Source organism: Variovorax endophyticus, assembly GCF_025376855.1.
Lineage (GTDB): Bacteria > Pseudomonadota > Gammaproteobacteria > Burkholderiales > Burkholderiaceae_C > Variovorax.
In genome coordinates, this window is sequence record NZ_JAHUTH010000004.1 from 224612 (window position 1) to 280945 (window position 56334).

A 56334-nucleotide genomic window follows, 5' to 3' on the forward strand; every position below is an offset into this window, starting at 1 on the left:
TTCACAGAACAGCGTGAAATTAACATTCACACTGATTAACAATTGTCTCCGGATAGTCTCTTGGCTGCGAAAACATAGAATCTCGATGCCAGCCAAGAACCAATGCCAGTCACGCCGCAAGCCCATGTTTCGTAAGGACTTTTTCTCAATCTCATGGAATTAATTCACATCGCCATCACAGCGCGTGGCTTGATGAATTGAGCGGAATCGCTCTCGATGCCAGTCCAATGTGGAACTTGTTCACACAACAACTTATTCACCTGTGATTTATTTCTCACCGCAAAGCACAGGCGGCATCAATTAACAATTGGGCAACAAAAGTGAATTCAACCAACCGCCTCCGCATCGGCATCACCATCGGCCTCCACCACGAAGCCGAAACCCTCTGGAACAACGGCATCAAGCAGAACGCCGTGTTTCTGGCCGAGGCGCTCAAGCACTGCCCGGGCGTGGCCTCGGTGGTGCTGGTTAACACCACGGCCACGCCGATCACGCCGGCCCTGCCCTGGGACCAGGCGCGCTGGCCCACGACGAACTTCGAGGGAGCGAAGGACAGCGTCGACGTGCTGATCGAGCTGGGCGGCCAGATCGACCACCTGCAGACCGACTACCTCAAGCAGCGCGGCGCCCGGCTGGTGTCGTACTGCTGCGGCTTCGAGTACGTGCACGCGATGGAGTCGATGCTGTTCAACAAGCCGCTGTGGGGCCGGAACCTGTTCGTCAACCAGCGCTACGACGACATCTGGATGGTTCCGCAGGTGGCGCACATCAGCCAGCCCTACTTCGAGGTGCTGCGCCGGATCGAGGCGCGCGCCGTGCCCTTCGTCTGGAGCCCGGTGTTCCTCGAGGAGCGCACGCGCGGGTTGCCCGAGGGCGGCGTCTACCAGCCGCGCGTCGGCCCGCGGCGCCTCAGCGTGATGGAGCCGAACATCAACGTGGTGAAGTTCTGCCTCTACCCGATCCTGGTCGCCGAACTGGCCTACCGCGCGCGGCGCGAGGCGATCGCGCTGCTGCAGGTGGCCAACGCCGAGAAGATGGCGCGCGAGAACATGGAATTCATCACCCTGATGAACCAGCTCGATCTGGTGCGCGAGCACAAGGCCGTGTTCCTGGGCCGGCACGACACGCCGACCTTCCTGGCGCAGAACACCGACATCGTGATCTCGCACCAGTGGGAGAACCCGCTCAACTACTTCTACCTTGAGACCTGCTGGCAGGGCTATCCGCTGGTGCACAACGCCCACCTGTGCGCGGACCTCGGCTACTACTACGAAGCCAACGACGTGGCCGCGGGCAGCGCGCGCGTGCTCGAGGCGATCGACACGCACGATGCGCAGTCGCTCGCCTACCGCGAGCGCCAGCGCGGCCTGATCGACCGCTACCTGCCCGGCAACGCGGCCGCCACCGAGGTGTACAACACGCTGCTGCTCGGCCTGATGCAGCGCCCCGCCCGATAACCGGAGCCGCCATGCTCGAACCCTCCGCCCTCCAGCGCTTCTTTCCCGTGATCGTCACGCCGAGCCACGACGGCAAGTTCTTCCAGAACTACGTGATGTCGATGATGAACTTCGCCATCGAGGCCGAGCGCACCGGCATGCGCATGCAGGTGCTGTTCCACCAGGGCGAAAGCCTCGTGACCCGGGCGCGCAACAACTGCGTGGCCCAGTTCCTCGCCAACCCGGAATGGACCCACCTGTTCTGGATCGACGCGGACATCGGCTTCTCGGCGCAGGCGGCGTTCCGGCTGCTGCTCTCGGACTACGACATCGCGGCCGGCGTCTATCCGCTCAAGCGCGAGGACTGGCCGCACGAAGGCGTCGCGGCCGGCACCACGCGCGCGCAGTTCGAAGCGACGTTCACGCGCTACACCGTCAACGCCAACGCCTCCGAGATCAGCGGCAAGGTCGAGCTCGAGGTGCAGCCCGACGGCTTCATGAAGATGACCGAGGCGCCCACGGGCTTCATGGCGATCAAACGCGGCGTGTTCGAGCGGCTGATGGCGAGCTATCCCGAGCTCAGCTACGTGCCCGACAGCATCGGCGAGGCCGACCTCGGCCTGCACTACCGCTTCTTCGACGTGATGGTCGACCCCGTGACGCGCCGCTACCTCTCGGAGGACTACGGCTTCTGCCGCCTCTGGTCGGGCCTGGGCGAGGCGATCCACATCGACGCCAACTCCAACCTCACGCACCAGGGCGCCAAGCTCTACCGCGGCGACTTCGCGACCTCGCTCACGACCTCGCTGCCGCACGCGGTGGGCGGACCCGCGGGCGCGGCGATGGAACTCAAGGGCACGCAGTACCTGAGCCCAAACCGCCCCCCGGCGCTCTGAATGCCAGCGCGCGCGCCATGAAAAAAGCCCCGCGGATGCGGGGCTTCGTCGACGCGGGCAGGGCCGGCCCGGGGACCGTCCGGCCTGTCTTCAGGCTCAGGCCGTGACCGAATCCGCCACGCCCTTGTAGTCCTCGATCTTGTCGAAGTTCAGGTACTGGTAGATCTGTGCGCTGGATGCATCGAGCACGCCGGCGCTGGCCATGTACTCTTCCTTGGTCGGAATGCGGCCGAGGCGCGAGCAGATGGCGGCCAGTTCGGCCGAACCCAGGTACACGTTGGTGTTCTTGCCCAGGCGGTTCGGGAAGTTGCGGGTGCTGGTCGACATGACCGTGGCGCCTTCGCGCACCTGGGCCTGGTTGCCCATGCACAGCGAGCAGCCCGGCATCTCGGTGCGGGCACCGGCATTGCCGAACACGCCGTAGTGGCCTTCCTCGGTCAGCTGCTGCGCGTCCATCTTGGTCGGCGGCGCGATCCACAGCTTGACCGGGATGTCGCGCTTGCCTTCGAGCAGCTTCGACGCGGCGCGGAAGTGGCCGATGTTGGTCATGCACGAGCCGATGAACACTTCGTCGATCGCGGCACCGGCCACGTCGCTCAGCGTCTTCACGTCGTCCGGGTCGTTCGGGCAGGCCACGATCGGTTCGTGGATCTCCGCCAGGTCGATCTCGATGACGGCGGCATAGTCGGCGTCGGCATCGCCCTTGAGCAATTGCGGGTCCTTGAGCCAGGCTTCCTGCGCGGCGATGCGGCGTGCCAGCGTGCGGGCATCCGCGTAGCCTTCGGCAATCATCCACTTCATCAGCGTGATGTTGCTGTTGATGTATTCGATGATCGGTTCCTTGTTCAGGTGCACCGTGCAGCCGGCGGCCGAGCGTTCGGCCGAGGCGTCGCTGAGCTCGAAGGCTTGTTCGACCTTGAGGTCGGGCAGGCCTTCGATCTCGAGGATGCGGCCCGAGAAGATGTTCTTCTTGCCTTGCTTGGCCACCGTCAGCAGACCCGACTTGATGGCGTACAGGGGAATCGCGTTGACCAGGTCGCGCAGCGTGACGCCGGGCTGCATCTTGCCCTTGAAGCGCACCAGCACCGACTCGGGCATGTCCAGCGGCATCACGCCGGTGGCGGCCGCGAAGGCCACGAGGCCCGAGCCCGCCGGGAAGCTGATGCCGATCGGGAAGCGGGTGTGGCTGTCGCCGCCGGTGCCCACGGTATCGGGGGTCAGCAGGCGGTTGAGCCAGCTGTGGATCACGCCGTCGCCCGGGCGCAGCGAAACGCCGCCGCGGTTGGCCATGAACTCGGGGAGTTCATGGTGCATCTTGACGTCGACCTTCTTCGGGTACGCCGCCGTGTGGCAGAACGACTGCATCACGAGGTCGGCCGAGAAGCCCAGGCAGGCCAGGTCCTTCAGCTCGTCGCGTGTCATCGGGCCGGTGGTGTCCTGCGAGCCGACCGAGGTCATCTTGGGTTCGCAGTACGTGCCCGGGCGCACGCCCTGGCCTTCGGGCAGGCCGCAGGCGCGGCCGACCATCTTCTGTGCCAGCGAGAAGCCCTTCTTGGTGTCGACCGGGCTTTGCGGCAGGCGGAACAGCGTGGAGACCGGCAGGCCCAGCGCTTCGCGCGCCTTGGCCGTGAGGCCGCGGCCGATGATCAGCGGAATGCGGCCGCCGGCGCGCACTTCGTCGAACAGCACATCGCTCTTCACGGTGAATTCGGCGATGACCTGGCCGTCCTTCAGGGCCTTGCCTTCGTAGGGACGCAGCTCGACCACGTCGCCCATGTTCATCTGCGTCACGTCGAGCTCGATCGGCAGCGCGCCCGAGTCTTCCATCGTGTTGTAGAAGATCGGCGCGATCTTGCCGCCGAGGCAGACGCCGCCGAAGCGCTTGTTGGGCACGAACGGGATGTCCTCGCCGGTGAACCACAGCACCGAGTTGGTCGCGCTCTTGCGCGACGAACCCGTGCCGACCACGTCGCCGGCGTAGGCCACGAGGTGGCCGCGCGCGCGCAGGTCCTCGATGAACTTCACCGGGCCGCGCTTGCCGTCTTCCTCGGGAACGATGCCGGGGCGCGCGTTCTTGTGCATCGCCAGGGCGTGCATCGGGATGTCGGGACGCGTGGTCGCGTCGGGCGCGGGCGACAGGTCGTCGGTGTTGATCTCGCCGGCCACCTTGAAGATGCTGACGGTGATGCTCTGCGGCACTTCGGGGCGGCTGGTGAACCACTCGGCATCGGCCCAGCTCTGCAGCACGCCCTTGGCGTTGGCATTGCCCTTGTCGGCCTTTTCCTTGACGTCGTGGAACTGGTCGAACATCAGCAGCGTCTTCTTGAGGCCCTCGGCCGCGACGGCGCCGACTTCGGCGTCGTCCAGCAGGTCGATCATGGGGCTGATGTTGTAGCCGCCGAGCATCGTGCCGAGCAGTTCGGTGGCACGGGCGCGCGTGATGAACGCGCTCTTCTCGGCGCCATGCGCCACGGCCGCGAGATAGCTGGCCTTGACCTTGGCAGCGTCGTCCACGCCCGCGGGCACGCGGTGGGTCAGCAGGTCGAGCAGGAAGGCACCGTCCTTTTCGTTCGCGCTCTTGAGGAGCTCGATCGCTTCAGAGGTCTGCTTCGCGCTCAGGGGCAGCGGCGGGATACCGAGCGCGGCGCGCTCGGCGACATGGTCAACGTAGGCTTGCAACATCTTCTTTTCTCCGGAAACTTGGGGCTGGAGGGCATGCGGCGCGGTGTTCGACCCGCCGTCCGGCTTTCGCCGGTCGGCAAGCAAGAGCCGCGCCGTCCCTCGTGGGGTCGACTTACTTCTTGTCGCCGTCAGCGCCTTCGAAAAGGCTCTTCGGCGGGTTCTTCTTCATTTCTTCGGCAAAGGCGATCTGGGCCGGCGTCTGGCATTCGTCGGCGATGCGTAGGCCTGCCTTCTGGTTCATCAGCATCGACTTGTTGCCCAGCTGCAGCCACATGGCGCCGGCACGGGGGTCTTCGAGGCGGATGGCGCCGGTGCGGCTTTCGACCGGGTGCATGCGGTAGCGCAGGCCCTTGGTGGTCACGGTGAAGAAGCCGGGCTTCTTCTCGTCCTCGGTCACGGTCACGTCGGCGCCGAGTTCGCACTGGGCCTTGCCGGTCGACACGCGCTTGGCGACCTCGAGGTCGGACTCGGTGAGCACGATGTTGGTGTCGTCGCTGATCGGCGTGACTTCCTCGACGGCCTTGGCGGCCTTGCGGGTGACCTGGCGCTTGGGCGGTGCCTTCTTGGCTTCGGCGGACTTGGCGGCGGGCTTGGCAGCGGCCGGCTTGGCGGGCGTGCTGCTGCTCTGGGCCAGCGCACCGAACGGCAGAGCCAGGGCCACTGCGGCGATCAGGGCGATTTTCTTCATGTGAGGGTTTCCTTGAGGCTGGTTCGGAGGTTTCAGGAGACCGCGGGCGTCAGCCAGGCCTGGGCCTCTGGCGGCAACGCGCGCCCTGTTGCGTGGGCACGCGTCAGTACCTGCCAGAAATGACGGTAGCTCGCGCGGTCGTGCAATGTGCCATCAATTTGTGTCGGCGCCCAATCCGCGGCCGCCGCCTTGACCAGGATATTTGTGGCAATTTGAATCTGCGCCTCGTCGGGCGCGAAGGCCTCGAGGATCGGCCGGATCTGGTTCGGATGGATGCTCCACATGCGCGTGTAGCCGAATTCGCGGGCCGCCTTGCGGGCCGCGGTGCGCATGGCGTCCATGTCGTTGAACTCGGTCACCACGCAGTGCGAGGGCACCTTGCCGTGCGCATGCGCGGCCGAGGCGATCGCCAGCTTGGCGCGCACCACCAGCGGATGCGTGAACTGGCCCGCGGCCCCCATGCCCTCGGCGGGGATGGCGCCGGCGTGGGCCGAGACGAAGTCCATCAGGCCGAAGCTCAGCGACTGCACGCGCGGATGGGCGGCGATGTCGAAGGCGTTGTGCACGGCCAGGGGCGATTCGATCAGCACGTGCAGCGGCAGCGTTTCCGCATCGGCGGCATCGAGCGCGGCCACGGCCTGCTCGACATCGGCCACCGACTCGACCTTCGGCACCATCAGGTGGCTCAGCCGCTGGCCGGCACGGCCCGCGATGGTGACCACGTCGCCCGCGAAGGCCGGGTGGTCGACCGGGTGCACGCGCACGCCGACGCGCATGCCGGGCCTGGCGGCCAGCGCCAGCTCGGTGACCAGCGCGGCATGCTCGGCCTCGCCGCCCACCGGGGCGCCGTCCTCGCAGTCGAGGGTGACGTCGAACACGCAGGCGCCGAACTCCTCGGCCATCTCGGCCTGGAGCGCGAGGCTCTTCTTCATGCGCGCCTCGACGCCGCTGTAGTGGTCGCACACCGGCAGGCTGACGGCGCCGGCCTGCGCGCCGAGCAGCACCTGGGCGGGATGGGCGGGGGCGCGTTCGCTCACGGTGGTCACGCCTTCTTCTGCGCCACGATGAACATGCGCGGGAAGGCCAGCAGCCGCTTGCCGTCGGTGCGTGCCGGGTAGGCCTCGTTCACGCGGCGCTCGTATTCGGCCAGGTAGCTGGCCTGCAGGTCGGGCGGCAGCCGGTCGACGAAGGGCTTCAGGCCCGTGCCGCGCACCCATTCGACGATGGAGGCGGCATCGGCCATGCGGTGCTGGTAGATCGTGTGCCAGACATCGACGTTGGCCGCGCGCGGCGCGAGCAGGTCGTAGTAGCCGCCCAGCGGCAGCAGCCTGGTGCGCAGCCGGTCGGCATCGCCGATGGGCTCGGCCCAGGGTGCTTCGGCCGCGAGCGCGCGCATCAGGCGGTGCGTGGGTTCCTGGCGGTTGTCGGGCATCTGGATGGCCAGCACGCCGCCGGGGGCGAGCGCGTCGAACAGGCGCGGGATCAGCGTTTCGTGATCGGGCACCCATTGCAGCGACGCGTTCGCATAGATGAGGTCGGGCGCCGCTTCCGCGGAAGGCGCCCAGGTCGCGATGTCGCTCAGCTCGAAGCGCGCGCCGGGCAGGCGCTCGCGCGCGCTGACCAGCATGGCTTCGGAGTTGTCGGTCCCGAGGGCCTGGGCCTTCGGGAACCGGTGGACCAGCAGCTCGGTGGAGTTGCCCGGACCGCAGCCGAGGTCGACCACGCGGGCCGCCTCCGCCAGAGGCACCCGCGCCAGGAGTTCCTGTGCGGGGCGGGTGCGCTCGTCCTCGTAGCGACGATAGAGCGCGGGGTTCCAGTCGAGCATGCCGGTGCCTGGCTTACAGCAGGTGGGCGACGCCGGCCTGCTCGTCCTGCAGTTCCTTGAGCGTCTTGTTGATGCGTTCCTGGCTGAATTCGTCGATGGCCAGGCCTTCGACCAGCTTGTATTCGCCGTTTTCGGTGGTGACCGGGAAGCCGAAGATCACGTCCTTCGGAATGCCGTACTGGCCGTCCGACGGGATGCCCATCGTGACCCACTTGCCGTTCGAGCCCAGGGCCCAGTCGCGCATGTGGTCGATGGCGGCGTTGGCGGCCGAGGCGGCCGACGACAGGCCGCGCGCTTCGATGATCGCGGCGCCGCGCTTGCCGACGGTGGGCAGGAAGGTGTCGGCATTCCAGACCTGGTCGTTGATCAGGTCCTTGACGCTCTTGCCGCCGACGGTGGCGAAGCGGTAGTCGGCGTACATCGTGGGCGAGTGGTTGCCCCAGACGGTGAGCTTCTCGATGTCGCCCACGGCGGTGCCGGTCTTGGCGGCGATCTGGCTGGCGGCACGGTTGTGGTCCAGGCGCAGCATGGCGGTGAAGTTCTTGCGCGGCAGGTCCGGCGCGCTCTTCATGGCGATGTAGGCGTTGGTGTTGGCCGGGTTGCCGACCACCAGCACCTTGACGTCGCGGCTGGCGACGGCGTTGAGCGCCTTGCCCTGGGCCGTGAAGATCTGCGCGTTGGCGGCCAGCAGGTCGGCGCGCTCCATGCCGGGGCCGCGCGGACGGGCACCCACGAGCAGCGCGTAGTCGGCGTCCTTGAAGGCCACCAGCGGGTCGCCGCTGGGGATCACGCCGGCCAGCAGCGGGAAGGCGCAGTCCTCGAGCTCCATGATCACGCCCTTGAGCGCCTTCTGGGCCTTCTCGTCGGGGATTTCGAGCAATTGCAGGATGACCGGCTGGTCCTTGCCGAGCATTTCGCCGGACGCGATACGGAACAACAGGGCATAACCGATTTGACCGGCGGCACCGGTGACGGCAACGCGGACGGGCTTTTTGCTCATGGGAAGACTCCAGAAGTGATGTGACGGTGTCGACGCACGCGCGAGACGCGGCGGCGGAAGTCTCGCGGGGCGGCCGGAAGGTCCGAAACGGGCCGGACGGCCGCGGCGCGGGAACGGCGGGCATTTTAAGCCGATTCGATGAGCCCCGTCTTATGTCTTATATAAGATATCCTCCGGGTTCCGCTACGGCGCTTACCCACGCCCTGCCATGAACAGCCCCACCACCACCCTCGACGAGCCCACCACGCCCTCGTTCAGCCCGCTCTACCAGCAGATCAAGACCCTGATCCTGCAGAGCCTGCAGGCGGGCGAGTGGAAGCCGGGCGAGCCGATCCCGAGCGAGATGGACCTGGCCGTGCGCTTTCGCGTCAGCCAGGGCACGGTGCGCAAGGCGATCGACGAACTCGCGGCCGAGAACCTCGTGGTGCGGCGCCAGGGCAAGGGCACCTTCGTCGCCACGCATGCCGAGCAGCATGTGCAGTACCGCTTCCTGAAGCTGGTGCCCGACACCGGCCATCCGAACGCGGAAGGTCCGGCCGAACGCACCATCGTCGACTGCAAGCGCCTGCGCGCCTCGGCCGACGTGGCGCGCGCACTGGGCCTGCGCACCGGCGACGCCGTGCTGCAGGTGCGGCGCGTGCTCGCCTACGGCGGCGTGCCGACCATCCTCGAGGACCTCTGGCTGCCGGGCACGCCGTTCAAGGGCCTCACGGCCGAGCGGCTGCGCGCCTGGCCCGGTCCGATGTACGCGCTGTTCGAAACCGAATTCGGCGTGCGCATGGTGCGCGCCGAAGAGAAGATCCGCGCGGTGCTGCCCGATGCCGAACAGGCGCAGCTGCTCGACGTCACGCCGCAGATGCCGCTGCTGAGCGTCGAACGCGTGGCCCACACGTACCACGACATGCCGATGGAACTGCGCCGCGGTCTCTATCGCACCGACACGCACCACTATCGCAACCAGCTCGGCTGAATGCGCCTCACGATGGACCATGCAACGAATACGCTTCGAGCCGCCGTGCAGCGCGCGCAACACGCTATGAAGTCAAGAGCATCCGACTGCGGCGGTGCGTCGACGCGAGCGCGACCGATGCGCGATGGTGCATTGCAATAGAATTTTGCGTTGTTTGCATTTCCCGAAGAGAAAACAAAAGCGTTCGCTCTCAGAACAAGTCAATCAACAAGCCACGAAAGCCCCTCCATGACAGAGCTTGCATCCTCCTCCACACCACGGCGTCGCGAATTCCGCAACATCAACGCCTTCACCGATCTCACGACCTACCGTCTGCCTCCGGCCGGCATCGTGTCGATCCTGCACCGCGTCAGCGGCGCGCTGATGTTCCTGCTGCTGCCGTTCATCATCTGGATGTTCGACACCTCGCTCTCGTCCGACTATTCGTTCGCCAAGTTCAAGGCCGCCTTCAACAGCGGCCTTGGTTTCGTTCCGGGCTGGTTTTTCAAGCTCGTGGTGCTCGCGCTGATCTGGGCCTACCTGCACCACTTCATCGCCGGCGTGCGCCACCTCTGGATGGACGTGAGCCACAAGGCCGTGACCAAGGAGTTCGGCAAGAGCTCGGCCATCTTCACGCTGGCTGCGAGCGTCCTGCTGACCGTCGTGCTCGGCGCCAAGCTGTTCGGCCTGTACTGAGAAGGAGCCTGAAATGTCTGTGAACTACGGCTCCAAGCGCATCGTCGTCGGCGCGCACTACGGTCTGCGCGACTGGCTCAGCCAGCGCGTCACGGGCGCCCTGATGGCGCTCTTCACGATCATCCTGCTGGCGCAGCTGATCTTCACGCGCGGCCCGATCGGCTACGACCTGTGGGCCGGCATCTTCGCCGCCCAGTGGATGAAGGTCCTGACCTTCTGCGTCATCGTGTCGCTGCTCTATCACGTGTGGGTCGGCATGCGCGACATCTGGATGGACTACATCCAGCCCGTCGCGATCCGCCTCGTGCTCCAGATCTTCACCATCGTCTGGCTGGTCGGTTGTGCGGGTTGGGCCATTCAAGTGCTTTGGAAAATCTGACGACCCCATCCCCACCATGACCTACACAAAAGAACAAATCACCAAGCGCAAGTTCGACGTCGTGATCGTCGGTGCCGGCGGTTCCGGCATGCGCGCCTCGCTGCAACTTGCGCGCGCGGGCCTCAACGTGGCCGTGCTCTCCAAGGTGTTCCCCACCCGTTCGCACACCGTCGCTGCGCAAGGCGGCGTGGGCGCCTCGCTCGGCAACATGAGCGAGGACAACTGGCACTACCACTTCTACGACACGATCAAGGGTTCCGACTGGCTCGGCGACCAGGACGCGATCGAGTTCATGTGCCGCGAGGCACCGAAGGTCGTGTACGAGCTCGAGCACTTCGGCATGCCCTTCGACCGCAACCCCGACGGCACGATCTACCAGCGTCCGTTCGGCGGCCACACGGCCAACTACGGCGAGAAGCCCGTGCAGCGCGCCTGCGCCGCGGCCGACCGCACCGGCCACGCGATGCTGCACACGCTCTACCAGAAGAACGTGGAAGCGCGCACCCAGTTCTTCGTCGAATGGATGGCACTCGACCTGATCCGCGACGACGAAGGCGACGTGGTCGGCGTGACCGCGCTCGAGATGGAAACCGGCGACCTGCACATCCTGCAGGCCAAGACCGTGCTGCTGGCCACCGGCGGCGCGGGCCGCATCTTCCAGGCCTCGACCAACGCCTTCATCAACACCGGCGACGGCCTCGGCATGGCCGCGCGCTCGGGCATCCCGCTGCAGGACATGGAGTTCTGGCAGTTCCACCCGACCGGCGTGGCCGGCGCGGGCGTGCTGCTGACCGAAGGCTGCCGCGGCGAAGGCGCGATCCTGCTCAACAGCAACGGCGAACGCTTCATGGAGCGCTACGCGCCCACGCTGAAGGACCTGGCACCGCGCGACTTCGTCTCGCGCTCGATGGACCAGGAGATCAAGGAAGGCCGCGGCTGCGGTCCCAACAAGGACTACGTGCTGCTGAAGCTCGACCACCTCGGTGCCGAGACCATCCACAAGCGCCTGCCTTCGGTGTACGAGATCGGCGTCAACTTCGCCAACGTCGACATCACCAAGGAGCCGATCCCCGTGGTGCCCACCATCCACTACCAGATGGGCGGCATCCCGACCAACATCAACGGTCAGGTCGTGATCCAGAAGGGCGAGGACAACAGCGCCGTCGTCAACGGTCTCTACGCCGTGGGCGAATGCTCGTGCGTGAGCGTGCACGGCGCCAACCGCCTGGGCACCAACTCGCTGCTCGACCTCTTGGTGTTCGGCCGCGCGGCCGGCAACCACATCGTCGAGTTCAACGACAAGCTGAAGGAACACAAGCCGTTGCCGGCCAATGCCGCCGACCGCACGCTCGAGCGCCTCAACGAACTGCAGAACTCCACCGGCGGCGAGTACGCGCAGGACGTGGCCAACCAGATCCGCTCGACCATGCAGCAGCACGCGGCGGTGTTCCGCAAGCAGGCCTCGATGGACGAAGGCGTGGTCAAGATCGCCGAAGTGCGCGAGCGCGTGAAGGCCATCGGCCTGAAGGACAAGTCCAAGGTGTTCAACACCGCGCGCATCGAGGCACTGGAAGTCGACAACCTGATCGAAGTGGCGCAGGCCACCATGGTCTCGGCCGCGGCCCGCAAGGAATGCCGCGGTGCCCACACCGTCGAGGACTACGAGCGCCCGGCCGACGATCCGGTCGCGCCGCTGGGCCGCGACGATGCCAACTGGATGAAGCACACGCTCTGGTACAGCGCCGACAACCGCCTCTCCTACAAGCCCGTCAAGCTGCAGCCGCTCACGGTCGCCTCGGTTCCGCCGAAGGTTCGCACCTTCTAAGCGCCAGCTCAGATCAGCCACGTAAAAGCATTCACAAGGTCACAACGATGAAGCGCACATTCCAGATCTACCGCTACGACCCGGACAAGGACGCGAAGCCCTACATGCAGACCATCGAGATCGAACTCGACGGCCACGAACGCATGCTGCTCGACGCCCTGATGAAGCTCAAGGCGCAGGATCCGACGCTGTCGTTCCGCCGCTCGTGCCGCGAAGGCGTCTGCGGTTCCGACGCGATGAACATCAACGGCAAGAACGGTCTGGCCTGCCTGACCAACATGAACACGCTCAAGGGCACCGTGGTGCTCAAGCCGCTGCCCGGCCTGCCGGTGATCCGCGACCTGATCGTCGACATGACCCAGTTCTTCAAGCAGTACAACTCGATCAAGCCGTACCTGCAGAACGACACCGTGCCGCCCGAGAAGGAGCGCCTGCAGTCGCCCGAAGAGCGCGAGGAGCTCAACGGCCTGTACGAGTGCATCCTGTGCGCGAGCTGCTCGACGAGCTGCCCGAGCTTCTGGTGGAACCCCGACAAGTTCGTGGGCCCGGCCGGCCTGCTGCAGGCCTACCGCTTCATCGCCGACAGCCGCGACGAAGCCACCGCCGAGCGCCTCGACAACCTCGAGGACCCGTACCGCCTGTTCCGCTGCCACACGATCATGAACTGCGTCGACGTGTGCCCGAAGAGCCTGAACCCGACCATGGCCATCGGCAAGATCAAGGAACTGATGGTGCGTCGCGCCATCTGACCCGACATGGCTGCTTTGCCCGGCACTCCATCGCCCTCGGCGCTTTCCTCGGGAAGCGCGGCGGCCGAGCCGCTCGACGAACGGGCGCTCAGCAAGCTCAAGTGGCGCTGCCGGCGCGGCCTGCTCGAAAACGATCTGTTCATCGCCCGCTTCTTCGAGCGGCACGAATCTCGCATCACCGTCGGCCAGGCCGGCGCGATGGAGGTTCTGATGGACCTCTCGGACAACGATTTGCTCGATCTTCTCCTTCGCAGAAAGGAGCCCGAGCCCGCATGGGCCGGGGCCGAGGTGGTCGAGCTTCTGCAGCTGATGCGCGCCGACGGTGCGCAGCGGCCCGCAGCCTCCACGACCTCTTCCTCCTCGCCCTCCCGAACAATCCTCTGAAAGAAACCCGAAATGAAAGCCTCCGATACCAAGGCCACGCTATCGTTCAGCAACGGTGCCGACAAGGTCGAACTGCCGATCTACAAGGGCACCGTCGGTCCCGACGTGATCGACATCCGCAAGCTGTATGCGCAGACCGGCATGTTCACCTACGACCCGGGTTTCATGTCCACCGCGGCCTGCCAGTCGGCCATCACCTACATCGACGGCGACAAGGGCGAGCTGCTGTATCGCGGCTATCCCATCGAGCAGCTCGCGACCAACTGCGACTTCCTCGAGACCTGCCACCTGCTGCTGTACGGTGAACTGCCGGACGCGGCCAAGAAGGCCAACTTCACCAAGCTCGTGACCAACCACACGATGGTCAACGAGCAGATGCAGTTCTTCCTGCGCGGCTTCCGCCGCGACGCACACCCGATGGCCATCATGACCGGCCTGGTGGGCGCGCTGTCGGCCTTCTATCACGACAGCACGGACATCAACAATCCCGAGCACCGCGAGATCGCCGCGATCCGCCTGATCGCGAAGATGCCCACGCTCGTGGCCATGGCCTACAAGTACACGATCGGTCAGCCGTACATGTACCCGAAGAACGAACTCAGCTATGCGGGCAACTTCCTGCACATGATGTTCGCCACGCCCTGCGAGGAGTACAAGGTGAACCCGGTGCTCGAGCGCGCGCTCGACCGCATCTTCATCCTGCACGCCGACCACGAGCAGAACGCCTCGACCTCGACCGTGCGCCTGTGCGGCTCGTCGGGCACCAACCCCTTCGCGGCCATCGCGGCCGGCGTGGCCTGCCTCTGGGGCCCGGCCCACGGCGGCGCCAACGAAGCGGCGCTCAACATGCTCTACGACATCCAGAAGGAAGGTGGCGTGGAGAAGATCGGCGAGTTCATCAAGAAGGTCAAGGACAAGAACTCGAACGTCAAGCTGATGGGCTTCGGCCACCGCGTGTACAAGAACTACGACCCGCGCGCCAAGCTGATGCAGGAAACCTGCAACGAAGTGCTGACCGAGCTGGGCCTGGAAAACGACCCGCTGTTCAAGCTCGCCAAGGAACTGGAAAAGATCGCCCTGGAAGACGAGTACTTCGTGTCGCGCAAGCTCTACCCGAACGTCGACTTCTACTCGGGCATCGTGCAGCGCGCCATCGGCATCCCGGTGCCGCTGTTCACCGCGATCTTCGCGCTGGCCCGCACCGTCGGCTGGATCGCCCAGCTCAACGAAATGATCGGCGACCCCGAGTACAAGATCGGCCGTCCGCGCCAGCTGTTCGAAGGCTCGCCCAAGCGCGACGTGAAGCCGATCTCGGCCCGCTGATCGGTTCTTCCGACCGCTCCCTGCAAAAGCTGCCTTCGGGCAGCTTTTTTATTGCCCGTTCGGCATGGCCCTCCTCGCGCTCGGGCAGCAATGCCATCTCATATCACGATGGCAACTGCATGAAAACAGGAAGAAAATAGCCGACTCATCGCCAGATGCGATGCCCAAGCCCCCATGAGCACGTCCGAACGCAACTTTGCCCGCCGCATCGACCTCACGTCGCTGCAGCTGTTCGTGGCCGTGTGCGAGCTGGGCAGCATCGGGCGCGCCGCGGAGCGCGAATTCATCGCCGCCTCGGCCATCAGCAAGCGGCTGTCGGACCTCGAGGCCACGCTCGGCACCACCCTGCTCTACCGCCATGCGCGCGGCGTCGACCTGACGCCGGCCGGCGAAAGCCTGCTGCACCACGCGCGATCGGTGCTCTACAGCCTCGAGAAGATGCAGGGCGAACTCAGCGAGTACGCCGACGGCGTGCGCGGCCACGTGCGGGTGCATGCCAACATCTCGGCCATCGTGCAGTTCCTGCCGGAAGACCTGGGCGTGTTCACGCGCGCCCACGAGGCGATCAAGATCGACCTCGAGGAGCACCTGAGCACCGAGGTGATCCGCGCGGTGCAGGAAGGCGCGGCCGACCTCGGCGTGTGTCACGTGGCCGGCGGCGCGGGCGAGCTGCAGAGCCTGCCCTACCGGCACGACCGCCTGGCGCTGATCGTGCCTGCGGGCCATGCGCTGGCCGAGCAGGGCGCGATCGAGTTCATCGCCGCGCTCGATTACGACCACGTGGGCCTGCACACCAACAGCTCGATCTACGTGGCGATGCACGAGGCCGCGCTGCTCGCGGGCCGCAGCGTCAAGCTGCGCATCCACGTCACCGGCCTCGATGCGATGTGCCGGATGATCCAGAACGGCCTGGGCATCGGCGTGATGCCGCAGCGCGCCTTCGAGTTGATGCAGGACGGCATCGGCCGCGGGCTGGTCAGCGTGGCGCTGTCCGACGCCTGGGCCGCGCGCGAGATCCGGCTGGTGGCGCGCGATTTCTCCACGCTGCCGGTGGCGGCCCGCACGCTGGTGAACCACCTGCACGCGGCCTCCTCCACCGAGGCCGAAGCCGGCGCCGACCGGCTCGCGGCCTGAAACCCAAGACAATCCATTTCCCCACGAAAGAGAAGAGACCGACATGGCACGCACGCTCTACGACAAGATCTGGGACGAACACGTCGTCCACACCGAGGAAGACGGCACCGCGATCCTCTACATCGACCGCCACCTGGTGCACGAGGTCACCAGCCCGCAGGCCTTCGAAGGGCTGCGCGAAGCCGGCCGCAAGCTGTGGCGCATCAGCTCGGTGGTGGCCACGGCCGACCACAACACGCCGACCACCGGCTGGGAGCGCGGCTACGAAGGCATTGCCGACCCGACCAGCAAGGAGCAGGTCACCACGCTCGACCACAACATCGCCGAGTTCGGCGCCGCCGCGTTCTTCCCGTTCCTGAGCAAGCGCCAGGGCATCGTGCACGTGATCGGCCCCGAGACCGGCGCCACGCTGCCGGGCATGACGGTGGTCTGCGGCGACTCGCACACCTCCACGCACGGCGCCTTCGGCGCGCTCGCGCACGGCATCGGCACCAGCGAGGTCGAGCACGTGATGGCCACGCAGACGCTGCTGGGCAAGAAGGCCAAGAACATGCTCGTGAAGGTCGAGGGCAAGCTGCCCCTGGGCTGCACGGCCAAGGACATCGTGCTGGCCATCATCGGCAAGATCGGCACCGCCGGCGGCACCGGCTACACGATCGAGTTCGCCGGCTCGGCGATCCGCGACCTCAGCATGGAAGGCCGCATGACGGTGTGCAACATGGCGATCGAGGCCGGCGCGCGCGCGGGCCTGGTGGCGGTCGACGAGAAGACCATCGGCTACATCAAGGGCCGCCCGATGGCGCCCAGCGGCGTCGAATGGGACCAGGCCGCGGCCTACTGGCGCACGCTGCAGTCCGACCCCGGCGCGAAGTTCGACACCGTGGTCGAGCTCGACGCGACGCAGATCAAGCCGCAGGTCACCTGGGGCACCTCGCCCGAGATGGTGGTGGCGATCGACGGCCGCGTGCCCGATCCCGACAAGGAAAAGGACGGCAGCAAGCGCGGCGCCATCGAGCGCGCGCTGGTCTACATGGGCCTGGAGCCGAACAAGGCGATGAACGACATCTTCATCGACAAGGTGTTCATCGGCTCGTGCACCAACAGCCGCATCGAGGACATGCGCGAGGCCGCGGCCGTGGTGAAGAAGCTCGGCCAGAAGGTCGCCAAGAACGTGAAGCTGGCGCTCGTGGTGCCCGGCTCGGGCGTGGTGAAGGAACAGGCCGAGCGCGAAGGGCTCGACCAGATCTTCAAGGCCGCGGGCTTCGAGTGGCGCGAGCCCGGCTGCTCGATGTGCCTGGCGATGAACGCCGACCGCCTCGAGCCCGGCGAGCGCTGTGCCTCGACCAGCAACCGCAACTTCGAAGGCCGCCAGGGCGCGGGTGGCCGCACCCACCTCGTGAGCCCGGCCATGGCCGCCGCGGCCGCCGTGCACGGCCATTTCGTCGACGTGCGCACCTTCGCCTGACCAGGAGAACAAGACATGCAGAAATTCACCGTGCACAAGGGTCTCGTGGCCCCGATGGACCGCGAGAACGTCGACACCGACGCGATCATTCCGAAGCAGTTCCTCAAGTCGATCAAGCGCACCGGCTTCGGCGTGAACCTGTTCGACGAATGGCGCTACCTCGATCCGGGCGAGCCCGGCCAGGACCCGGCCAGCCGCAAGCCGAACCCCGACTTCGTGCTGAACCAGCCGCGCTACGCGGGCGCCTCGGTGCTGCTGGCGCGCAAGAACTTCGGCTGCGGCTCCTCGCGCGAACACGCGCCGTGGGCGCTCGACCAGTACGGCTTCCGCGCCATCATCGCGCCGAGCTACGCCGACATCTTCTTCAACAACAGCTTCAAGAACGGCCTGCTGCCGATCGTGCTGCCCGAGGCGCAGGTGGCCCAGCTGTTCGACGAGACCTTCGCCTTCCCGGGCTACTCGCTGACGATCGACCTCGAGCGCCAGGTGGTGGTGAAGCCCGACGGCCAGGAGTTCGCCTTCGACGTGCAGGCCTTCCGCAAGTACTGCCTGCTCAACGGCCTGGACGACATCGGCCTCACGCTGCGCCACAAGGACAAGATCAAGGCCTTCGAGGCCGAGCGGCTGGCGCAGAAGCCCTGGCTCGCGCACACGATGCTCGCCAACGCCTGAGGCGTTTTCCGTTTCACTTCCTTCGACAACCACCCAATGAAAATCGCAGTTCTCCCTGGTGACGGCATCGGCACCGAAATCGTGGCGGAAGCCGTCAAGGTGCTCCAGGCGCTCGACCTGAAGTTCGAGATGGAGACCGCCCTGGTCGGCGGCGCCGCCTACGAGGCCCATGGCCACCCGCTGCCCGATTCGACGCTCAAGCTCGCCAAGGAGTCCGACGCGGTGCTGTTCGGCGCGGTGGGCGACTGGAAGTACGACAAGCTCGACCGGCCGCTGCGCCCCGAGCAGGCCATCCTGGGCCTGCGCAAGAACCTCGGCCTGTTCGCCAACTTCCGCCCGGCCATCTGCTACGAGCAGCTGGTGGACGCCTCGAGCCTCAAGCCCGAGCTGATCGCTGGCCTGGACATCCTCATCATCCGCGAGCTGACCGGCGACATCTACTTCGGCCAGCCGCGCGGCCGCCGCACCGCGGCCGACGGCCACTTCCCGGGCGCCGAGGAAGCCTTCGACACGATGCGCTACTCGCGCCCCGAGATCGAGCGCATCGCGCGCGTGGCCTTCGAGGCCGCCCGCAAGCGCAGCAAGCGCGTGACCAGCGTCGACAAGGCCAACGTGCTCGAGACCTTCCAGTTCTGGAAGGACGTGGTGACCGAGGTCGGCAAGGACTATCCGGACGTCGAGCTCGACCACATGTACGTCGACAACGCCGCCATGCAGCTCGTGAAGGCGCCCAAGAAGTTCGACGTGGTGGTCACCGGCAACATGTTCGGCGACATCCTCTCGGACGAGGCCGCGATGCTCACGGGCTCGATCGGCATGCTGCCCTCGGCCTCGCTCAATGCCAGCAACCAGGGCCTGTACGAGCCCAGCCACGGCAGCGCGCCCGACATTGCCGGCAAAGGGGTTGCCAATCCCCTGGCTACAATACTGTCCGCTGCCATGATGCTCCGTTTCTCCCTCAATCAAGCCGAAGCTGCCGACCGGATCGAGTCGGCGGTCAAGCATGTGCTGGCCTCCGGCCTGCGCACGGGGGACATCTGGTCGGAGGGCACCCGCAAGGTCGGCACCATCGAGATGGGCGACGCCGTGGTGGCGGCACTCTCGGCCTCGATCACCAAAAAGACGATTACCGGCTAACCGCAGCCCGCTTCGTCACGCCCACCCGGCTCCTGACGAGTCGGGCGCAAAGAGAAACCAGCGACTTTCTTTTTTCTTAAAGGGCACACTCAAATGGCGAACGCATCTCAACCTCTGGTCGGCCTCGTAGGCTGGCGCGGCATGGTCGGCTCGGTCCTGATGGACCGCATGCAGGCCGAAAACGACTTCGGCCTCATCGAGCCGGTCTTCTTCTCGACCTCCAACGCCGGCGGCAAGGCCCCGGCGATGGCCAAGAACGAGACCGCCCTCAAGGACGCGCACGACATCGAGGCCCTGAAGAAGTGCGACATCGTCATCACCTGCCAGGGTGGCGACTACACGACCGAGGTGTTCCCCAAGCTGCGCGCCGCCGGCTGGAACGGCCACTGGATCGACGCCGCCTCCACGCTGCGCATGAAGGACGACGCGATCATCGTGCTCGACCCGGTCAACCTGCCCGTGATCCAGAACGCGCTGACCAACGGCGGCAAGAACTGGATCGGCGGCAACTGCACCGTGAGCTGCATGCTGATGGGCGTGGGCGCGCTCTACAAGGCCGGCCTGGTCGAGTGGATGACCAGCATGACCTACCAGGCCGCCTCGGGCGGCGGCGCGCAGCACATGCGCGAACTGCTGACGCAGTTCGGCACGCTCAACGCCGAGGTCCGCTCGCTGCTCGACGACCCCAAGTCCGCCATCCTCGAGATCGACCGCAAGGTGCTGCACAAGCAGCAGAACCTCAGCGCTGCCGAGACCGCCAACTTCGGCGCCCCGCTCGGCGGCTCGCTGATCCCCTGGATCGACAAGGACCTGGGCGACGGCATGTCGAAGGAAGAGTGGAAGGGCGGCGCCGAGACCAACAAGATCCTCGGCCAGGGCGCGGGCTTCGGCACTGCGGCCACGCCGGTCGACGGCTTCTGCGTGCGCATCGGCGCCATGCGCTGCCACAGCCAGGCATTGACCTTCAAGCTCAAGAAGGACGTGCCGGTGGCCGACATCGAAGCCATGATCGCCGCCGACAACGCCTGGGTGAAGGTGGTGCCGAACACCCGCGAAGCCACCCTGCAGGACCTGACGCCCGTGGCCGTGACCGGCACCATGGGCATCCCGGTCGGCCGCATCCGCAAGCTGGCGATGGGCCCGGAGTACGTCGGTGCCTTCACCATCGGCGACCAGCTCCTCTGGGGCGCCGCCGAACCGCTGCGCCGCATGCTGCGCATCCTGCTGGAAGCCTGATGGGGGCAGTTCGCGCCCGTTGCCTACCCCCTTGTTGTCGAAAGGCGACAGAAGATGTGTTCGTAAGTATGCGCGCACTGGGTAGAACGGGCGCATTGCCTTGTCAGTAGGGGGTGATGATGCTAACGTCCTCTTACAATTTCTGGGCCTGAGCCGCCCCCTATCAGCATGACAAGACATCTGTTGCCCGCGGCCCGCCCATCGGCCGCTCGCTCCCCCCTTCCCCTGAACGGCGTTCGTCTGTCGGTCCTGAGTGCGGCGGTGGCCGTGGCGATGGGTCTGGCCAGCACCGATGCCAGCGCGCTGGCGCTGGGTCCGCTGAAGGTGCAGTCGGCGCTGGGCGAACCGCTGCGGGCAGAGATCGACGTGACCGAGATCACGGCGGCCGAGGCCGACAGCCTCAAGATCAACGTGGCCACCGCCGACGCCTTCAAGACGGCCGGCGTTCCCTACAACCCGGCCCTGCGCGACGTGCGCGCGACGCTGCAGCGCCGCGCCGGCGGCCAGTACGTGGTGCGCCTCAACGGCAGTCGTCCGCTCAACGACCCCTTCATTGACCTGCTGCTGGAGGCCAACGGCAGCACCGGCCGCATCGTGCGCGACTACACCGTGCTGCTCGATCCGCCCACCGCGCGCACCGCGGCCGATGCCGGCACGCCGATCGCTCCGGTAGCGCCACAGGTCGCGGCGCCCGCCGAGCGTCCCGGCCCGGTGGTCGCGCGCACGCGCCGCGAGCCCGCCGCAGCGCCCGCGCCGGTCGCCGTGGCACCGGCGCCGTCGGCAGCCTCCTCCCCCGCACCCACGGCCCGCTCGCCCCGCCCCGCGGGCAGCGGCGAACAGGTCACGGTGCAGCGTGGCGACACCGCCGGCAAGATCGCCGCGGCCAACAAGCCGGCCGACATCTCGCTCGACCAGATGCTGGTCGCGCTGCTGATGGCCAACCCCGATGCCTTCATCGGCGGCAATGTCAACCGTATCCGGGCCGGTGCCGTGCTCGACCTGCCGAGCGCCACCGAGGCCGGCGCGGTGCCGGCCGCGGAAGCCCGCCGCACGGTCACGGCCCAGAGCCGCGACTTCAGCGCCTATCGCCAGCGGCTGGCCGAGAACGCCCCGACCTCGAACGTCGCCGCCGCCAGCCGCCGCGCCGGCGGCCGGGTGCAGGCCAATGTCGAGGACCGCAATGCCGCGGCCACGGCGCCCGACAAGCTCACCATCTCGCAAGGCAACGCCACCGCGCGCGCCGCCGAGGAAAAGGTCGCGCAGACCCGCCAGGCGCAAGACCGCAGCAACCGCGTCGCCGAGCTGTCGAAGAACATCGAGGAGCTCAACAAGCTCAAGGCCGCGGGTGGCTCGACCGCCGCGGCGCCTTCGGCAGCGCCTGCGCCCGCAGCGGCCGCGCCCGCCGCGACGCCTGGCATTCCGGTGCCCGTCGCCGGCCCGGCCGCCGCCGTGGCGCCCGCCGCTCCGAGCCCCGCACCAGCTCCCGCTGCCGCGCCCACGCCTGCTGCCGCGGCCGCGCCGGCCCCAGCCGCAGCGACGCCCGCCGCCGAGGCCGCGCCAGCAACAGCAGCCGCCGTCGCAGCCGCCACTCCCGCCGAGGGCGCCGCAGCCACCGGTGCGCCCGCCCCGAGTCCCGCGGCCAGCGCCGCGGCACCTGCTCCCAAGCCGGCGCCCAAGAAGGTCGTGGCACCGCCCCCACCGCCGCCCGAACGCAGCTTCCTCGACGAACTGCTCGACAACCCGCTGATGCTGGGCGGTATCGCGCTGATCGCGCTGCTGATCGGCTTCCTGCTCTACCGCGTGCTGGGTCGTCGGCGCGAGGAAATGAGCGAGAGCGTGTTCCTCGAGAGCCGCATCCCGAAGGACTCCTTCTTCGGCGCCAGCGGCGGCGAGTCGGTCGACACCAAGAACCGCGGCGATTCCACCGTCTCGTCGCTCTCGTACTCGCCGAGCCAGCTCGACGCCGGCGATGTCGACCCGGTGGCCGAGGCCGACGTCTACCTGGCGTATGGCCGCGACCTGCAGGCCGAGGAAATCCTGCGCGAAGCGCTGCGCGTGAATCCCGACCGCACCGCGATCCACCTGAAGCTGCTCGAGATCCACGCCAAGCGCCGCGACCTGCGCGCCTACGAGGGCCTCGCCACCGAAGTGCACAAGCTCACCGGCGGCAATGGCGCCGACTGGACCCGCGTGGTCGACATGGGCAAGGAACTCGACCCGGGCAATCCGCTGTACGAATCGGGCACGCCGCGCAGCGCCACGCCCGCCGAGAGCGCCGCGCTCGCGAGCGCGCTGGCGGCCGCATCGGCCCGCCCGCCGGCAGCCGCCAAGCCCGCGCCCGCCCCCGCGCCGGTGGCGGCCGCTCCTGCCTTCGTGCCCTCGGTGGCACCGCTCGATTTCGACCTGGACCTGAGCCAGCCGCCCGCGCCACCGCCGCTGGCACCGGTCGGCGCCAGCCTGCCGAAGTCGGCCTATGCGCCCGCCCCGGCCGCGCAGCCGACGACGCCCCCGTCCGCCAGCCTCGGCGTGCAGCCGACGGTCGATCTCGAGAACGATTTCGACACCGCCCCCGGCGCGCTGCAGCTCGACACCCTGCCCGGCTCGCTCAACGACGCCGACAACACCCGCCCCGCCGTGCTGCGCGGCGGTGCCGGCCTGCCGGCCGACTCGGGCTTCATCGAGTTCGACATGAGCGCCCTGGCCGGCCTGCCCGCCCGCGCGGGCAACGGTGCCGACCATGCCGCGCCGTCGGCCTCGGCCCACGAGGACGACGAGAGCCCGCATGCCGTCAAGCTGTCGCTGGCGCGCGAACTGCAGGCCATCGGCGACGTCGAGGGCGCGCGCTCGCTGGTCGAGGAAGTCGAAGCCGAAAGCGCCGGCGAACTCAAGTCGCAGGCGCGGCAGCTGCTCGCCGAGCTGCGCTGAGCGCGCGGCGCCGGCCTCTTCGTTTCTGGTTTCGTGAGGCTGGCGCTCGGCATCCGCTACAACGGCCAGGCCTATGACGGCTGGCAGAGCCAGTCCTCGGGCCGCACGGTGCAGGACAAGCTCGAGAAGGCGCTGTCCCAGTTCGCCGCCCAGCGCATCTCCACGCTCTGCGCCGGCCGCACCGACGCCGGCGTGCATGCGTTGATGCAGGTGATCCACTTCGACACCGAGGTGCAGCGCGAACCCTTCTCCTGGATGCGCGGCACCAACCGCTACCTGCCCGACGACATCGCCGTGCAGTGGGCACACCCGGTGCCGGCCGAATTCCACTGCCGCGCCAGCGCCCTCGCGCGGCGCTACGTCTACGTGCTCTCGCAATCACCGGTGCGCCCCAGCCTCGACGCGGGCCGGGTCGGCTGGTCGATGAACCTGCTCGACGGCGACGCGATGCGCGCCGCGGCCGCGCTGCTGATCGGCGAACACGATTTCAGCTCGTTCCGCGCCTCGGCCTGCCAGGCCCGCTCGCCGGTCAAGAACCTGCGGCGCATCGAGATCACGCGCCACGGCGAGGGCCAGCGCTGCCGCTGGCAGTTCGAGTTCGAGGCCGATGCCTTCCTGCACCACATGATCCGCAACCTGATGGGCTGCCTGGTGCGCGTGGGCCGGGGCGCCGAGTCGCCCGAGTGGATCGGCGAGGTGCTCGCCGCGCGCAGCCGCGACGCGGCGGCACCGACCTTCTCGCCCGACGGGCTGTACTTCCTCGGCCCGTTGTACGACGCCAAATGGGGTCTGCCGGCCGAGGCCACCTTCCAGGCCGCCCGCGCGGCCTATGATGGCCCGCCATGAGCCCTCTCCCGCCGCGCACCCGCATCAAGATCTGCGGCCTCACGCGCGAAGCCGACCTCGATGCCGCCGTGGAAGCCGGCGCTGATGCCGTCGGCTTCGTGCTCTACCCCAAGAGCCCGCGCGCCGTCGCGCCCGAACGCGCGGCCGTGCTGGCCGCGCGCCTGCCGCCCTTCGTCACGCCGGTGCTGCTGTTCGTCGATGCGCAACCCGCCGAGGCCATCGCCGCCCTGGCCCGGGTGCCGGGCGCCATCGCCCAGTTCCATGGCGATGAAACGCCCGCCGACTGCCTCGCGGCGAGCGGAAACGGGCGCTTCCGCTTCATGCGCGCGGCGCGCATTCCCCTCGGCGAGGCCGGTGCCGGCTTCGACCTCGTAAAATACGCGTCCGATTTCTCAAACGCCCAGGCCATCCTGCTCGACGCCTATGTCGACGGTTATGGCGGTGGCGGCAAGGCATTCGATTGGTCACTTCTTCCACCCGCCGTCGACGCTCACCTCGTCTTGAGTGGTGGACTCACACCTGCAAACGTGGGCGATGGCATTCGCACGCTGCGGACACGCTGCAAGACGCTGTCCGTTGATGTGAGCTCGGGCGTCGAGATCGACGGTCCCGGGAACAAGGGCCTGAAGGACGCCGGCAAGATCCGGCAATTCGTCGCCGCGGTGAGAGCGGCCGACGCCTCGTCCTTCTCCAGTTAGCCGCCGCACCCGGTTGTCGACCGGGCCGCGGCCCAACGATCGAGAACCATGCAAAGCACCTACCAGCAACCCGACGCCACCGGCCATTTCGGCAACTACGGCGGCACCTTCGCGAGCGAGACGCTCACCCACGCGATCAACGAGCTGCGCGACGCGTACGCGAAGTACAAGGAAGACCCGGCCTTCCTGGCCGAATTCCACTACGAGCTCAAGCACTTCGTCGGCCGGCCCTCGCCGATCTACCACGCCGCGCGCACCAGCCGCGAAATGGGCGGCGCGCAGATCTACCTCAAGCGCGAGGACCTCAACCACACCGGCGCCCACAAGATCAACAACGTGATCGGCCAGGCGATGCTCGCGCGCCGCATGGGCAAGCCGCGCGTGATCGCCGAGACCGGCGCCGGCCAGCACGGCGTGGCCACGGCCACCATCTGCGCGCGCTACGGCCTCGAATGCGTGGTCTACATGGGCAGCCAGGACGTGAAGCGCCAGAGCCCCAACGTCTACCGCATGAACCTGCTCGGCGCCACGGTGGTGCCGGTGGAATCGGGCAGCAAGACGCTGAAGGACGCGCTAAACGAGGCGATGCGCGACTGGGTCACGAACGTGGAGAACACCTTCTACATCATCGGCACCGTCGCCGGCCCGCACCCCTACCCGATGATGGTGCGCGACTTCCAGAGCGTGATCGGCACCGAGTGCATCGAGCAGATGCCCGCGATGCTGGCGGCCGACGGCATCACCGGCGAAGCCGAGGGCAAGCAGCCCGATGCGGTGGTCGCCTGCGTGGGCGGCGGCAGCAATGCGATCGGCATCTTCCATCCCTACATCCCGTTCGCGGGCACGCGGCTGATCGGCGTCGAGGCCGCCGGCGAAGGCCTGGACAGCGGCAAGCACGCCGCTTCGATCCTGCGCGGCAGCCCGGGCGTGCTGCACGGCAACCGCACCTACCTGCTGCAGAACGAGGATGGCCAGATCACCGAGACGCACAGCGTCAGCGCCGGCCTCGACTATCCCGGCGTGGGCCCCGAACATGCGTACCTGGCCGACATCGGCCGCGCCGAGTACGTGGGCGTCACCGACATCGAGGCCCTCGAGGCCTTCCACTACCTGTGCCGCACGGAGGGCATCATTCCCGCGCTCGAATCCAGCCACGCCGTGGCCCACGCGCTGAAGCTCGCGAAGACCATGCGCCCCGACCAGTCGATCCTGGTCAACCTCTCGGGCCGCGGCGACAAGGACATCGGCACCGTCGCCGACCTCGCGGGCGTCGACTTCTACGACCGACCGTCGATGCGCGGCCTGAGCGTGAAGGGAGGCAAGTGATGAGCCGCATCGCAGCCACCTTCGAGGCACTGAAGAAGGACGGGCGCCGCGCGCTCATCCCCTACGTCACCGCCGGCTTCCCCTATGCCGACATCACGCCCGAGCTCATGCATGGCATGGTCGCGGCCGGTGCCGACGTGATCGAGCTCGGCGTGCCCTTCTCCGACCCGATGGCCGACGGCCCGGTGATCCAGCAGGCCGGCGAAGCCGCGCTCGCGCTGGGCATCGGCATGAAGCAGGTGCTCGCGATGGTCGCGGCCTTTCGCGCGAAGGACACGCGCACGCCCGTGGTGCTGATGGGCTATGCCAACCCGGTCGAGCGCTACGACCTCGTGCACGGCAAGAAGGCCTTCATCCGCGACGCGGCCGCGGCCGGCGTCGACGGCCTGCTGGTGGTCGACTATCCGCCCGAGGAGTGCGAGCAGTTCGCCGCCGAGCTGCGCGAAGCCGGCATCGACCTGATCTTCCTGCTGGCACCCACCAGCACGGACGAGCGCATGGCGCAGGTCGCGCGCATCGCGAGCGGCTACGTCTACTACGTGTCGCTCAAGGGCGTGACCGGCGCCGGCCACCTCGACACCGAGGCGGTCGGCCGCATGCTCCCGCGCATCCGCCAGCACGTGGGCATCCCGGTCGGCGTGGGCTTCGGCATCCGCGACGCCAACACCGCGCAGGCGGTGGGCTCGGCGGCCGACGCGGTCGTGATCGGCACCAAGATCATCCAGCTGATCGACGGCCAGCCGCGCGAGCAGGTGGTGCCCGCAGTGCATGAATTCCTCGCGGGCATCCGCGAGGCGCTCGATGCCTTGCCGGCGGCTACCGCGAAGAATGCGGCTGGCCGATAATCGCCGCTGCCCTCGTCAGGCCCCTTTCGTCATGCGAAAAAGCACGAAAGGGGCCCTGACGGCCCCGAAGGCTCTCCCGCCTTCGCGCGAACCTAGGAATGCCCATGAGCTGGCTTGAAAAACTGCTACCCGCCAAGATCGCCCAGACCGACCCCGCCGAGCGCCGCCAGGTGCCCGAGGGTCTGTGGATCAAGTGCCCGGCCTGCGAGACGGTGCTCTACAAGACCGACCTCGAGCACAACCAGAACGTCTGCCCTAGCTGCAGCCATCACCACCGCATCGGCGCGCGTCCGCGCCTCGACGCTTTTCTCGATGCCGAGGGCCGCTACGAGATCGGCCAGGAAGTGCTGCCGGTCGACGCGCTCAAGTTCAAGGACAGCCGCAAGTACCCCGAGCGCCTCAAGGAAGCCCTGGAGAACACCGGCGAGACCGACGCGCTGGTCGTGATGGGCGGCTCGGTCCACAGCATCAGCGTGGTGGTCGCCTGCTTCGAGTTCGAATTCATGGGCGGCAGCATGGGCAGCGTGGTCGGCGAGCGCTTCGTGCGCGGCGTCGAGACCGCGATCGAGCAGAAGGTGCCGTTCATCTGCTTCACCGCCACCGGCGGCGCGCGCATGCAGGAAGGCCTGCTGTCGCTGATGCAGATGGCCAAGACCAATGCCGCGCTCACGCGCCTCGCGAAGAAGGGCCTGCCCTACATCAGCGTGCTGACCGACCCGACCATGGGTGGCGTGTCGGCCGGCTTCGCCTTCATGGGCGACGTGGTGATCGCCGAGCCCAAGGCGCTGATCGGCTTCGCCGGCCCGCGCGTGATCGAATCGACCGTGCGCGTGACCCTGCCCGAAGGCTTCCAGCGTGCCGAGTTCCTGCAGACCAAGGGCGCGATCGACTTCATCAGCGACCGCCGCGAACTGCGCAAGACCATCGCCAGCACGCTCGCGATGCTGCTGCGCCAGCCGGCGGATGCGGTGAGCTGAAGCCTCCGCTTCCCGAAAGACGAAGCGCCCGGAACCTCGCGGTTCCGGGCGCTTTTTTCATGGGGACTGCAAACGGTCAGAGCCGGTAGGCCAGCACCAGCAGGTTGTTCAGCACGATCGCGATCACCTGCAGCACGACGATCGCCGCCAGCGGCGACAGGTCGACACCGCCGAGCAGCGGAATGACGCGGCGAAACGGCCGCACCAGCGGCTCGGCCAGGCGCGAGATCAGGTCGAGCAGCATCGGCGAAGCGCCCGGCACCCACGAGAGCACCGCGTACACCACCAGCAGCGCGGTCAGGCCCGACACCGCGAGCTGCAGCAGGCCGATGAACGAGACCAGCGGCAGCGCGCCGATGCGCCCGAGGTTGCCGATCAAGAGCCACAGCACGAGGAACTTGGCGATCACCAGCAGCCAGGCGGCCACGGCGCTCGCGAGGTCCCACTTCTTGACGGCCGGCAGCAGGCGCCGAAGCGGCAGCACGATCCAGTCGGTGATGGCGAAGATGAAGCGGCCCAGCGGATTGCCGAAGGGCACGCGGTGGTACTGCATGTAGAGCCGCAGCAGGCAGGCGCCGCCGAGCAGGCCGACGATCACGTCGAGGAGGAACGATGGGATCTGATAGAGCATGGCGCGCGAGGTGAAGCGGAGTGCGATGATAGCCACGCAAGGCTCTTCGATGACGACACAACCCCTTCTGAACTCCCTGCCTTTGTTCCCGCTCGGCACGGTCCTCTTCCCCGGCGGCCTGCTGCCGCTGCGCATCTTCGAGGTGCGCTACCTCGACATGATCGGCAAGTGCCGCAAGGGCGGCGTGCCCTTCGGCGTGGTGAACCTCACGAGCGGCACCGAGGTGCGCAAGGCCGGCGCGCAGGCCGAGCGCTTCGCCGAGGTCGGCACGCTGGCCGTGATCCGCGAATTCGAATCGCCGCAAAGCGGCCTGCTGCAGATCGAGTGCGTGGGCACGCAGCGCTTTCGCGTGCGCCACAGCGAGCTGCAGAAGCACGGCCTGTGGATCGCCGACGTCGCGATCCTCGCCGACGACGTCGCGCTCGAGATCCCCGAGGACCTGCGGCACACCGCCACCGCGCTGCGCCGCCTGGTCGACACGCTCGAGGAACGCAAGCGCGCGCAGGACGCCACCGGCTCGCCGCCGGCGCGCCTGCCGATCGGCGCGCCCTACCGCTACGACGACTGCGGCTGGGTCGCCAACCGCTGGTGCGAGCTGGTGCCGATGCAGCTCGAGCTGCGGCAGCGATTGATGGAGCTCGAGAGTCCGCTGATGCGGCTGGAGCTGGTCAGCGATCTGCTGGCGCGCACCGGTATCGCCTGAAGGCACGCCCAGCCTCGTTTCGCGCTTCGGATTTGATAGCTGGCAGCGCACGGGCGGCGACGTGCGGGCGGGGATTCGCTCGCCTTTGCCTCAGTTAAAATCCCGCCTTTCGCGCCGATTCTTCCTTCCCGCGCGCGCCTCCCCCACCGCCTCCCCATGTCCGAACAACAGCCGCACACCCCTGCTCCGGCCGCGACCACGCCCGCCGTCGACGACAACCAGCTCATCGCCGAACGCCGCGAGAAGCTCAAGCTGCTGCGCACCGCGCAGACCGAAGGCAAGGGTGTCGCATTCCCCAACGACTTCAAGCCGGGCCACCGCGCCGCCGCGCTGGTCGAGGCGCACGACGCCGTCGAAGCCGAAGCGCTCGAGGCGCAGAACGTCGCCGTGAGCGTGGCCGGCCGCATGATGCTCAAGCGCGTGATGGGCAAGGCCAGCTTCGCGACCCTGCAGGACGCCACCGGCCGCATCCAGCTCTACGTCACGCGCGACGCGGTCGGCGAAGAGGTCTATGCCGAGTTCAAGCGCTGGGACCTCGGCGACATCCTCGGCGCCGAAGGCACGCTGATGAAGACCAAGACCGGCGAGCTGTCGGTCAAGGTCACCGCGCTGCGCCTGCTGACCAAGAGCCTGCGCCCGCTGCCCGACAAGTTCCACGGCATGGCCGACCAGGAACAGAAGTACCGCCAGCGCTACGTCGACCTGATCACCGACGAATCGGCGCGCGTGCGCTTCACCGCGCGCAGCAAGGCCGTGAGCGCGCTGCGCGAATTCATGGTGGCCAACGACTTCCTCGAGGTCGAGACGCCGATGCTGCACCCCATTCCGGGCGGCGCCAACGCCAAGCCCTTCAAGACGCACCACAACGCGCTCGACCAGGAGATGTTCCTGCGCATCGCGCCCGAGCTCTACCTCAAGCGCCTGATCGTGGGCGGCTTCGAGCGCGTGTTCGAGATCAACCGGAGCTACCGCAACGAGGGCATCTCGGTGCGGCACAACCCCGAGTTCACGATGATGGAGTTCTACGCGGCCTACTGGAACTACCGCGACCTGATGGACTTCACCGAGACGCTGATCCGCACCATCGCCGACAAGGCCGTGGGCACGCAGCAGCTCAGCTACCAGGGCAAGCCGGTCGACCTGACGCAGCCCTTCGAGCGCCTGACGATCCGCGAGGCGATCCTCAAGTACACCGATGCGGGCGACGGCGTCGACGACAGCGCCTGGCTCGTCAACGCCCTGCGCAAGCTGGGCCTGAGCGAGGAGAAGGACAGGCTCTCGCAGCGCAGCCTGGCCAGCCTGCAGGTGATGTACTTCGAGGAGACCGTCGAAGAGAAGCTCTGGCAGCCGACCTTCATCATGGAGCACCCGACCGAGATCTCGCCGCTGGCGCGCGCCAACGACGAGCGCCCCGAGGTCACCGAGCGCTTCGAGCTCTACATCACGGGCCGCGAGTTCGGCAACGGCTTCAGCGAGCTCAACGACGCCGAGGACCAGGCCGCGCGCTTCAACGCGCAGGTGGCGGCCAAGGACGGCGGCGACGACGAGGCCATGTACTACGACCACGATTTCGTGCGTGCGCTCGAGTACGGCATGCCGCCCACCGGCGGCTGCGGCATCGGCATCGACCGGCTGATGATGCTGCTGACCGACTCGCCGAGCATCCGCGACGTGATCCTGTTCCCCGCGCTGCGCAGGGAATCTTGAGCACCGCGGCCGCGAACGCCACCGCGATCGGCATCGACTTCGGAACCTCGAATTCGGCCGTCGCCTGCCGCATCGCGGGCGCCACCCGGCTGCTGCCGATCGAAGGCGCGGCCACCACCCTGCCCACCGCGATCTTCTTCAACGCCGAAGACCGCAGCACGCACTTCGGCCGCGACGCGATCGCGCTCTACCTCGCCGGCGTCGAAGGCCGGCTGATGCGCTCGCTCAAGAGCCTGCTGGGCAGCCCGCTGATGCAGGAGAAGACCGCGATCTTCGACGGCCTCGTGAGCTTCGAGGACATCATCGCGCGCTTCCTGCGCGAGATGGCGGAGCGGGCCGCGCGCGAGATGGGCCGCCTGCCCGAACGCGTGGTGATCGGCCGTCCGGTGCACTTCGTCGACGACGACAGCAAGCGCGACGAGCGCGCCGAGCAGAGCCTGCGCGCCGCCGCGCGCGCCGCGGGATTCCGCGACATCGCCTTCCAGCTCGAGCCGATCGCCGCCGCCTTCGACTACGAGCAGCGCGTGCGCAAGGAATCGCTGGTGCTGATCGTCGACATCGGCGGCGGCACCTCCGACTTCACCGTGGTGCGGCTGGGCCCCGAGCGCGCCGCGCGCGAGGAGCGCGGCGACGACGTGCTGGCCACCACCGGCGTGCACATCGGCGGCACCGACTACGACCAGCGGCTCAATCTCGACCGCGTGATGCCGCTGCTGGGCTTCGGCCACCACGGGCCGCAGGGCCGCGAGGTGCCGAGCAAGGTGTTCTTCGACCTGTCGTCCTGGCACCTGATCAACTGGCTGTACCTCGCCAAGGCCACCCGGCAGGCGCGCGAGCTGCGCACCAGCTATGCCGACACGCGGCTGCACGACCGGCTCATGGCGGTGCTCGACGAACGCCACGGCCATCGCGTGCTCGGCGCGGTGGAGCAGGCCAAGATCGATGCCTCGGTCAGCGATGCACCCGCCACCATCGACCTCGACTGCGCCGAGCCCGGCCTCACGAGCACCCTGTCGCCGGCCGACATGGCGCAGCAGCTCGCGGCACAGTTCGAGGCCGTGATCGCCTGCGCCCATGCCTGCGTCAAGCGCGCCGGCCTGCGCAGCAACGAGCTCGATGCCATCTACCTCACCGGCGGCTCCTCGGCGCTGCGGCCCTTCCAGCAGGCCTTGCGCAAGAGCTTCGCGGGCGTGCCGCTGGTCGAAGGCGACCTGTTCGGCGGCGTCGCCTCGGGGCTGGCCTTCGCGGCGCGCTGAGCGGCGGGCCCTGCCTCATCGATCGCGCCATCGCGCATGAAGTACCTCTCGGCCTATCCGGCGACGCTGCAAGCACAGGTGCGGCGGCTGCTCGACGAAGAGCGCCTGGGCACCTGGCTGCGCGAGCGCTATCCCGAGGGCGCGCATGCCGTGCAGACTGACCAGGCGCTCTACCTCTACACGACCGGGCTCAAGAACGAGTTCATGCGCAAGGCCGGCCCGCTGTCGAAGGTGATCTTCGACAGCAAGCTGCACGTGATCCGCCATGCGCTGGGCACCCACACCACCGTCTCGCGCGTGCAGGGCAGCAAGCTCAAGACCAAGCAGGAGATCCGCGTCGCGAACCTGTTCAAGGCCGTGCCGGCACCCTGGCTGCGCATGATCGTCGTGCACGAGCTCGCGCACATGAAGGAACGCGACCACGACAAGGCCTTCTATGCGCTGTGCACGCACATGGAGCCGGACTACCACCAGCTGGAGTTCGATCTGCGGCTGTACCTGACGCACATCGAGGCGGGCGGGATGCGCCTGTGGGAATCGGCGGCCACGCCGCCCGCCGCATCCTGAGCAGGGCGCGGCGGCTTGCGTGAGGCCGCGGCCGTGCACACAATCGCCCCCGCATGGCGCGCGATTCGGGAGGCGCGCCCCCAAGAAAAAGAGGGAGTCCATGAAACATCCACTGCACCTGACATCGGCGGGCGATCCGCAGTTCATCGGAGAGATCGTCGAGGGCTTCAGGCTCGGGCTCCTAGAACTCGGCTACGACGTCAGCTGGCGGCAGGCACAGGTCGACGCGAGCCGCGTCAACATCGTCATGTTCGCCGCCGGGCTGACCTGGAACCAGTTGGCGCATCTCGGGCCCGACTGCATCGTCGTCAACATCGAGCAACTGGTCGAGGGCGGCAATGCGTTCACGCCGGCCTACCTGGAGATCCTGCGCAACAGCTACGTGTGGGAATACAGCGAACTGAATTTCCGGCGCTATGCGGAGCTCGGAATCCCCCGCGCGGACCTGGTGCCCTATGGCTACCAGGCTGGCGCCATCCTGCCGCCGCCGGTGTCCGACCCGCCCGTGGCCGAGGACATCGACGTTCTCTTCTTCGGCAGCCTCAACGATCGGCGCATGCGCCTGCTGGAGGCGCTCCGAGCGCGCGGCATGACCGTCGCGGCACACCACACGATCCCGCTGGCGGAGCGCGCCGCCCTGCTGGCGCGCAGCCGGCTGCTGCTCAATGTGAGCTATCTCGACGCCACGCGCACGGTGGAGATTCCGCGGCTGGCCGTGGGCTTCGTCGCGAAGAAGCCGATCCTCACCGAGATCTACGACGACAGCGAGTTGCGGACCGAACTGCGCCCGGGGGTCTTCGGCGAGCCCTATGAGCGGCTCGCGGACACGGCCGAGCGGCTGCTGTCGGCACCGGAAGAACGCCGGGAACGCGCCGAGCTGGGCCACCGGCTCTTCACGGCCACCTCGCAGGCGATGTTCATCCAGCCCGCGATCGAGCGCTTCTTCGCGTGGCGCTCGCAACAAGCCGGCGGCTGAGCCGACCGCGAGTGCGCAGGCCGGCGCCCCGGTTCAGCGAAAGAAGGCCGACAGCTCGACGGCCAGGGCTTCGACCTCTTCTTGCGACATGTCGGCGATCGCCTCCGGCGCACGCGCATTCTCGGTATCGCGAATCCGCTCGATGTGCTCGCCGCGCGAGACCGAGTCATGGTGCAGGTGGAACATCGGTACGTTCATCGAGTGCCAGCGCACGCCGAGCCGCGAGGCGCGGCGCAGCAGTTCGTCGTCTTCGCCGCCCCAGCCTTCGAGCCGCGCGTTGTAGCCGCCCACGCGGATGTACTCGCTGCGCTTGAACAGCACGATGCCGCCGTTGGCATTGGGGTACAGCACGATCGCGTCCTCGGGCAATCGCTGCGGATCGATGGTGGCCAGGCGGCCATAGTCCGGGTCGGCCATGAAGCCCTGCTTGAGCGCGCCGGCGACGTTGATCACCGACCAGTAGGGGCACAGCGCATCGCTGTCCTGCCCCTCCATCAGGGCGTCGATGCAGGCCCGCAGCGACTGCGGCTGGGCGATCGAGTCGGCATCGTGGAAGCAGATCACCGGGCTGCGCGCGAGCCGCACGCCGGTGTTGTAGAGCATCGACTTGGGGAACGGGCCGTCGTGCGGCACGAAGACATGCCGGATGTTCGGATCGCCGAGCCGGCTCCAGTCGAAGCTCGGCACGGCCGCGGCCTCGAGCAGCCACAGCCGGTAGTCGGTGTAGGTGTGCGCCAGGTGCGCGAGCACGGTGTAGAGGTTTTCGCGCCGCTCCTCGTTGGCCTCGCGGTACGACACGATGATGTCGATGTCGCGCAGGGAGGTCTTGGTCGCTTCGGCCATGGCGTTGCTCCCCTCAGAAGGGTCGGTAGAGGATGAAGTTGTCGTCGCCCGCGGGCTGCTTGAAGCGCGTGTCCCGGATCTCGAGCTGCACCGGCTGGGTCTTCTCGTCCTGGTAGCGGTTGAAGATGCCCGCGCCGTTCACCTTCTCGACCACTTCCGCGAGGCCGGGGCCGGCCCAATTGTCGTGGCCGCGCAGCAGGTAGAAATGCATCACGCCGCACTGCTGGTGCGCCCAGTAGTCGTGCCACGAGAAGGAGTCGGGCCGCCAGAGCGAGTTGTGGCCCTCGAAGAAGACGGGACGGCTCATCGGCATGCACTCGGGCGTGGAGATGAGGATGTAGCGCGAGCGGTAGTTGAGGAACTCCAGCAGGTCGCGGCCCTGCGAATGCAGCATGTGCTCGATGACATCGCCGAGGATGACGACGTCGTACAGGTCGCTGCTGCGCTTGTAGAGCCCATCGGCGGTGATCGGCAGGATGTGGTGGTAGCCCGTTTCGCGCAGGCCCGGGAAGGCGGCTTCGTCGCACTCGAGCGCGGTGAGCTCGCAGTCCGGAACGATGTCCTTCAGCAGCGCACCGTACTTGCCCCCGCCGGCGCCGATGTCGAGGATGCGCTGCGGGCCGATCGCCCGCACGATCTCCTGCGTCAGGGTGTCGAAGGTCGGCCAGGAATAGCCTATGTGCGCCATGGGAATCCCTCCGCTTTTCGCTGCTGTTCTGGGGCGTACGACTGTACAGGAACACCCCGGCGAGGCCGCCGCCGCGGCGTCAGGTTCTGCACGGTTGCGCGGGCTTTGACCGCCGCGACTGGTGGCTAGCGGCTCTTCTGCGAGGCCGCGTCCATGGCCGCCATGTACACCGAGCGGTAGGGCTCGGACAAGCTCACGAAATGGACCAGCAGCGTGTCCTCGTCGGCCAGCAGCGGCGGCGTGTTGAGGCTGAGGTTGTCCAGCACGCTGTGCTCGCCGAGCAGGCCCTCCTCCTTCAGCACCTCGTTGGTGTAGTGCTGGTCGCCCAGGCTGCTGTAGACCTGGGATTTGTCGGCCACCTCGCCGATGCGCGCCCAGATGCGTTCGAGCAGCGCGAGGTTGGCCGGCGTGTTGCGAAAGCCCATGACGCCCGAATTGAAGCGCCAGGCGCCGACGTCCTTGGCCAGCAGCAGGTCGCGGCCCTGCAGCAGGGGTTCGATGGAACGCGCGGGGTTGCGAAAGATCACGTCGGCATCGACCCAGATCACCCAGTCGTGCTGCGCCAGGTGCCGCTGCAGCAGCCAGGTGCGCACCCACGAGCCGTTGATGCCGGGCCCGATCGCCTCGGGCAGCGCCCGGTACACGTGGTACGCATGGCCGTGGCGCTCGCAGTAGCGGCGCACGTTGTGCTCCGACACGCGCGCGTAGGTCGCGACATGGTGCGTATAGAGCGTGAGGAAGGCGATGCGCGCCTGCGGATTGAAGCTCGTGAGCGCGTCGTCGGACAGCGCTGGATAAGCGGGCGGCTGCAGCACCGGCCGGCCCTGCATCAGGGCGCCGTTGACCTCGCGCACCAGCAGCGCCTGCAGGTTCAGGTCGTGCAGGATCTCGTCGCGCCAGCCGCCGCCGGGCAGCGGCACCGGCAGCGCGGCGAGGTTCACCACGAAGACCCGCGCGTCATGCCACTGCGAGACGCGCCACGAGACGTTGACGTAGGCCTCGCCCAGCACGCTGTTGCAGGGCAGCAGCCCCGCCGGCGCCAGGCGCGCGGTCTCGTCGAGCCGCGGCGATTCGAGCGCGACCACGTGGCCCGCATCGATGATCAGCTGATGCAGCAGCGCACGGTTGCCGGGCGTGTTGCGCAGCACCAGCATGTTGGTCATGGCGGGACCGGCGCGGTCGCCGGTCGACGGTCCCTCGAGCGCGACGAGGTCGCGCTCCTGCATCAGCGCCTCGACCGCGACCGGGTGGAACACCACCGAGTCGCCGTCGAGGAACAGCAGCCAGTCACCCTCGGCCAGCGTGCGCAGGTGGCGCAGGATCTGGCTGTACATGGCGCTCGCGCGCAGCGCCGGATGGGCGATGCGCCCGGTGTCGACCCACTGGTGCGGATAGCCGAACAGGCGGCAGTAGTGCGCGTGGTTGCGCAGCACCGCCTCGTCCGCGCGCTGAAGAAGGCTGAGGCACAGGGGCATGGGTCACTCCAGGCAGCGGACCGCCGCGGGCGACGATGGCGTCGCGCTAGATGTCGAGCAAGCGGCGCGCATCGAGGTAGCCGCGCGAACGCGTGAGCGCTTGCCAGTCGACCGGCTCGCCTTGCGGCAGCAGGCCACGGCGCCGTGCCTCGCTGCCGCGCGCCTCGGCACCGGGCTGCCAGCGGCCGGCGCGTTCGGCGGCTTCGAAGCCGTCGAGGAACTCGTCGAGCAGCCGGCCTTCGCCGATGCTCTGGTTGCACAGCAGCGCGAGATCGCAGCCGGCGCCCAGCGCGGCCAGCGCCGCGTCGGCGAAGCTCAGCAGTTCGCCGTCGATGTAGCGGCCGGCCTCCATGCTGAGGTCGTCGCTGAAGATGGCGCCGTCGAAGCCGAAGCGGCCGCGCAGGATCTCGCGCAGCCAGCGCGGCGAGAAGCCCGCGGGCCGGCTGTCGACCTTCGGATAGATCACGTGCGCCGGCATGACCGCCGCCAGCGCACCGCCGAGCCAGTCGTAGGGCCGCGCGTCGTCGGCCAGGATGGCCTTGAGGCTGCGCCGGTCGACCGGGATCTCCACATGCGAATCGGCATTGACCCAGCCGTGTCCGGGAAAGTGCTTGCCGCAGTTGCGCATGCCCGCGAGCAGCATGCCGTGCATCAGGCTCTTGGCCAGCAGCGCGACCACGCGCGGATCGCGGTGGAAGCTGCGCGTGCCGATCACGGTGCTGCGGCCATGGTCGAGGTCGAGCACCGGCGCGAAGCTGAAGTCGACGCCGCAGGCGCGCAGTTCGCCGGCCAGCACCTGGCCCGCCGCGGTCGCGACCTGGGTGGCGCGCATCGCGTCGCGCATCCAGAGTTCGCCCAGCGACTGCATCGTCGGCAGGTGGGTGAAGCCGTCGCTGCGAAAGCGCTGCACCCGCCCGCCCTCGTGGTCGACGCAGATCAGCAGGTCGGGCCGGATCGCCTTGATCTCGGCGTTGAGCGCCGTCATCTGCGCGCGGCTTTCCCAGTTGCGCGCGAAATGGATCACGCCGCCCACGCGCGGATGCGCCAGGCGGCGGCGGTCGTCGTCGGTCAGCGCCGTGCCGGCCACGTCGACGACCAGCGGCGAGAGAAGCACGTCTTCGGTCTTCGCACTCATGGCGCGGGCCCATCCTTGCGTTCGACCACCACGAAGCTCGCGGCGTATTCGGTTTCGTCGGTGACGGTGACGTGGGCCGTGAGGTTCTGCGCCTCGAACCAGGTCTTGAGCTCGCCGTGCAGCACGATCACCGGCTTGCCGCTGCGCAGGTTGGCGATCTCGCACAGCCGCCAGCTCATCGGCATGCGCATGCCCATGCCGATGGCCTTGCTGAAGGCCTCCTTGGCCGAGAAGCGGGTGGCGAGGTAGCTGAGGCCGCGCTTGGGCCAGCGCTCGCTGCGGGCCTTCCAGACCGCGAATTCGGTGTCGCTGAGCACCCGGCGCGCGAAGCGCTCGCCCTGGCGCTCGAAGGTCGCGGCGATGCGCCGGACGTCGCAGATGTCGGTGCCGATGCCGTAGATCATGCGGCGGCGTGGGCCTCGGCGATGCAGCGCAGGTAGTCGCGCGTGGCGGCCTCGTAGCCCAGCTCGAGCGCGTCGGCCACGAAGGCATGGCCGATCGAGACCTCCTGCACGCCGGGCACCGCCTTCAGGAAGGGCGTGAGGTTGTCGCGGCTCAGGTCGTGGCCGGCGTTCAGGCCCAGGCCGGCGGCGAGCGCGGCGCGCGCCGTGGCCGCGTAGCGCTCGAGCACGGCCTGCTCGTCGGGCGTGCCGCGCGAGGCCGCGAAGGATTCGGTGTAGAGCTCGACGCGGTCGGCGCCGACGGCCTGGGCCGCGGCCATCATCTCGGGAATCGGGTCCATGAACAGGCTGACGCGCACGCCCAGCGCCCTGGCTTCCGCGATCAGCGGGCGCAGGCGCTCGGCGTCGTCGGGGAAGGTCCAGCCATGGTCGCTGGTGGACTGGGTCTCGCTGTCGGGCACGAAGGTGGCCTGGTGGGGGCGCAGCTCGCGCACGAAGTCCATCAGGTTCTGGAACGGGTTGCCCTCGATGTTGAACTCGATGCCGGGCCAATCTTTCGCCAGCAGCGCCGAGAGGTCGTGCACGTCGTGGGCGCGGATGTGGCGCGCGTCAGGGCGCGGATGCACGGTGATGCCCTGGGCGCCGGCCCGCAGGCACAGGGTGGCGGCCCTCGTCACGCTCGGGATGCCCAGGTGCCGCGTGTTGCGCACCAGCGCGACCTTGTTGAGATTGACCGACAGCGCGGTGGTGCCGGCCGAGACGGAGGAAGTGCTCATAGTGCTTGGATATCTCTCATCAACTGCCGCGTACGCAGCATGGACACGCCGCAATGGTAGTTGAGCAGCACGCGCAGCTGGTTGCGCAGCGCGCTGTTGCTGCCGTTGCTCAGGGTCGCGACCAGCCGCAGCGTGGCCGTGAACGGCGCGCGGTCGTCGAGCGCGGCCTGCAGCCGCTGCCAGTCGGCACCGGCCAGCGCGGCCTCGTCGTCGGCCGCGGCGCGCAGGCCGGCTTCGGCGACCAGGGCATAGCGGGTGCCGGCTTCGAGCGCCTCGAGCGTCAGGGTCTGCACGTCGAGCTGCGGCAGCAGGCCGACCCCACGCAGCAGCAGCAGCTCGAAGGCGCGCAGCGCGGCCGCCTGGGTGGCTGCCTGGGCACCACCGTGGTCGCCGGCCAGCACCTGCACCACGCCGCCGTAGGCATCGAACAGGGCCTCGTGCGCGTCGTCGCGCGCCAAGAGGCGCAGCAGCAGCTCGTTGAGGTAGTAGCCCGACAGCAGCGCATCGCCGGTGGGCATGACGTGGCCGCCCATCCATTCGGCGCCCTTCAGGGTGCGGATCTCGGCATCGCCGCCATAGTTGATCTCCAGCGGCTGCAGCGGCAGCAGCACCGGGCGGAAGTTGGAGCTCGGCCGCTTCGCCCCCTTGGCCACGAGCGCGATGCGCCCGTGGTGGCGGGTGAAGACCTCGAGGATCAGGCTCGACTCGCTCCAGTCGTAGCGATGGAGCACATAGGCCGGTTCGTGCGAAACGCGGTGGGCGGCGGCCACTTCATTCGTAGCCGAACGAGCGCACGCGGGCCTCGTCGTCGGCCCAGCCCGAACGCACCTTGACCCAGAGTTCGAGGAACACCTTGGCGTCGGCCAGCTTCTCGAGCTCGACGCGGGTCTCCATGCCGATGCGCTTGATGCGCTCGCCCTTGTCGCCGATCACCATCGCCTTGTGGCTGTCGCGCTCCACCACGATGGTGGCGGCGATGCGCAGCAGGCGCTTGTGGCCCTTCTTCTGCGGCGCTTCCTCGTCGAACTTGTCGATCACGACGGTCGAGGTGTAGGGCAGCTCGTCGCCGGTGAGGCGGAACAGCTTCTCGCGCACCAGCTCGCTGGCGAGGAACTTCTCGCTGCGGTCGGTGAGCTCGTCCTCGTCGTAGAACCAGGGCTGCTCGGGCAGGTACTTCTCGCAGATGCCGAACAGGCGTTCGACGTCCTTCGCGTTCTTGGCCGACATCGGCACGAACTCGGCGAACTCGTGCTTGGCCTGCATCTGCTGCAGCCAGGGCGCGACGTCCGCGCGGCGCCCCACGCTGTCGAGCTTGTTGGCCAGCAGGATCGTCGGGATGCCCTTGCCGAGCAGCTTGAGCACGCGCTCGTCGGCCGGCGTGAAGCTGCCGGCCTCGACCACGAACAGGATCAGGTCGACGTCGCCGACCGCGCCCTGCACGGTCTTGTTGAGCGATTTGTTCAGTGCGTTGCCATGCAGGGTCTGGAAGCCCGGCGTGTCGACGAACACGAACTGCGTGGCACCGATCGTGCGCATGCCGGTGATGCGATGGCGCGTGGTCTGCGCCTTGCGCGAGGTGATGCTGATCTTCTGGCCGACCAGCGCGTTGAGCAGCGTGGACTTGCCCACGTTGGGCTTGCCGACGATGGCCACCAGGCCGCAGTGCTGCGGGCCCGTGGCTTCCGCCGGTTTGGATTCGCCCGCTGGGTCCTGGGGCTGTGCTGCTGATTTGATAGCGTCGTTCATTTCGTTTTCACGCGCCGCCGCGTGCCTTGAGGCGGATCAACATGGCGGCGGCTGCCGCCTGCTCGCCGGCGCGGCGCGAACCGCCGATGCCGCGTTCGCGAAGGCCCAGCTCGGGCACTTCGCACTCGACGTCGAAGGTCTGCTTGTGCGCTGCCCCCAGTGTCCCCGCGACGCGGTAGACGGGCAGCTTCATTTTGTGACCCTGCAGCCATTCCTGCAATTCGGTCTTCGGGTCCTTGCCCACCGCCTCCATGCGCGGATTGATCTCGACCGCCTCGTAGAGCCGGTGCACCAGCGCCTGCGCGGCCGCGAAGCCGGCATCGAGGTAGACCGCGCCGATCAGCGCCTCGAGCGCATCGGCCAGGATCGACGGCCGGTTCGGACCGCCCGAGCGGGCTTCGCCCTCGCCCAGCCGCAGCAGCGGCGAGAGCGCGAGGCCCACCGCCAGCCGGTGCAGGGTGTCCTGCTTCACGAGGTTGGCGCGCACGCGCGACAGGTCGCCTTCGGGCAGGGCCGCGAGACGCGTGTAGAGCAGGTGCGAGACCGCCAGGTTCAGCACCGAGTCGCCGAGGAACTCGAGGCGCTCGTTGTGGTCGGCGGAGAAGCTGCGGTGCGTGAGCGCGAGCTGCAGCAGCCGCGGGTCGGCGAACGTGTACTTCAGGCGCGACTGGAGCGCCGTGAGGCCGCCGTCCACCTTGCTTCCCTGGGCGTTCAGTTGGTCTCGCCCTTGTACTTGAGCACGAGGTAGGCGGGGCCGAACAGCGGGATCTCGCGCTCGTAGGAAAAGGCCACCACGACCTTGTCGTTGACCTTCTTGATGTCGAGGTCCTTGCCCGTGACCGACGTGAAGTCGTCGATGGCCTGGGCGCGGTCGAAGATGGCGCGGATCTCGGGCACGGTGCTGCCTTCCTTGGCCTTGTTGGCGGCCTTGTAGATCGCCTGGTACTCGATCAGCGTCGGGATGACCTGGGCGACGACGACGCCCACGCAGGCCAGCACGACGGCCACGAACACGAGACCGATGAACGAGATGCCGCGCTGGCGCGCCGCACTGTTCCGGATCGACCGAACAGCTCTCATACCCTCATACCCCTCGAACGATTTGCTGACTTATTGGAATGGACCGATGCGTCCCAGGTCGCCGAAGTTCATCCAGACGAAGAAGGCCCGGCCCACGATGTTCTTGTCCGGCACGAAGCCCCAGAAACGGGAGTCGGCCGAATTATCGCGGTTGTCGCCCATCATGAAATAGTTGCCGGCCGGCACCTTGCAGGTGACGCCCTCGACCGAGTAACGGCAGTTCTCGCGGAAGGGGAAGTCGCTGGCGCCGGGCACGAAGGCGGGGCCGGCGTCGTCGTTGAGGATCTTGTGCTGCTTGCCCGCGAGGTTCTCGTCGAACTGCTTGAGCAGGCGCATCGACTCGCCATCGAGGTAGTCGGGCGCGGCCTCCTTCGAAACCGGCTGGCCGTTGATCGTGAGCTTCTTGTTCAGGTAGGCCACCTCGTCGCCGGGAATGCCGACCACGCGCTTGATGTAGTCCTGGCTCGGCTTGGGCGGGTAGCGGAACACCACCACGTCGCCGCGCGCCAGCGGCGTGCCGTCGGTGATCTTGGTGTTGATCACCGGCAGCCGCAGGCCGTAGGTGAACTTGTTGACCAGGATCAGGTCGCCGGTGAGCAGCGTGGGCATCATCGAGCCCGAGGGAATCTTGAACGGCTCGTAGAGGAAGGAGCGCAGCAGGAACACGACCAGGATCACGGGGAACAGCCCGGCGGTCCAGTCGAGCCACCAGGGCTGCATCAGCAGCCGCTCGCTGGCCTTGGCATCGGCGGTGTCGACCTGCTTGATGCCCTGGCCGGCCAGCCGTGCATTGCGCTCGGCCAGCGAGCTCTCGAGCTCGGCGGCCGCGCGCTCGCGCCGCGGCAGGAAGTAGAAGCGCTCCGCCAGCCAATAGAGGCCGGTGACCACCGTGGCCAGGAACAACAGCAAGGCGAAGTTGCCCTCGATCGCTCCGAAGTACCAGGCGCCGATGTAGCCGGCGAATGCCGCGAGGATGAGGGAGGTGATGAATGCCATGTTGATCAGTCTTCGACTTGCAGGATCGCGAGGAAGGCCTCTTGCGGGACCTCGACCGAGCCGATCTGCTTCATTCTTTTCTTGCCCGCCTTCTGCTTCTCGAGCAGCTTCTTCTTGCGGGTGATGTCGCCGCCGTAGCACTTGGCCAGCACGTTCTTGCGCAGCGCCTTGATTGTCTCACGCGCAATGATGTTGACCCCGATGGCGGCCTGGATGGCCACATCGAACATCTGGCGCGAGATGATCTCGCGCATCTTCGACACCACCGCGCGGCCGCGGTACTGCGACTGGGTGCGGTGCACGATGATCGAGAGCGCGTCGACCTTCTCGCCGTTGAGAAGGATGTCGACCTTGACCACGTCGGAGGCACGGTACTCCTTGAACTCGTAGTCCATGGAGGCATAGCCGCGGCTGACCGACTTCAGCTTGTCGAAGAAGTCGAGCACGATCTCGCCGAGCGGCATCTCGTAGGTCAGCATGACCTGGCGGCCGTGATAGGCCATGTTCATCTGCACGCCGCGCTTCTGGTTGGCCAGCGTCATGACGGCGCCGACGTATTCCTGCGGCATGTACAGGTGCACGGTCACGATCGGCTCGCGGATCTCGCTCATCCGGCCGACCTCGGGCATCTTGGACGGGTTCTCGACCATGATGACCTCGCCGTCGCTGCGCACCACCTGATAGACCACGCTCGGCGCGGTCGTGATCAGGTCCTGGTCGAACTCGCGCTCCAGGCGCTCCTGCACGATCTCCATGTGCAGCAGGCCAAGGAAGCCGCAGCGGAAGCCGAAGCCCAGCGCCTGGCTCACCTCGGGCTCGTAGCGCAGCGAGGAGTCGTTGAGCTTGAGCTTCTCGAGCGCATCGCGCAGCGAGTCGTACTCGCTGGCCTCGGTCGGATAGAGACCGGCGAACACCTGCGGCTGGATCTCCTTGAAGCCCGGCAGCGCCTCGGTCGCGGTGGCGGCCGCGCCGCCCGTGCCCGGCTTGATCAGCGTGACGGTGTCGCCGACCTTCGCGGCCTGCAGTTCCTTGATGCCCGCGATGATGTAGCCCACCTCGCCCGCCTCGAGCGAGGCGCGCGGCTCGTTGGCCGGCGTGAAGACGCCGACGTTGTCGGCGTTGTAGCTGGCGCCCGAGGCCATCATCTTGATGCGGTCGCCCTTCGCGAGCCGGCCGTCGACCACGCGCACCAGCATCACGACGCCGACGTACGGATCGAACCAGCTGTCGACGATCATCGCGCGCAGCGCGGCGTCGGGATTGCCGCGCGGCGCCGGCATCTTGTGCACGATCGCCTCGAGGATGTCGTCGATGCCCATGCCGGTCTTCGCCGAGCATGGAATCGCATCGGTCGCGTCGATGCCGATCACGTCCTCGATCTCGGTGCGCGCGTTGTCGGGATCGGCGTTCGGCAGATCCATCTTGTTGAGCACGGGCACCACTTCGACGCCGAGGTCGAGCGCGGTGTAGCAGTTGGCCACCGTCTGCGCTTCGACGCCTTGCGATGCATCGACGACGAGCAGCGCGCCTTCGCATGCCGAGAGCGAGCGGCTCACTTCATACGAGAAGTCGACGTGGCCCGGCGTGTCGATCAGATTGAGGTTGTAGACCTGTCCATCGCGTGCCTTGTAGTGCAGTGCGGCGGTCTGCGCCTTGATGGTTATCCCACGCTCTTTCTCGATGTCCATCGAGTCGAGCACCTGCGCTTCCATCTCGCGTTCCGCGAGGCCGCCGCAGCGTTGGATCAAACGGTCAGCGAGCGTCGACTTGCCATGGTCGATGTGCGCAATGATCGAAAAATTTCTGATGTGATTCATCAACGGGAACGCTTAAGTACTTGAATTGGCTCGTGCACAGAGGGCAGCAGGCAAGAAAAAAGGGCGCGTCTCCCGGAGACGCGCCCTGAACCAACAAGCAATGGCAACTGCAGTAGTTGGAACTTCATTGTAGGCAAAAAGGGAAGCGCGTACATCCGGGAACAGGGTCCAAACGGGTCGTTGCGGGTCAACAACAAGCAACTTATAAACAACTTATCAACAGGCTTGGTGGAGCACTCTCTGAACAACTTGTGGGCGATCTGTGGAGCGTCGGTGGACTGTCACCTGACATCTCGCATGGTGGAGGAGACTGTCCCGCTTATGCGCCGACTGGCCGCCGAGAGGCCGCTATTCTACCGAAAACGGTCCTTAGCCCTTCTTTAAGTTAGTAAATACTGACAAATCGACGGCTTTGGATCGATGCAGATTTTTTTAAAGCGGCGCGCCGAAGCGTCGCAAACAGCTCAAAAAAATGGCCCCAAACCCGACTGACGGGTGGGGCCACTTGACGGCACCGCCGGGATCAGCGTGCGGGCCGGATGAGCGCGTACTGCGCCCATTCGCCGCGACGGAACAGCACGCTGACCGGCTTGCTCTTGTCGGCCTTGGCCACCGCGGCCTCGAATTCCTTGACGCTGCCCACCTCGGAGTTGGCAATCGACAGGATCACGTCGCCCTCGCGCAGGCCGGCCTTCGCGGCGGCCTCGGTGGCGGCGTCGATGCGCACGCCGCGGACCTTGAGCTCCTTCTTCTGCGCCTCGGTCAGGTCGCTGACCGCGAGGCCGAGCGACTTGCCCGCCGCGGAGGGCTTCGCCTGCGGCTCTTCGCGATCGGCCGGCTTCTTGGCGGGCTTGGCCTCGGCGTCGCCCTCGGCCACGGTGATGGAAAGCTCGCGCGAGGCGCCGTTGCGGAACACGGTCAGCGTGCTCTTGACGCCCGGCTTGGTGCTGGCCACCGAGCGCGACAGGTCGCTCGGCGTCTCGATGACCTTGTCGCCGTACTTGGTGATGATGTCGCCCTCGCGCACGCCAGCCTTCTCGGCCGCCGAACCCGGCACCACGGCGCTCACGAGCGCGCCGCGCGCCTTGCCCAGGCCGATGGACTCGGCCACGTCCTTCGAGACCGAGCCGATGGACACGCCGATCAGGCCGCGCGACACGCGCCCGGTGGTGCGCAGCTGGTCGCTGACGCGGATCGCCTCGTCGATCGGGATCGAGAACGAGATGCCCATGTAGCCGCCCGAGCGCGAGTAGATCTGGCTGTTGATGCCGATCACTTCGCCGCGCAGGTTGATCAGCGGGCCGCCCGAGTTGCCCGGATTGATCGCGACGTCGGTCTGGATCAGCGGCACCAGCTCGCCGGTGTCGCGCTGCTTGGCGCTCACGATGCCCGCGGTCACGGTGTTCTCGAGGCCGAACGGCGAGCCGATCGCCATCACCCATTCGCCCACGCGCAGCTTCGAGATGTCGCCGATCTTCACCACCGGCAGGCCCGTGGCCTCGATCTTCACGACCGCGACGTCGCTGCGCTTGTCCGCGCCGACGAGCTTGGCCTTGAACTCGCGCTTGTCGGTCAGCGTGACGATGATCTCGGACGCGTCCTCGATCACGTGCGCGTTGGTCATGACATAGCCGTCGGCCGTGAGGATGAAGCCCGAGCCCACGCCGCGAGGACGCTCTTCTTCCTGCGGCTGCTGCTGCGGACGGTTCTGGCGCGGCCCCGGACGCGGGTTGCCCGGCAGGGGCTGGCCGAAGAAGCGACGGAAGAAGTCCTGCATCTCCTCGTCCATCTCGCCGCTGCCGCGCGTCGACACCTTCTCGACGGTGCGGATCCCGACGACCGCGGGACCGACCTGCTCCACGAGGTCGGCGAAATCGGGCAGTCCGCGCGTCTGCGCGCTGGCCGGCGCCGCCGGCAGGAACCCCACGGCGACGGAACACGCCAGGCCGAATGCGAAGAGGCAGGAACGGAGCTTGTGTCCCTCGACTTTGAACATCATGGGTTTTCTTTCAAAAGATCAAAGAGCGGTTGCAACAACAAAGACTATGAGTCGAACCATGGACTTGGTTCCATGCAATTCGCGCCCGTCAGCGCGTGCGTGCAAGGCTCTGGGCAAATGCGTCGAGGGTCGATTGCGGTACCTCGCCGACGGCGGTCAGCCACCAGTCGTTGGCCGGCTCGGGCAGGCGCCTGCGGATCGCATTCGTCGCGCCGATGGTCAGCACGCCGTCGCGCGGCGCGCGCTTGGCGTCGTAGCGCTCGATGAACAGCGACACCGAGGCGAGGCCGTCGGAGAAGATCCATTGCACGGTGCGGTCCTGCGTCGCGGCATTCTTGTCGCCGTCGGCCGCGGGCCGCCGGAAGAAGCTGCGCGGCTTGAAGCCTGCCACCGGCGCGCTCAGGGTCCAGCCCTCGTCCTGCGCGCTAGTGCGCTCGAGCTCGAGCTTCTCGATGCGGTAGCCCGCGGTGTTGGCCATCATCTGGGCCAGCGCCTGGGCCTTCACGGGCACATCGAGCTGCAGCTCGGAGAACGCCGACTGCTCGACCACGCGCGACTGGTCGTCGAGCGTCTGCAGCTTGACGACGAGGCCGGTGCGGCGCTCGCTCCAGATGCGGTAGCCGAAGCGCAGGCCATCGTGCGGATTCAGCTGCACCACGTCGGCATCGAAGCCGGCCACGCGGTCCTTGCCGATGGGCCGCACGTCGTAGAACTCGCCGATCGACGAGTCCTGCTTGTCGGGCAGGTTGGGAAAGAGATCCAGGTTCTCGCGCTTCTCGACCTTGACCACCTTCGCCTCGGGCAGGAAGGTCATCACGCTCTGGTTGCGGCGGAAGGTCGAGCGCTGCGGGCCGCTCAGCGCTTCGATGCGCTCGATCTGCTGCTCGCCGTCGCGCACATGCCAGATGCGCGCACTCGACAGGTCGCCGCCGGGCGCGGACACCACGAAGGTGCCGACGTAGTTGCGCTGGCGGGCGCCGGCGTGCATGCGCTGCAACCACTCGGTCACGCTCATGCCGGGCGACTCGCCCGCCACCTGGGCCGATGCCGCGCCCCGGGTGTTCGCCGCGCTGGAACGGGTCTGCGCGGAGGCGATCTGCGCGAGGCAAAAGGCGGCAAGCACGAGCACGAACGCGCGTGCGGAGATCGGCATCTGAACGGTCATTGGCAGGGAAGGAGGCGGTGTCGCGCGCTCAGCGCGTGGGTCCTTCGAAGGTGGCGTTGCGCAGGAAACCGGAAGGCATCTGCGAGGCCCCACCGGCCTGCTGATGCGCCTCGAGCAACTGGTCCAGGCGCGGATCGCGCAGCATCACCTGCGGCTTGCCGTTGCCCACGATCACGCGCGTGGGCGTGAGCGTCGAGGCCTGCTGCACGCCGCTGGGCGCGGCCGATGCGAGCACCGGGCCCGACACGGGTTGTTGCTGCGCGAGTTGGGCGCCGGCCGGGCCGTTGACGACACCGCTGCCGACCCAGCTCCAGCTGATGGCGGCCACGGCCACCAGCGAGGCGGCGCCGGCCACGAGTTTCCAGCGAAAGACCGGCTCGTTGGCCGCGTCGGCGCGGCGCTGGAGCGGCACCACCTGGGCTTCGGGAACGGCCGCCACGGGCCGGATCACCACCGGCTCGGCCGCCAGCCGCTGCTGGAAGCGCGCGAGGAAGGCATTGCCGTCGCTGCACGCCGTGGTGGAACCCGAACGCAGCACGTCGCCCACCACATGGTAGGCCTGCCACGCCGCGCGGTATTCCTCGTCGCCGCAGACCTTGTCGATGGCCTGCGCGAACTCGTCGCCCTGCAAATGACCATCCGCGAGCGCCGACACCTGTTCTCGAACCGTCATCGTCTGATTCATTTCGTTCACCTGATTTTGCTTACCAACGCTTGCCCGACTGGTTGTCGAGCAGCGGTTTGACCCTGGCCGAAATGGCCTCGCGCGCACGGAAGATCCGGGAACGCACGGTGCCGATGGGGCAATCCATGACTTCGGCAATCTCTTCGTAACTCATGCCCTCGATCTCGCGCAGCGTGACTGCCTGGCGCAACTCCGCGGGGAGCGCTTCCATGGCGGACTCGACCGCGGCCGCGATTTCGTTGGCCGCCATGACGGATTCGGGGGTTTCGTCGGTGGTTGGTTCGTTTCCCGGACGGTAAGTTTCATCGTCGTCCTCGGAAGACGGCCGCAGGGCGCTTTCCGAGATGGTCGGGTCGCGCTTCATGTCGACCAGCGCCTTCTTCGCCGTGTTCACCGCGATCCGGTAGAGCCAGGTGTAGAACTGCGCCTCGCCGCGGAATTGGTGCAGTGCACGATAGGCGCGGATGAAGGTTTCCTGCGCGATGTCCTCGACCAGGTCGACGTCGCGCACCATGCGGCCGATCAGGCGCTCGATGCGGCGCTGGTACTTCATGACCAGCAGTTCGAAGGCCTTCTGGTCGCCCGCCACCGTGCGCTGCACGAGCTGGAAGTCGACCTCGCCCGGACGCGGCGCCGCCGCGGCGTCGGTCAGGCCGGAATCCGGCGGCACGGGCGGCGGGGACGTGGTCATCGAGAGGGGGATTTCAGGGTGCGTCGGCGGGTGCGGTCGCGCGCCAGACATCGCCGCAGGTGTCGGCAGCGGGGGGGCGCGAATATACCGCACGACGCAGATCGCGCCAGCGCTCGGGCATCGCCTCCCGCTCGACCCAGAGCCAGCGCTGCGGCCGGCCCGGCTCGCTCAGGCGCAACAGCAGCAGCGATTGCAGGTCGAGCGCGACGAAAGCGCGCGCGGCCAGGACCGAGCGCGCCGGGTCCGCGGCGTCGGAGGCCGCGGGCGCCAGCGACCAGGCGCGGCCGTCGAAATGAAGAAAACCGGCTCCGTCGCGGCGCAGGCCGATGCCTGCGGCCGCGCCCGCGAACAGCACGCTGAGCAACAACAGCGCGTGGCGCCAGCCGACACTATCGAAAAAGTAGCAGGACGCCCCGGCGCAAAGCGCGCCCAGGGCCCAGACCACGGTCAGGAGGCGGGCAGCGCCACGCGAGCGCCCCACCGGATAGGTCACCGACGGTGCGCCGTGCATGGGAGGTGAAGATTCAAGCGCGCTTGAACACCAGCGTGCCGTTGGTGCCGCCGAAGCCGAAGTTGTTCTTGACCGCGACATCGATCTTCAGATCGCGCGCCTCGTTGGCGCAGTAGTCGAGATCGCACTCCGGATCCTGGTTGAAGATGTTGATCGTCGGCGGGCTCTTCTGGTGATGCAGGGCCAACACCGTGAACACCGATTCGATGCCGCCCGCGCCGCCCAGCAGGTGGCCGGTCATGGACTTGGTCGAATTCACGACCAGCTTCTTCGCATGGTCGCCGAAGGCGTTCTTGATCGCGTTCGTCTCGTTGAGGTCGCCGAGCTGCGTCGAAGTGCCGTGCGCATTGAGGTACTGCACCTGATCGGGGTTGACGCCCGCATTGGCGAGCGCCATGACCATCGAGCGGCGCGGGCCGTCGACGTCGGGCGCCGTCATGTGGTACGCATCGCCCGTCAGACCGAAGCCCGCGACTTCGGCGTAGATCTTGGCGCCGCGCGCCTTGGCATGCTCGTACTCCTCGAGCACGACCACGCCGGCACCCTCGCCGAGCACGAAGCCGTCGCGGTCCTTGTCCCACGGGCGCGAGGCCGTGGCGGGATCGTCGTTGCGCGTGCTGAGCGCGCGCGGCGCGGTGAAGCCACCGATGCCGAGCGGAGAGATGGTCGACTCGGCGCCGCCCGCGATCATCACGTCGGCGTCGCCGTACTCGATCATGCGCGCCGAGGTGCCGATGGCATGCAGGCCGGTGGTGCAGGCGGTGACCACGGCGATGTTCGGGCCCTTGAAGCCGTACTTGATCGACACGTGGCCCGAGATCATGTTGATGATCGACGCCGGCACGAAGAATGGCGACACGCGGCGCGGGCCGCGGTTCACCAGCTCGCCGTGCGTGGCCTCGATCATCGGCAGGCCGCCGATGCCCGAGCCGATGTTGCAGCCGATGCGGACCGCTTCCTCGTACGGCAGTTCCTCGCCGGTCTTGAGCCCGCTGTCCTGCACCGCCTGGATCGCGGCGGCCATCCCGAGGTGGATGAAGCGGTCCATGTGGCGCGCTTCCTTCTCGGAGATGTATTGGGCAATGTCGAAACCCTTCACCTCGCCCGCGAACTTGCAGGCGAAGGCGCTCGCATCGAACGCGGTGATGTTCGCGATGCCCGAATTTCCCGCCAACAGGTTGGCCCAGGAATCGGCCACCGTGTTTCCGACGGGAGCGATGCAACCGAGTCCGGTCACGACGACGCGGCGTTTGGTCATGCCGGCAAACCTTTCTGGAAGCGCTGGACGACGTGCGTTCGGCGCATGCGGGTCTGGGAAAAGACCGCCGGCCGCCGCAGTGTCGTCAGTTGGGGCCGATCAGGCCTTTTGATTCTTGGTGGCGTAGTCGACGGCGTTTTGCACCGTGGTGATCTTCTCGGCGTCTTCGTCGGGGATCTCGATGCCGAATTCGTCTTCGAGTGCCATCACGAGTTCGACCGTGTCGAGCGAGTCAGCGCCGAGGTCGGCCACGAAAGCCTTTTCGTTCGTCACTTGGGACTCTTCCACGCCGAGCTGCTCGGCGATGATTTTCTTGACACGTGCTTCGATATCGCTCATTTGATTCCCTCTGAGGGTTGTAGGTAACCGGTGGATTTTAGCCGGGCGGATTGCGAGCTTCCCCGCAGGCCCGGCACGACGAAAAGCTTGGCGCCTTGCGGCTACATGTGCATGCCGCCGTTGACGTGCAGTTCCTGCCCCGTCACGTAGGCGGCCTGGGGAGATGCGAGGTACGCCACCGCATGCGCGATGTCGGCGGGCTTGCCCAGATGGCCCAGCGGGATTTGCTGCAGCAGCGCCTGCTGCTGTGCTTCGGGCAGGCTGGCCGTCATGTCGGTCTCGATGAAACCGGGGGCGACGCAGTTGACCGTGATGTTGCGGCTGCCGAGCTCGCGCGCCAGCGCGCGCGTCATGCCGGCCACGCCGGCCTTGGCGGCCGCGTAGTTGGCCTGGCCGGCATTGCCGGAGGCGCCGACCACGCTGGTGATGCTGATGATGCGGCCGTAGCGCTGCTTCATCATCGGGCGGATCACGGCGCGCGACAGGCCGAAGACGGCCTTCAGGTTGGTGTCGAGCACCGCATCCCAGTCGTCGTCCTTCATGCGCATCGCGAGCGTGTCGCGCGTGATGCCGGCGTTGTTGACCAGCACGTGGATCGCGCCGTAGGCCTTCACGATCTCGTCGATCAGCGCCTCGACGGCCGCGCCGTCGTTCACGTTCAGCGCACGGCCGCGGCCGTCGTAGGCGCTGAGCATGGCGGTGATCTTGGACGCGCCCTCTTCCGTGGTGCCGGTGCCGACCACCTTGAGGCCGCGCTGCGCGAGCTCCAGGGCGATGGCCGCGCCGATGCCGCGCGATGCGCCGGTGACCAGGGCGACTTGCCCTTCGAATTTGGGAATGCTCATAAAAAGAAGAAGGTCTTGGGGCCTGGCACCGGTCAGCCGGCGAGCGATTGTCGAACGTCGGCGAGCGTGGCCGGGTCGTACACCGACGCGGCTTCGAGCTCGGGGGCGATGCGCTTGGCCATGCCGGCCAGCACCTTGCCCGGACCGCACTCGATGATGGCGGCTACACCGCGCAGTTTCAAGGCCTGCACGCTTTCGACCCAGCGAACCGGGCCGGCGGCCTGGCGCACCAGCGCGTCGCGGATACGGTCGGCGTCGGTCTCGACCGCCACGTCGATGTTGTTGAGCACCGGAATCTGCGGCGCGGCCAGCGTCACCGAGGCCAGCTTCTCGCGCAGCGCCTCGGCCGCGGGCTTCATCAGGCTCGAATGGAACGGGGCCGACACCGGCAGCGGCAGCGCACGCTTGGCGCCGTTGGCCTTGAGCGTCTCGCAGGCCTTCTCGACCGCCGCCTTGCTGCCCGCGATCACGGTCTGCATCGGGTCGTTGAAATTCACGGCCTCCACCACTTCGGCGCTGCCGGCGCCGAACGAGGCGGTGACTTCCTGGCAGTTGGCGATGACCTTGGCGGCTTCCATCCCGAGGATGGCAGCCATGGCGCCGGTGCCGACCGGCACGGCCTGCTGCATCGCCTGGGCGCGGAAGCGCACCAGCGGCGCTGCCTGCGCGAGCGTCAGCACGCCCGATGCCACCAGCGCCGAATATTCGCCGAGCGAATGGCCGGCCACCACCGACGGCGTGGCGCCGCCTTCGGCCAGCCAGGCGCGCCAGGCGGCCACACCAGCCACCAGCATCACGGGCTGGGTGTTGGTCGTGAGCGCCAGCGCCTCCTTCGGGCCGGTCTTGATCAGCGCGGCGATGTCTTCGCCGAGCGCTTCGGAGGCTTCGCGCAGCGTTTCGGCCACGGCCGGGTGATCGCCCCAGGCATCGAGCATGCCGACCGCCTGCGAACCCTGACCCGGAAAGACAAAAGCAAAGGATTTCATTGTTGTATGCGTCACGTCGCGCGGCCCGCCAAGGCAGGACCGGCTGTCTCGCCCACTAATAACTACAGATTCAGCAGCACCGCGCCCCAGGTGAAACCGCCACCCACGCCTTCGAGCATGAGGGTTTCGCCCTTCTTCACCTTGCCGGAACGCACCGCTTCGTCGAGCGCCAGCGGAATCGAGGCCGCGGACGTGTTGCCGTGCTCGTTGACCGTGACGACCAGCCGCTCGCGCGGCAGCTTCAGCTTCTTGGCCGTGCCTTCCATGATGCGGATGTTGGCCTGGTGCGGGATCAGCCAGTCGATGTCGGCCTCGGTCTTGCCGGCCTTGGCCAGGGTGGCGCGCGCGGCTTCCTCGAGCACGCGCACCGCGAGCTTGAAGACCGCCTGGCCGTCCATGTGCAGCAGCGGCGTGCCGAGCACGTTGCCGCCCGACACGTGGCCGGGCACACAAAGAATGCCGACGTGCTTGCCGTCGGCATGCAGGTCGGTCGCCAGGATGCCGGGCTCGTCGCTGGCTTCCAGCACCACCGCGCCGGCGCCGTCGCCGAACAGCACGCAGGTGGTGCGGTCGTTGAAATCGAGGATGCGCGAGAACACCTCGGCGCCGATCACCAGCGCGCAGCGCGCGCTGCCGGTGCGGATCATCGCGTCGGCCACGGTCAGCGCATAGACGAAACCGCTGCACACGGCCTGCACGTCGAAAGCCGGGCAGCCGGCGATGCCGAGCTTGTTCTGGAGGATGGCCGCCGACGAGGGGAACACCATGTCGGGGGTCGAGGTGGCGACGATGATCAGGTCGACATCGGTTGCCTTGCGCCCGGCTGCCTCGAGGGCATGGCGGGCGGCATGCAGGCCGAGGTCGCTGCTGCCCACGTCGGGCGCCGCGAAATGGCGCGCATGGATGCCGGTGCGCTCGACGATCCACTGGTCGGAGGTCTCGATGCCGCGCGCCGCCAGTTCCTTGGCGAGATCGTCGTTGGTCACCCGGCGCGGCGGCAGGTAGCTGCCGGTGCCGGTGATGCGTGAATATGGGCTCATCAAAACGTGAAGCTAGACCGCGTCGGCCGTCGCCGCCGATTCCTGCCGCGCGAGCAAAGGCGCGGCGTGGGCGATGCGGGCCCGAACGCGGTCGAGCAGGTTGTTGCGAGCGGCATCATAAGCGCGATCCAGCGCATGGCCGAAAGCCGTCTCGTCGGCCGAACCATGGCTCTTGAAAACCAGCCCTCGCAGGCCCAACAGCGCCGCACCGTTGTAACGACGGTGATCCAACCTGCTTTTGAACGCTTTTAGAACCGGATAAGCAACGATAGCAGCAATCTTCGTGAAAATGCTCCGTGAGAATTCGACGCGAATGAACTCGCCAATCATCGAGGCCACACCCTCGCTGGCCTTCAACGCCACGTTGCCGACAAAGCCATCGCAGACCACGATGTCCGTCGTGCCCTTGAAGATGTCGTTGCCTTCCACGTTGCCGTAGAAGTTCAGATCCTTGGAGTTGGCTGCTGTACGCAGCAATTGACTGGCTTTCTTGATCGTTTCGCTGCCCTTGATCGCTTCCTCGCCAACATTGAGCAGGCCGACGGAAGGCGACTCGTTGCCCGTCAGCGCCGACACCAGCGCCGAGCCGAGCACGGCGAACTGAAGCAGGTCCTCGGCATCGCAATCCACGTTGGCGCCAAGGTCAAGCACCGTGGTGGCGCCACCCTTCGCGTTGGGCAACTGCGGCGCGATCGCGGGCCGGTCGATGCCATCGAGCGTCTTGAGCAGGTAGCGCGCGATCGCCATCAGCGCGCCGGTGTTGCCGGCGGAAATCGCGGCCTGGGCCGCGCCGTCCTTCACCTGCTGGATCGCGACCCGCATCGACGAGTCTTTCTTCTTGCGCAGCGCGATCTCGATCGGATCGTCCATGCCGACCACCTCACTGGCCGGAACGACCCGGGCGCGGGGATGCGCGGCAAAGCCGGCCAGCGCGGCGGGCGCGCCGACCAGCAACAACGAGGCCTCGGGATGGCGCTCGAGAAAGGCACGGCAGGCCGCGAGCGTGACGCGCGGGCCATGGTCGCCCCCCATGCAATCGACGGCGAGCGTGATTGCCGAAGGCGCAGCAGTGGAAGCCGGGGAAGAGGAAGGCGTAGCCATCAAAACAAAGGCCCGATGCTACAAAAAAAGTAGCTTCGGGCCTTGGCCTTGGAGTGCGAAATCAGGCTTCGGACTTGTTCTTGAGCACCTGACGGCCACGGTAGAAACCGTTGGGGCTGATGTGGTGACGCAGGTGCGTTTCGCCGGTGGTCGGCTCGACGGCGATGCCGGGCACGCCCAGGGCATTGTGGGAACGGTGCATGCCGCGCTTGGAAGGCGACTTCTTGTTTTGCTGGACGGCCATGATGGCTCCTGGACGGTAAGGTGGGTGAGAGGATGCGGGCTCAGGCTGAAGCAGTGAGGCGGCATGAAGGACATGCCCAGGTTCCGAGGTTCTTGACCGAAACCCGCACTGCTGCGTACGGCGGCGCGCGCGAAGCCCATGATTATAGCCCAGACTGCCCGGATAGGGCTAGTCGCCCTGCCCGGGCTTGCGCGAACGCAACGCCCCGAGCACGGCGAAGGGGTTTTCGCGCTCCTTGTCGGGCGACTCGAAATCGGGGTCGACGGCCGAGAGCCGGACCGGCGCGGGGCACACCTCGTGCACCGGCATGACGGGAATCTCCATCAGCAGCTCGTCCTCGATCAGCGCATGCAGGTCGAAATCGCGGCTCGCGACCAGCAGGTCTTCCTCGGAGTCCTCGTCCTGGGCCGCCGCAGTCTCCTCGTCGGCCACGAAGCGGAACCAGCGGTCGACCTGCACCGGCGTGTCGACCGGCGACAGGCAGCGCTGGCAGACCAGCGGCATCGTGGCCTCGGCCGTCAGATGCAGCCAGGGCTCCTCGCGGCCGTCCGCGCCGACGCGCTGCTCGCCGTCGGCCTCC

At 67.5% G+C, this 56334-nt stretch carries 56 protein-coding genes (1 of these 56 running past the window's edge); 25 read left to right on the top strand and 31 right to left on the bottom strand.

Annotation, left to right across the window (positions count from 1 at the left end; genetic code table 11):
- Nucleotides 1-320 precede the first annotated feature (320 nt).
- Together KV106_RS07500 and KV106_RS07505 are read left to right on the top strand one after the other, a co-directional pair.
- The gene (locus tag KV106_RS07500) at nucleotides 321-1457 is read left to right on the top strand and encodes a DUF2827 domain-containing protein (protein ID WP_261208637.1); all 1137 of its coding nucleotides are present in this window, start codon (nucleotides 321-323) and stop codon (nucleotides 1455-1457) included.
- Between the two features lie 11 nt (nucleotides 1458-1468).
- The gene (locus KV106_RS07505; RefSeq protein ID WP_261208640.1) at nucleotides 1469-2332 is read left to right on the top strand and encodes a hypothetical protein; all 864 of its coding nucleotides are present in this window, start codon (nucleotides 1469-1471) and stop codon (nucleotides 2330-2332) included.
- Nucleotides 2333-2428: 96 nt separating this feature from the next.
- Here the strand turns inward: KV106_RS07505 and KV106_RS07510 are convergent, their stop codons facing one another.
- The 5 genes from KV106_RS07510 to KV106_RS07530 form a co-directional block, all read right to left on the bottom strand.
- Entirely contained in the window at nucleotides 2429-5014 is a 2586-nt protein-coding gene (locus KV106_RS07510; protein WP_261208641.1) for a bifunctional aconitate hydratase 2/2-methylisocitrate dehydratase, read from the bottom strand.
- 112 nt (nucleotides 5015-5126) lie between these two features.
- Complete coding sequence (locus tag KV106_RS07515; protein WP_057595827.1) at nucleotides 5127-5702, bottom strand: hypothetical protein; 576 nt, start codon at nucleotides 5700-5702, stop codon at nucleotides 5127-5129.
- Nucleotides 5703-5734: 32 nt separating this feature from the next.
- Nucleotides 5735-6748 (bottom strand): HpcH/HpaI aldolase/citrate lyase family protein, encoded by a 1014-nt coding sequence (locus KV106_RS07520; RefSeq protein ID WP_057595826.1) that lies wholly within the window; start codon nucleotides 6746-6748, stop codon nucleotides 5735-5737.
- Nucleotides 6745-7527: a trans-aconitate 2-methyltransferase gene (gene tam / locus KV106_RS07525; protein WP_093348765.1), complete on the bottom strand. Its 783-nt coding sequence runs from the start codon at nucleotides 7525-7527 to the stop codon at nucleotides 6745-6747. Before tam ends, KV106_RS07520 begins: the two co-directional genes overlap by 4 nt.
- 13 nt (nucleotides 7528-7540) lie before the next feature.
- A complete protein-coding gene (locus KV106_RS07530) occupies nucleotides 7541-8527 on the bottom strand; it encodes a malate dehydrogenase (RefSeq protein ID WP_057595824.1) in 987 nt (328 codons plus the stop codon).
- A gap of 208 nt (nucleotides 8528-8735) precedes the next feature.
- Here KV106_RS07530 and KV106_RS07535 point away from each other — a divergent pair, with 208 nt between their 5' ends.
- The 18 genes from KV106_RS07535 to accD all read left to right on the top strand — a co-directional run bounded on the left by KV106_RS07535 (nucleotide 8736) and on the right by accD (nucleotide 28093).
- A complete protein-coding gene (locus KV106_RS07535; RefSeq protein ID WP_057595823.1) occupies nucleotides 8736-9497 on the top strand; it encodes a GntR family transcriptional regulator in 762 nt (253 codons plus the stop codon).
- Nucleotides 9498-9725: 228 nt separating this feature from the next.
- Nucleotides 9726-10172 carry a succinate dehydrogenase, cytochrome b556 subunit gene (gene sdhC / locus KV106_RS07540; RefSeq protein WP_261208645.1) on the top strand — a complete coding sequence of 149 codons (447 nt, stop codon included), beginning with the start codon at nucleotides 9726-9728 and terminating at the stop codon, nucleotides 10170-10172.
- A gap of 13 nt (nucleotides 10173-10185) precedes the next feature.
- Nucleotides 10186-10551 (top strand): succinate dehydrogenase, hydrophobic membrane anchor protein, encoded by a 366-nt coding sequence (gene sdhD, locus KV106_RS07545; protein ID WP_057595821.1) that lies wholly within the window; start codon nucleotides 10186-10188, stop codon nucleotides 10549-10551.
- Nucleotides 10552-10567: 16 nt separating this feature from the next.
- A complete protein-coding gene (sdhA, locus tag KV106_RS07550; protein ID WP_261208647.1) occupies nucleotides 10568-12376 on the top strand; it encodes a succinate dehydrogenase flavoprotein subunit in 1809 nt (602 codons plus the stop codon).
- Nucleotides 12377-12423: 47 nt separating this feature from the next.
- Nucleotides 12424-13125, top strand: a complete 702-nt coding sequence (locus KV106_RS07555) for a succinate dehydrogenase iron-sulfur subunit (protein ID WP_057595819.1) — start codon at nucleotides 12424-12426, stop codon at nucleotides 13123-13125.
- 6 nt (nucleotides 13126-13131) lie between these two features.
- Entirely contained in the window at nucleotides 13132-13509 is a 378-nt protein-coding gene (locus KV106_RS07560; RefSeq protein WP_064262389.1) for an FAD assembly factor SdhE, read from the top strand.
- A gap of 12 nt (nucleotides 13510-13521) precedes the next feature.
- Nucleotides 13522-14832: a citrate synthase gene (gene gltA, locus KV106_RS07565; RefSeq protein WP_057595818.1), complete on the top strand. Its 1311-nt coding sequence runs from the start codon at nucleotides 13522-13524 to the stop codon at nucleotides 14830-14832.
- Nucleotides 14833-15006: 174 nt separating this feature from the next.
- Nucleotides 15007-15966, top strand: coding sequence for a LysR substrate-binding domain-containing protein (locus KV106_RS07570; RefSeq protein WP_261208650.1), 960 nt, complete (start codon nucleotides 15007-15009; stop codon nucleotides 15964-15966).
- A 43-nt stretch (nucleotides 15967-16009) separates the two neighbouring features.
- On the top strand, nucleotides 16010-17431 hold the full coding sequence (leuC, locus tag KV106_RS07575; protein ID WP_057595816.1) for a 3-isopropylmalate dehydratase large subunit: 1422 nt from the start codon (nucleotides 16010-16012) through the stop codon (nucleotides 17429-17431).
- A 15-nt stretch (nucleotides 17432-17446) separates the two neighbouring features.
- The gene (leuD, locus tag KV106_RS07580) at nucleotides 17447-18103 is read left to right on the top strand and encodes a 3-isopropylmalate dehydratase small subunit (RefSeq protein ID WP_057595815.1); all 657 of its coding nucleotides are present in this window, start codon (nucleotides 17447-17449) and stop codon (nucleotides 18101-18103) included.
- A 36-nt stretch (nucleotides 18104-18139) separates the two neighbouring features.
- Nucleotides 18140-19240, top strand: a complete 1101-nt coding sequence (gene leuB / locus KV106_RS07585) for a 3-isopropylmalate dehydrogenase (protein ID WP_261208654.1) — start codon at nucleotides 18140-18142, stop codon at nucleotides 19238-19240.
- A gap of 93 nt (nucleotides 19241-19333) precedes the next feature.
- Nucleotides 19334-20476, top strand: a complete 1143-nt coding sequence (gene asd, locus KV106_RS07590; RefSeq protein WP_057595813.1) for an aspartate-semialdehyde dehydrogenase — start codon at nucleotides 19334-19336, stop codon at nucleotides 20474-20476.
- Nucleotides 20477-20749: 273 nt separating this feature from the next.
- A complete protein-coding gene (locus KV106_RS07595; RefSeq protein WP_409976493.1) occupies nucleotides 20750-23401 on the top strand; it encodes a FimV/HubP family polar landmark protein in 2652 nt (883 codons plus the stop codon).
- A gap of 33 nt (nucleotides 23402-23434) precedes the next feature.
- Nucleotides 23435-24247, top strand: a complete 813-nt coding sequence (gene truA / locus KV106_RS07600) for a tRNA pseudouridine(38-40) synthase TruA (protein ID WP_261208659.1) — start codon at nucleotides 23435-23437, stop codon at nucleotides 24245-24247.
- On the top strand, nucleotides 24244-24945 hold the full coding sequence (locus KV106_RS07605; protein ID WP_261208660.1) for a phosphoribosylanthranilate isomerase: 702 nt from the start codon (nucleotides 24244-24246) through the stop codon (nucleotides 24943-24945). The genes truA and KV106_RS07605 overlap by 4 nt, the downstream gene beginning before the upstream one ends.
- Before the next feature lie 48 nt (nucleotides 24946-24993).
- Entirely contained in the window at nucleotides 24994-26271 is a 1278-nt protein-coding gene (gene trpB, locus KV106_RS07610; protein WP_057592270.1) for a tryptophan synthase subunit beta, read from the top strand.
- Entirely contained in the window at nucleotides 26271-27116 is an 846-nt protein-coding gene (gene trpA / locus KV106_RS07615; RefSeq protein ID WP_261208664.1) for a tryptophan synthase subunit alpha, read from the top strand. Before trpB ends, trpA begins: the two co-directional genes overlap by 1 nt.
- Before the next feature lie 104 nt (nucleotides 27117-27220).
- Nucleotides 27221-28093 (top strand): acetyl-CoA carboxylase, carboxyltransferase subunit beta, encoded by an 873-nt coding sequence (gene accD, locus KV106_RS07620; RefSeq protein ID WP_057592272.1) that lies wholly within the window; start codon nucleotides 27221-27223, stop codon nucleotides 28091-28093.
- Nucleotides 28094-28169: 76 nt separating this feature from the next.
- Here the strand turns inward: accD and KV106_RS07625 are convergent, their stop codons facing one another.
- A complete protein-coding gene (locus tag KV106_RS07625) occupies nucleotides 28170-28724 on the bottom strand; it encodes a YggT family protein (protein WP_057592332.1) in 555 nt (184 codons plus the stop codon).
- Nucleotides 28725-28773: 49 nt separating this feature from the next.
- Between KV106_RS07625 and KV106_RS07630 the strand changes: the two genes are divergently transcribed.
- The 5 genes from KV106_RS07630 (at nucleotide 28774) to KV106_RS07650 (ending at nucleotide 33933) form a co-directional block, all read left to right on the top strand.
- Nucleotides 28774-29427 carry an LON peptidase substrate-binding domain-containing protein gene (locus KV106_RS07630; RefSeq protein WP_261208667.1) on the top strand — a complete coding sequence of 218 codons (654 nt, stop codon included), beginning with the start codon at nucleotides 28774-28776 and terminating at the stop codon, nucleotides 29425-29427.
- Nucleotides 29428-29583: 156 nt separating this feature from the next.
- Entirely contained in the window at nucleotides 29584-31134 is a 1551-nt protein-coding gene (lysS, locus tag KV106_RS07635; protein ID WP_261208669.1) for a lysine--tRNA ligase, read from the top strand.
- Entirely contained in the window at nucleotides 31131-32390 is a 1260-nt protein-coding gene (locus KV106_RS07640; protein ID WP_261208671.1) for an Hsp70 family protein, read from the top strand. Before lysS ends, KV106_RS07640 begins: the two co-directional genes overlap by 4 nt.
- Before the next feature lie 36 nt (nucleotides 32391-32426).
- The gene (locus KV106_RS07645) at nucleotides 32427-32957 is read left to right on the top strand and encodes a M48 metallopeptidase family protein (protein ID WP_261208673.1); all 531 of its coding nucleotides are present in this window, start codon (nucleotides 32427-32429) and stop codon (nucleotides 32955-32957) included.
- A gap of 100 nt (nucleotides 32958-33057) precedes the next feature.
- Nucleotides 33058-33933, top strand: coding sequence for a CgeB family protein (locus KV106_RS07650; protein WP_261208676.1), 876 nt, complete (start codon nucleotides 33058-33060; stop codon nucleotides 33931-33933).
- Nucleotides 33934-33966: 33 nt separating this feature from the next.
- Here the strand turns inward: KV106_RS07650 and KV106_RS07655 are convergent, their stop codons facing one another.
- The 25 genes from KV106_RS07655 to KV106_RS07775 all read right to left on the bottom strand — a co-directional run.
- Entirely contained in the window at nucleotides 33967-34776 is an 810-nt protein-coding gene (locus KV106_RS07655; RefSeq protein ID WP_261208680.1) for a glycosyltransferase family 2 protein, read from the bottom strand.
- Between the two features lie 13 nt (nucleotides 34777-34789).
- Nucleotides 34790-35464 (bottom strand): class I SAM-dependent methyltransferase, encoded by a 675-nt coding sequence (locus tag KV106_RS07660; protein ID WP_261208681.1) that lies wholly within the window; start codon nucleotides 35462-35464, stop codon nucleotides 34790-34792.
- A 125-nt stretch (nucleotides 35465-35589) separates the two neighbouring features.
- Complete coding sequence (locus KV106_RS07665) at nucleotides 35590-36939, bottom strand: glycosyltransferase family protein (RefSeq protein ID WP_261208683.1); 1350 nt, start codon at nucleotides 36937-36939, stop codon at nucleotides 35590-35592.
- A 46-nt stretch (nucleotides 36940-36985) separates the two neighbouring features.
- A complete protein-coding gene (gene nagZ, locus KV106_RS07670) occupies nucleotides 36986-38074 on the bottom strand; it encodes a beta-N-acetylhexosaminidase (RefSeq protein ID WP_261208685.1) in 1089 nt (362 codons plus the stop codon).
- Nucleotides 38071-38478 (bottom strand): holo-ACP synthase, encoded by a 408-nt coding sequence (gene acpS / locus KV106_RS07675; protein ID WP_261208686.1) that lies wholly within the window; start codon nucleotides 38476-38478, stop codon nucleotides 38071-38073. The genes nagZ and acpS overlap by 4 nt, the downstream gene beginning before the upstream one ends.
- Entirely contained in the window at nucleotides 38475-39251 is a 777-nt protein-coding gene (locus KV106_RS07680) for a pyridoxine 5'-phosphate synthase (protein WP_261208687.1), read from the bottom strand. The genes acpS and KV106_RS07680 overlap by 4 nt, the downstream gene beginning before the upstream one ends.
- Nucleotides 39248-40021, bottom strand: coding sequence for a DNA repair protein RecO (gene recO / locus KV106_RS07685; RefSeq protein ID WP_057592283.1), 774 nt, complete (start codon nucleotides 40019-40021; stop codon nucleotides 39248-39250). Before recO ends, KV106_RS07680 begins: the two co-directional genes overlap by 4 nt.
- Nucleotide 40022: 1 nt before the next feature.
- Complete coding sequence (era, locus tag KV106_RS07690; protein ID WP_261208693.1) at nucleotides 40023-40997, bottom strand: GTPase Era; 975 nt, start codon at nucleotides 40995-40997, stop codon at nucleotides 40023-40025.
- Between the two features lie 7 nt (nucleotides 40998-41004).
- Nucleotides 41005-41691: a ribonuclease III gene (rnc, locus tag KV106_RS07695; protein ID WP_057592285.1), complete on the bottom strand. Its 687-nt coding sequence runs from the start codon at nucleotides 41689-41691 to the stop codon at nucleotides 41005-41007.
- Between the two features lie 17 nt (nucleotides 41692-41708).
- Nucleotides 41709-42077, bottom strand: coding sequence for a DUF4845 domain-containing protein (locus KV106_RS07700; RefSeq protein WP_057592286.1), 369 nt, complete (start codon nucleotides 42075-42077; stop codon nucleotides 41709-41711).
- Nucleotides 42078-42107: 30 nt separating this feature from the next.
- Complete coding sequence (gene lepB / locus KV106_RS07705; RefSeq protein WP_057592287.1) at nucleotides 42108-43073, bottom strand: signal peptidase I; 966 nt, start codon at nucleotides 43071-43073, stop codon at nucleotides 42108-42110.
- A 5-nt stretch (nucleotides 43074-43078) separates the two neighbouring features.
- The gene (lepA, locus tag KV106_RS07710; RefSeq protein WP_057592288.1) at nucleotides 43079-44890 is read right to left on the bottom strand and encodes a translation elongation factor 4; all 1812 of its coding nucleotides are present in this window, start codon (nucleotides 44888-44890) and stop codon (nucleotides 43079-43081) included.
- Nucleotides 44891-45413: 523 nt separating this feature from the next.
- Nucleotides 45414-46889 carry a DegQ family serine endoprotease gene (locus KV106_RS07715; protein WP_057592289.1) on the bottom strand — a complete coding sequence of 492 codons (1476 nt, stop codon included), beginning with the start codon at nucleotides 46887-46889 and terminating at the stop codon, nucleotides 45414-45416.
- Between the two features lie 88 nt (nucleotides 46890-46977).
- Nucleotides 46978-48054, bottom strand: coding sequence for a MucB/RseB C-terminal domain-containing protein (locus KV106_RS07720; RefSeq protein ID WP_409976491.1), 1077 nt, complete (start codon nucleotides 48052-48054; stop codon nucleotides 46978-46980).
- Between the two features lie 28 nt (nucleotides 48055-48082).
- Entirely contained in the window at nucleotides 48083-48739 is a 657-nt protein-coding gene (locus KV106_RS07725; RefSeq protein WP_261208703.1) for a sigma-E factor negative regulatory protein, read from the bottom strand.
- A gap of 19 nt (nucleotides 48740-48758) precedes the next feature.
- Nucleotides 48759-49430 carry an RNA polymerase sigma factor RpoE gene (rpoE, locus tag KV106_RS07730; RefSeq protein WP_057592292.1) on the bottom strand — a complete coding sequence of 224 codons (672 nt, stop codon included), beginning with the start codon at nucleotides 49428-49430 and terminating at the stop codon, nucleotides 48759-48761.
- A gap of 13 nt (nucleotides 49431-49443) precedes the next feature.
- The gene (locus KV106_RS07735) at nucleotides 49444-49941 is read right to left on the bottom strand and encodes a hypothetical protein (RefSeq protein ID WP_261208705.1); all 498 of its coding nucleotides are present in this window, start codon (nucleotides 49939-49941) and stop codon (nucleotides 49444-49446) included.
- Between the two features lie 13 nt (nucleotides 49942-49954).
- Nucleotides 49955-51199 (bottom strand): beta-ketoacyl-ACP synthase II, encoded by a 1245-nt coding sequence (fabF, locus tag KV106_RS07740; RefSeq protein WP_057592294.1) that lies wholly within the window; start codon nucleotides 51197-51199, stop codon nucleotides 49955-49957.
- A gap of 99 nt (nucleotides 51200-51298) precedes the next feature.
- Complete coding sequence (gene acpP, locus KV106_RS07745; protein ID WP_007830471.1) at nucleotides 51299-51538, bottom strand: acyl carrier protein; 240 nt, start codon at nucleotides 51536-51538, stop codon at nucleotides 51299-51301.
- Nucleotides 51539-51639: 101 nt separating this feature from the next.
- A complete protein-coding gene (gene fabG, locus KV106_RS07750; protein ID WP_057592295.1) occupies nucleotides 51640-52383 on the bottom strand; it encodes a 3-oxoacyl-ACP reductase FabG in 744 nt (247 codons plus the stop codon).
- Nucleotides 52384-52415: 32 nt separating this feature from the next.
- Nucleotides 52416-53369 (bottom strand): ACP S-malonyltransferase, encoded by a 954-nt coding sequence (gene fabD, locus KV106_RS07755; RefSeq protein WP_057592296.1) that lies wholly within the window; start codon nucleotides 53367-53369, stop codon nucleotides 52416-52418.
- 62 nt (nucleotides 53370-53431) lie between these two features.
- On the bottom strand, nucleotides 53432-54409 hold the full coding sequence (locus KV106_RS07760) for a beta-ketoacyl-ACP synthase III (RefSeq protein ID WP_057592297.1): 978 nt from the start codon (nucleotides 54407-54409) through the stop codon (nucleotides 53432-53434).
- Nucleotides 54410-54421: 12 nt separating this feature from the next.
- The gene (plsX, locus tag KV106_RS07765) at nucleotides 54422-55510 is read right to left on the bottom strand and encodes a phosphate acyltransferase PlsX (RefSeq protein WP_082321870.1); all 1089 of its coding nucleotides are present in this window, start codon (nucleotides 55508-55510) and stop codon (nucleotides 54422-54424) included.
- Nucleotides 55511-55571: 61 nt separating this feature from the next.
- On the bottom strand, nucleotides 55572-55754 hold the full coding sequence (gene rpmF / locus KV106_RS07770; protein ID WP_057592299.1) for a 50S ribosomal protein L32: 183 nt from the start codon (nucleotides 55752-55754) through the stop codon (nucleotides 55572-55574).
- 168 nt (nucleotides 55755-55922) lie between these two features.
- Nucleotides 55923-56334, bottom strand: the 3' portion of a protein-coding gene (locus KV106_RS07775; RefSeq protein WP_261208723.1) for a YceD family protein. 146 nt of this gene lie beyond the right edge of the window; only the last 412 of its 558 coding nucleotides appear in the window; its start codon lies off the right edge, out of view; it ends in the stop codon at nucleotides 55923-55925.

Excerpts from the sequence above, each read along its gene's own strand:
- acpS (WP_261208686.1), bottom strand. The coding sequence starts at position 38,478 with ATGATCTACGGCATCGGCACCGACATCTGCGACGTCCGGCGCATCGCC.
- fabD (WP_057592296.1), bottom strand. The coding sequence starts at position 53,369 with ATGAAATCCTTTGCTTTTGTCTTTCCGGGTCAGGGTTCGCAGGCGGTC.
- KV106_RS07515 (WP_057595827.1), bottom strand. The coding sequence starts at position 5,702 with ATGAAGAAAATCGCCCTGATCGCCGCAGTGGCCCTGGCTCTGCCGTTC.
- sdhD (WP_057595821.1), top strand. The coding sequence starts at position 10,186 with ATGTCTGTGAACTACGGCTCCAAGCGCATCGTCGTCGGCGCGCACTAC.
- KV106_RS07510 (WP_261208641.1), bottom strand. The coding sequence starts at position 5,014 with ATGTTGCAAGCCTACGTTGACCATGTCGCCGAGCGCGCCGCGCTCGGT.
- KV106_RS07595 (WP_409976493.1), top strand. The coding sequence starts at position 20,750 with ATGGGTCTGGCCAGCACCGATGCCAGCGCGCTGGCGCTGGGTCCGCTG.
- rpmF (WP_057592299.1), bottom strand. The coding sequence starts at position 55,754 with ATGGCCGTCCAGCAAAACAAGAAGTCGCCTTCCAAGCGCGGCATGCAC.
- nagZ (WP_261208685.1), bottom strand. The coding sequence starts at position 38,074 with ATGAGTGCGAAGACCGAAGACGTGCTTCTCTCGCCGCTGGTCGTCGAC.
- KV106_RS07655 (WP_261208680.1), bottom strand. The coding sequence starts at position 34,776 with ATGGCCGAAGCGACCAAGACCTCCCTGCGCGACATCGACATCATCGTG.
- KV106_RS07555 (WP_057595819.1), top strand. The coding sequence starts at position 12,424 with ATGAAGCGCACATTCCAGATCTACCGCTACGACCCGGACAAGGACGCG.
- leuC (WP_057595816.1), top strand. The coding sequence starts at position 16,010 with ATGGCACGCACGCTCTACGACAAGATCTGGGACGAACACGTCGTCCAC.
- KV106_RS07760 (WP_057592297.1), bottom strand. The coding sequence starts at position 54,409 with ATGAGCCCATATTCACGCATCACCGGCACCGGCAGCTACCTGCCGCCG.
- KV106_RS07505 (WP_261208640.1), top strand. The coding sequence starts at position 1,469 with ATGCTCGAACCCTCCGCCCTCCAGCGCTTCTTTCCCGTGATCGTCACG.
- tam (WP_093348765.1), bottom strand. The coding sequence starts at position 7,527 with ATGCTCGACTGGAACCCCGCGCTCTATCGTCGCTACGAGGACGAGCGC.
- trpB (WP_057592270.1), top strand. The coding sequence starts at position 24,994 with ATGCAAAGCACCTACCAGCAACCCGACGCCACCGGCCATTTCGGCAAC.
- fabG (WP_057592295.1), bottom strand. The coding sequence starts at position 52,383 with ATGAGCATTCCCAAATTCGAAGGGCAAGTCGCCCTGGTCACCGGCGCA.
- asd (WP_057595813.1), top strand. The coding sequence starts at position 19,334 with ATGGCGAACGCATCTCAACCTCTGGTCGGCCTCGTAGGCTGGCGCGGC.
- KV106_RS07725 (WP_261208703.1), bottom strand. The coding sequence starts at position 48,739 with ATGAATCAGACGATGACGGTTCGAGAACAGGTGTCGGCGCTCGCGGAT.
- KV106_RS07700 (WP_057592286.1), bottom strand. The coding sequence starts at position 42,077 with ATGAGAGCTGTTCGGTCGATCCGGAACAGTGCGGCGCGCCAGCGCGGC.
- KV106_RS07735 (WP_261208705.1), bottom strand. The coding sequence starts at position 49,941 with ATGCACGGCGCACCGTCGGTGACCTATCCGGTGGGGCGCTCGCGTGGC.
- KV106_RS07535 (WP_057595823.1), top strand. The coding sequence starts at position 8,736 with ATGAACAGCCCCACCACCACCCTCGACGAGCCCACCACGCCCTCGTTC.
- sdhA (WP_261208647.1), top strand. The coding sequence starts at position 10,568 with ATGACCTACACAAAAGAACAAATCACCAAGCGCAAGTTCGACGTCGTG.
- KV106_RS07680 (WP_261208687.1), bottom strand. The coding sequence starts at position 39,251 with ATGAGCACTTCCTCCGTCTCGGCCGGCACCACCGCGCTGTCGGTCAAT.
- rpoE (WP_057592292.1), bottom strand. The coding sequence starts at position 49,430 with ATGACCACGTCCCCGCCGCCCGTGCCGCCGGATTCCGGCCTGACCGAC.
- accD (WP_057592272.1), top strand. The coding sequence starts at position 27,221 with ATGAGCTGGCTTGAAAAACTGCTACCCGCCAAGATCGCCCAGACCGAC.
- acpP (WP_007830471.1), bottom strand. The coding sequence starts at position 51,538 with ATGAGCGATATCGAAGCACGTGTCAAGAAAATCATCGCCGAGCAGCTC.
- KV106_RS07570 (WP_261208650.1), top strand. The coding sequence starts at position 15,007 with ATGAGCACGTCCGAACGCAACTTTGCCCGCCGCATCGACCTCACGTCG.
- gltA (WP_057595818.1), top strand. The coding sequence starts at position 13,522 with ATGAAAGCCTCCGATACCAAGGCCACGCTATCGTTCAGCAACGGTGCC.
- sdhC (WP_261208645.1), top strand. The coding sequence starts at position 9,726 with ATGACAGAGCTTGCATCCTCCTCCACACCACGGCGTCGCGAATTCCGC.
- KV106_RS07650 (WP_261208676.1), top strand. The coding sequence starts at position 33,058 with ATGAAACATCCACTGCACCTGACATCGGCGGGCGATCCGCAGTTCATC.
- KV106_RS07660 (WP_261208681.1), bottom strand. The coding sequence starts at position 35,464 with ATGGCGCACATAGGCTATTCCTGGCCGACCTTCGACACCCTGACGCAG.
- trpA (WP_261208664.1), top strand. The coding sequence starts at position 26,271 with ATGAGCCGCATCGCAGCCACCTTCGAGGCACTGAAGAAGGACGGGCGC.
- KV106_RS07625 (WP_057592332.1), bottom strand. The coding sequence starts at position 28,724 with ATGCTCTATCAGATCCCATCGTTCCTCCTCGACGTGATCGTCGGCCTG.
- KV106_RS07645 (WP_261208673.1), top strand. The coding sequence starts at position 32,427 with ATGAAGTACCTCTCGGCCTATCCGGCGACGCTGCAAGCACAGGTGCGG.
- era (WP_261208693.1), bottom strand. The coding sequence starts at position 40,997 with ATGAACGACGCTATCAAATCAGCAGCACAGCCCCAGGACCCAGCGGGC.
- lysS (WP_261208669.1), top strand. The coding sequence starts at position 29,584 with ATGTCCGAACAACAGCCGCACACCCCTGCTCCGGCCGCGACCACGCCC.
- KV106_RS07560 (WP_064262389.1), top strand. The coding sequence starts at position 13,132 with ATGGCTGCTTTGCCCGGCACTCCATCGCCCTCGGCGCTTTCCTCGGGA.
- leuB (WP_261208654.1), top strand. The coding sequence starts at position 18,140 with ATGAAAATCGCAGTTCTCCCTGGTGACGGCATCGGCACCGAAATCGTG.
- lepB (WP_057592287.1), bottom strand. The coding sequence starts at position 43,073 with ATGGCATTCATCACCTCCCTCATCCTCGCGGCATTCGCCGGCTACATC.
- fabF (WP_057592294.1), bottom strand. The coding sequence starts at position 51,199 with ATGACCAAACGCCGCGTCGTCGTGACCGGACTCGGTTGCATCGCTCCC.
- KV106_RS07720 (WP_409976491.1), bottom strand. The coding sequence starts at position 48,054 with ATGACCGTTCAGATGCCGATCTCCGCACGCGCGTTCGTGCTCGTGCTT.
- leuD (WP_057595815.1), top strand. The coding sequence starts at position 17,447 with ATGCAGAAATTCACCGTGCACAAGGGTCTCGTGGCCCCGATGGACCGC.
- KV106_RS07715 (WP_057592289.1), bottom strand. The coding sequence starts at position 46,889 with ATGATGTTCAAAGTCGAGGGACACAAGCTCCGTTCCTGCCTCTTCGCA.
- KV106_RS07530 (WP_057595824.1), bottom strand. The coding sequence starts at position 8,527 with ATGAGCAAAAAGCCCGTCCGCGTTGCCGTCACCGGTGCCGCCGGTCAA.
- KV106_RS07630 (WP_261208667.1), top strand. The coding sequence starts at position 28,774 with ATGACGACACAACCCCTTCTGAACTCCCTGCCTTTGTTCCCGCTCGGC.
- plsX (WP_082321870.1), bottom strand. The coding sequence starts at position 55,510 with ATGGCTACGCCTTCCTCTTCCCCGGCTTCCACTGCTGCGCCTTCGGCA.
- KV106_RS07605 (WP_261208660.1), top strand. The coding sequence starts at position 24,244 with ATGAGCCCTCTCCCGCCGCGCACCCGCATCAAGATCTGCGGCCTCACG.
- KV106_RS07665 (WP_261208683.1), bottom strand. The coding sequence starts at position 36,939 with ATGCCCCTGTGCCTCAGCCTTCTTCAGCGCGCGGACGAGGCGGTGCTG.
- lepA (WP_057592288.1), bottom strand. The coding sequence starts at position 44,890 with ATGAATCACATCAGAAATTTTTCGATCATTGCGCACATCGACCATGGC.